This window comes from Delftia sp. WSY_16 (genome assembly GCF_043104415.1).
GTDB classification, from domain to species: domain Bacteria; phylum Pseudomonadota; class Gammaproteobacteria; order Burkholderiales; family Burkholderiaceae_C; genus Comamonas; species Comamonas tsuruhatensis.
Genome location: NZ_JBICKS010000032.1, coordinates 1 through 43,455, shown reverse-complemented (window position 1 = coordinate 43,455; position 43,455 = coordinate 1). Strand labels below are relative to the sequence as shown.

Annotated in this window: 27 protein-coding genes, 2 tRNA genes and 1 riboswitch; of the genes, 3 read left to right on the top strand and 26 right to left on the bottom strand. The window is 66.8% G+C overall.

The genetic code is table 11. From position 1 onward, the window contains the following. Positions 1–6,770 (bottom strand): invasin domain 3-containing protein (locus ACF8O7_RS17405; protein ID WP_392443898.1); only part of this gene is annotated, 6,770 nt, incomplete at its 3' end. Positions 6,771–7,158: 388 nt separating this feature from the next. After that, positions 7,159–7,269, top strand: a riboswitch (glycine riboswitch). Between the two features lie 93 nt (positions 7,270–7,362). On the opposite strand from ACF8O7_RS17405, the gene ACF8O7_RS17400 reads away from it, so the two are divergent. After that, positions 7,363–8,694, top strand: coding sequence for a D-amino acid dehydrogenase (locus ACF8O7_RS17400; protein WP_126313034.1), 1,332 nt, complete (start codon positions 7,363–7,365; stop codon positions 8,692–8,694). A 41-nt stretch (positions 8,695–8,735) separates the two neighbouring features. On the opposite strand, the gene ACF8O7_RS17395 is transcribed toward ACF8O7_RS17400, so the two are convergent. From ACF8O7_RS17395 to ACF8O7_RS17380, 4 genes are all read right to left on the bottom strand, one after another. Next, positions 8,736–9,971: an FIST N-terminal domain-containing protein gene (locus ACF8O7_RS17395; protein WP_016450408.1), complete on the bottom strand. Its 1,236-nt coding sequence runs from the start codon at positions 9,969–9,971 to the stop codon at positions 8,736–8,738. Positions 9,972–10,052: 81 nt separating this feature from the next. After that, positions 10,053–10,985 carry a PhaM family polyhydroxyalkanoate granule multifunctional regulatory protein gene (locus tag ACF8O7_RS17390; RefSeq protein ID WP_126313035.1) on the bottom strand — a complete coding sequence of 311 codons (933 nt, stop codon included), beginning with the start codon at positions 10,983–10,985 and terminating at the stop codon, positions 10,053–10,055. A 142-nt stretch (positions 10,986–11,127) separates the two neighbouring features. Then, positions 11,128–11,655 carry a copper chaperone PCu(A)C gene (locus ACF8O7_RS17385; RefSeq protein WP_016450406.1) on the bottom strand — a complete coding sequence of 176 codons (528 nt, stop codon included), beginning with the start codon at positions 11,653–11,655 and terminating at the stop codon, positions 11,128–11,130. Between the two features lie 96 nt (positions 11,656–11,751). Continuing rightward, positions 11,752–12,111 (bottom strand): hypothetical protein, encoded by a 360-nt coding sequence (locus ACF8O7_RS17380; protein ID WP_016450405.1) that lies wholly within the window; start codon positions 12,109–12,111, stop codon positions 11,752–11,754. A gap of 116 nt (positions 12,112–12,227) precedes the next feature. On the opposite strand from ACF8O7_RS17380, the gene ACF8O7_RS17375 reads away from it, so the two are divergent. Continuing rightward, positions 12,228–12,890: a glutathione S-transferase family protein gene (locus ACF8O7_RS17375; protein ID WP_016450404.1), complete on the top strand. Its 663-nt coding sequence runs from the start codon at positions 12,228–12,230 to the stop codon at positions 12,888–12,890. A gap of 16 nt (positions 12,891–12,906) precedes the next feature. Here ACF8O7_RS17375 and recD read toward each other — a convergent pair whose 3' ends face one another. From recD to ACF8O7_RS17345, 6 genes are all read right to left on the bottom strand, one after another. Further along, on the bottom strand, positions 12,907–15,057 hold the full coding sequence (recD, locus tag ACF8O7_RS17370; protein WP_126313037.1) for an exodeoxyribonuclease V subunit alpha: 2,151 nt from the start codon (positions 15,055–15,057) through the stop codon (positions 12,907–12,909). Further along, entirely contained in the window at positions 15,054–18,878 is a 3,825-nt protein-coding gene (gene recB, locus ACF8O7_RS17365) for an exodeoxyribonuclease V subunit beta (RefSeq protein WP_392443896.1), read from the bottom strand. The genes recD and recB overlap by 4 nt, the downstream gene beginning before the upstream one ends. Then, positions 18,875–22,399, bottom strand: coding sequence for an exodeoxyribonuclease V subunit gamma (gene recC, locus ACF8O7_RS17360; protein WP_126313039.1), 3,525 nt, complete (start codon positions 22,397–22,399; stop codon positions 18,875–18,877). Before recC ends, recB begins: the two co-directional genes overlap by 4 nt. A 77-nt stretch (positions 22,400–22,476) precedes the next feature. Further along, entirely contained in the window at positions 22,477–22,929 is a 453-nt protein-coding gene (locus tag ACF8O7_RS17355) for a CopD family copper resistance protein (RefSeq protein ID WP_016450400.1), read from the bottom strand. Next, positions 22,926–23,372, bottom strand: coding sequence for an Rrf2 family transcriptional regulator (locus tag ACF8O7_RS17350; RefSeq protein ID WP_016450399.1), 447 nt, complete (start codon positions 23,370–23,372; stop codon positions 22,926–22,928). The genes ACF8O7_RS17355 and ACF8O7_RS17350 overlap by 4 nt, the downstream gene beginning before the upstream one ends. Before the next feature lie 13 nt (positions 23,373–23,385). Then, the gene (locus ACF8O7_RS17345) at positions 23,386–24,582 is read right to left on the bottom strand and encodes an NnrS family protein (protein WP_126313040.1); all 1,197 of its coding nucleotides are present in this window, start codon (positions 24,580–24,582) and stop codon (positions 23,386–23,388) included. Positions 24,583–24,701: 119 nt separating this feature from the next. Between ACF8O7_RS17345 and ACF8O7_RS17340 the strand changes: the two genes are divergently transcribed. Further along, a complete protein-coding gene (locus tag ACF8O7_RS17340) occupies positions 24,702–25,031 on the top strand; it encodes a cupin domain-containing protein (RefSeq protein WP_012202449.1) in 330 nt (109 codons plus the stop codon). Between the two features lie 97 nt (positions 25,032–25,128). On the opposite strand, the gene ACF8O7_RS17335 is transcribed toward ACF8O7_RS17340, so the two are convergent. From ACF8O7_RS17335 to ACF8O7_RS17265, 15 genes are all read right to left on the bottom strand, one after another. Next, positions 25,129–25,204: transfer RNA gene (locus ACF8O7_RS17335), tRNA-Phe, on the bottom strand. Positions 25,205–25,270: 66 nt separating this feature from the next. Beyond that, the gene (locus ACF8O7_RS17330) at positions 25,271–25,945 is read right to left on the bottom strand and encodes a response regulator (protein WP_016450397.1); all 675 of its coding nucleotides are present in this window, start codon (positions 25,943–25,945) and stop codon (positions 25,271–25,273) included. Positions 25,946–25,987: 42 nt separating this feature from the next. Continuing rightward, positions 25,988–28,330 carry an ATP-binding protein gene (locus ACF8O7_RS17325; RefSeq protein WP_126313041.1) on the bottom strand — a complete coding sequence of 781 codons (2,343 nt, stop codon included), beginning with the start codon at positions 28,328–28,330 and terminating at the stop codon, positions 25,988–25,990. Beyond that, a complete protein-coding gene (locus tag ACF8O7_RS17320; protein ID WP_016450395.1) occupies positions 28,327–29,010 on the bottom strand; it encodes a DUF4390 domain-containing protein in 684 nt (227 codons plus the stop codon). Before ACF8O7_RS17320 ends, ACF8O7_RS17325 begins: the two co-directional genes overlap by 4 nt. Continuing rightward, positions 28,955–30,352: a 16S rRNA (cytosine(967)-C(5))-methyltransferase RsmB gene (gene rsmB, locus ACF8O7_RS17315; protein WP_017406280.1), complete on the bottom strand. Its 1,398-nt coding sequence runs from the start codon at positions 30,350–30,352 to the stop codon at positions 28,955–28,957. The genes ACF8O7_RS17320 and rsmB overlap by 56 nt, the downstream gene beginning before the upstream one ends. Then, positions 30,349–30,978, bottom strand: coding sequence for a LemA protein (locus tag ACF8O7_RS17310; RefSeq protein ID WP_126313042.1), 630 nt, complete (start codon positions 30,976–30,978; stop codon positions 30,349–30,351). Before ACF8O7_RS17310 ends, rsmB begins: the two co-directional genes overlap by 4 nt. 255 nt (positions 30,979–31,233) lie before the next feature. Next, positions 31,234–35,463: a DNA-directed RNA polymerase subunit beta' gene (rpoC, locus tag ACF8O7_RS17305; protein WP_016450392.1), complete on the bottom strand. Its 4,230-nt coding sequence runs from the start codon at positions 35,461–35,463 to the stop codon at positions 31,234–31,236. 23 nt (positions 35,464–35,486) lie between these two features. Beyond that, positions 35,487–39,599 (bottom strand): DNA-directed RNA polymerase subunit beta, encoded by a 4,113-nt coding sequence (gene rpoB / locus ACF8O7_RS17300; protein ID WP_016450391.1) that lies wholly within the window; start codon positions 39,597–39,599, stop codon positions 35,487–35,489. Between the two features lie 277 nt (positions 39,600–39,876). Then, positions 39,877–40,254 (bottom strand): 50S ribosomal protein L7/L12, encoded by a 378-nt coding sequence (gene rplL / locus ACF8O7_RS17295; RefSeq protein ID WP_012202441.1) that lies wholly within the window; start codon positions 40,252–40,254, stop codon positions 39,877–39,879. 37 nt (positions 40,255–40,291) lie between these two features. Then, on the bottom strand, positions 40,292–40,819 hold the full coding sequence (rplJ, locus tag ACF8O7_RS17290; RefSeq protein ID WP_016450390.1) for a 50S ribosomal protein L10: 528 nt from the start codon (positions 40,817–40,819) through the stop codon (positions 40,292–40,294). A 226-nt stretch (positions 40,820–41,045) separates the two neighbouring features. Then, positions 41,046–41,741, bottom strand: a complete 696-nt coding sequence (gene rplA, locus ACF8O7_RS17285) for a 50S ribosomal protein L1 (RefSeq protein WP_016450389.1) — start codon at positions 41,739–41,741, stop codon at positions 41,046–41,048. Then, on the bottom strand, positions 41,742–42,173 hold the full coding sequence (gene rplK / locus ACF8O7_RS17280) for a 50S ribosomal protein L11 (RefSeq protein ID WP_012202438.1): 432 nt from the start codon (positions 42,171–42,173) through the stop codon (positions 41,742–41,744). It lies immediately after the preceding gene. Positions 42,174–42,313: 140 nt separating this feature from the next. Then, positions 42,314–42,898 carry a transcription termination/antitermination protein NusG gene (gene nusG, locus ACF8O7_RS17275; RefSeq protein WP_016450388.1) on the bottom strand — a complete coding sequence of 195 codons (585 nt, stop codon included), beginning with the start codon at positions 42,896–42,898 and terminating at the stop codon, positions 42,314–42,316. After that, the gene (gene secE, locus ACF8O7_RS17270; protein WP_012202436.1) at positions 42,898–43,281 is read right to left on the bottom strand and encodes a preprotein translocase subunit SecE; all 384 of its coding nucleotides are present in this window, start codon (positions 43,279–43,281) and stop codon (positions 42,898–42,900) included. Before secE ends, nusG begins: the two co-directional genes overlap by 1 nt. Positions 43,282–43,367: 86 nt before the next feature. Then, a tRNA-Trp gene (locus tag ACF8O7_RS17265) sits at positions 43,368–43,443 on the bottom strand. Between the last annotated feature and the right edge of the window lie 12 nt (positions 43,444–43,455).

Here is a 43,455-nt window from a genome sequence, read left to right as displayed (position 1 = left end):
ACAGCTGGCAGGTTGAAGCTGGTGCTGCTGCCAGCCGCCACCGGTGTGGTGAAGCTCACCGTACACGTCAGCACGGAACTGCCGTTACCCGCAAACGGGAAGGTATTGGGCGTGCAGGTCGCACTGGCCACGTTTGCACCAGTCGGCACGCCCGTGATGCTGATGCCTGCCGGCACCAGGTCCTTGATGGTCACGCTGGTGGCGGGACCGAAGGCACTGGCGGCATTCGCTACCGTGAAGGCGTAGTTGAACGCCGTGCCCACGGCCAGGCTGCCGGGATTGGCCTTGGTGACCGTCAACGCTGGCGTGCCTGGCGTCACCGGAGTCACCGGTGTGGAAGCGCAGTCTGTCGTACACCCTGCCGTCGGATTGACGGGGCTGATGCCGCCCGACGGATCGTAGGAGGCCGTGTTGGTGCTCGAACCCACAGCCGTCGGCACAGCCGGCAGGTTGAAGCTGGTGCTGGCACCGGCTGCGACCGAGGTCGTGAAGTTCACCGTACACGTCAGGACGGCGCTGCCATTGCCCGCAAACGGGAAGGTGTTGGGCGCGCAGGTCGCACTGGCCACGTTCGCACCGGTCGGCACACCCGTGATGCTGATCCCCGCAGGCACCAAGTCCTTGATAGTCACGCTGGTTGCGGGGCCGAAGGCACCGGCGGCGTTATTCACCGTGAAGGCGTAGTTGAAGGGCGTACCCAGGGCCAGGCTGCCCGGGTTGGCCTTGCTGACCGTCAGTGCAGGCGAACCAGGCGTGACAGGAGTGGTGGGTGTCGACGCGCAGTCTGTTGTGCACCCTGCCGTCGGATTGACCGGGCTGATGCCGCCCGACGGATCGTAGGAGGCCGTGTTGGTGCTCGAACCCACAGCCGTCGGAACAGCCGGCAGGTTGAAGCTGGTGCTGCCACCGGCTGCGACCGAGGTCGTGAAGTTCACCGTACACGTCAGGACGGCGCTGCCATTGCCCGCAAACGGGAAGGCGTTGGGTGTGCAGGTTGCACTGGCCACGTTTGCGCCGGTCGGCACGCCCGTGATGCTGATACCCGCAGGCACCAGGTCCTTGATGGTCACGCTGGTGGCGGGACCGAACGCTCCAGCCGCATTCGCTACCGTGAAGGCGTAGTTGAACGCAGTCCCCACAGCCAGGCTGCCGGGGTTGGCCTTGCTGACCGTCAGCGTGGGCGAACCAGGGTTGACTGGGGTGGCGGGCGTCGACGAGCAGTCCGTCGTGCAACCTGCCGTCGGATTGACCGGGCTGGTACCACCGGACGGATCATAGGAAGCCGTGTTCGTGCTCGAACCCACCGCCGTCGGCACAGCTGGCAGGTTGAAGCTGGTGCTGCTGCCAGCCGCCACCGGTGTGGTGAAGCTCACCGTACACGTCAGCACGGAACTGCCGTTACCCGCAAACGGGAAGGTATTGGGCGTGCAGGTCGCACTGGCCACGTTTGCACCAGTCGGCACGCCCGTGATGCTGATGCCTGCCGGCACCAGGTCCTTGATGGTCACGCTGTTGGCAGGACCGAAGGCACTGGCGGCATTGGACACGGAGAACGCATAGTTGAAGGGCGTACCCACAGCCAAGCTGCCCGGGTTGGCCTTGGTGACACTGAGGTTCACCACGCTCACAAAATGAATTTGTGCGGCGCTTGGCGAATACGCGTTTGCTCCCACGGTGAACGTGCCACCCAGGGTTCCTGCAGGAATGCTGGTGGCGATGCTGTAGGTCCCACTTGCTGTGCTGGTGGCAGTGATCGAGCAGATGCCCAGAGTTGCGCCACTTGTTCCAGTGGTGCAAGTGGCTGACGCACCTGCCGCACCACCGTTCAGCTTCACGCCGGCAGTACCGGCAAAGGTGACGACCTCGCCACCCTTGGGATTGCCACCGGCATCGCGCACATACGCTTCCACCACATCGGTTGCCGTGCCATTTGCCGCCGCGTTGTCGCTCACGACACGCAGGCCCGAGTTGCTTGCCGAGGCATTGCCGGCGACAAAGGCCATCGATTGCGGGCTGTTGCCGATGGCAGTTGCACCCACCGTGGTGGCGGCCGAGTAAGTCGATGCGGTCACGCTGGTGAACGACACCGAGCAGGTCGCCGCCGCACCAGCGGTCGTGCAACTGGCGGTGGCAGGTGCCGCTCCGGCAGGCGTCACGCTGAAGTTCACGGCAACGCCGGTGACCGGATTGCCGAACGCATCCTTGGTGACCACGGAAACGACGTCCTGGCCGCCGCCGGCTGCCTGGTTGTTCACATCGACCGACATGGTCGAATTGGCGGGATCGACGGCACCTGCCGTAAAGACATAGGCAGCCGTCGCACCGTACGTATTGCCGCCGGCGCTGATGCCGCTGCCGCTCAATGCGCCGCTCGCGATGCTTGCGCCGGAAGCGTAGGAGCCCGCGACGGTTGTCCTGGCGGTGACCTGGCAGGTACCGGCCGCATTGGTGGTGCAGGTACCGCTGAAGGTGATGTTTGCGGTGGGAGAGAACGTGACAACGCTTCCGGCCACCGGATTGCCGTTGACATCTCCCACAAACGCTTCAAGCACATCTGTCGCCGAGCCATTGGCCGTGGCCGGACTGCTGACGGTACGCACCCCCGACCTGGCGGGGTCGGCGGCATTGGCCGTGAAGTTGATCACGGCCGGACTGCCATTGGCCACGCTCTGGGTGGTGGTGCCGTTGTTGTCCGTGGCTGTGAAGCTCGCCGCACCCGCGACGGTGGATGTCACCGTGATGGAGCAGCGCGCTGGATTCGCATTGGCCGCAATCGTGCAGGAAGTTGCCGAAGGCGTGCCGGCGCCGGTATGGACAAAGCCGATGGTGTGGGCAACCGTATCGACGGTTGCATTGCCATTGGCGTCCTGCAGTGCGACGGTCACCGTGCCGGTGCTCGTACCGTCGGCCATCACCGAGAGCGGTGTGGCACTGAGCAGATTGCCACTGGCTGTATTGCTGGGCGGCCCGGCAATGAAGTTGACCGATACCGGACTGCCATTGCTCACGGCCTCTCCGTTGTCCGTTGCCGTGAAGCTTGCGGTGCCGACCGTGGCCGATTTCACCGTCACGGAGCAGGTGGCCGGATTGGCGTTGGCCGCGATCGTGCACGTGGGTGCGGCCGGCGTGGTCGTGCCCACGCCCGTTTTGGTGAAGACAATCGTGTGCGCAGCCGTATCCGTGGCGGGATTGCCATTGGCATCGCGCAGGGTCACGCTGATCGAACTCGTGGCCGTGTTGTCTGCGACAACGCTGAGCGGACTGGCACTGATCAGGTTTCCATTCGCGCCATTGCTGGGCGGGCCGGCCGTGTAGTTCACCACAGCCGTAGCCGTGGCGGCCGAGCCATTGATGGTGAAGCCAAAGGTGCCGCTGCCGACTGCGGTAGGTGCCGTGACGGTGGCCGTGTACACCCCTGCGCTGCACGACCCCGCGCCGACCGCAGGCGAGCCCTGTGTTCCGCCGTTCAGCGTGAAGGCCACCGTGTTGGCACAGGTCGAAATCGAATTGCCTGACGCATCCTTGAGCTGCGCCGTCAATGTGCTGGTTGCAGTGCCATTGGCAATGATCGAGGTCGGACTCGCAACGATGGTCGAGGCGCTGGTACTTGGCGGACCCGCCGTGTAGCTCACTGAAGCCGTAGCAACTGCGGCAGAGCCGTTGATGGTGAATCCGAAGATCCCGCTGCCGACCGCCGTGGGCGATGTGACGGTGCCCGTATAGATGCCGGCAGTACACGAGGCCGCGCCCACACTCGGCGTTCCCTGCGTTCCGCCGTTCAGGGTGAACGCCACCGTGTTCGTGCACGTGTTGATCGGATTGCTGCTGGCATCGACCAGTTGCACGCGCAGCACGCTGGTGGAGCTGCCGTTGGCCACGATCGATGCCGGAGTGGCGACTATCGTCGATGCACTCGTGCTCGGCGTTGCGGCCGCATAGGAGATCGTTGCGGTGGCAACAGCCGCAGACCCGTTGATGGTGAACCCGAAGGTTCCGCTGCCGACCAGCACCGGCGATGTCACCGTCCCCGTGTACATGCCGGCACTGCAGCCCGTGACGCTGACGGCAGGAACGCCTTGCGTCCCCGCATTGAGGGTGAAGGCCACCGTATCGGTACAGGTGGTGACAAGGTTGCCTAAAGCATCCTTCAACTGCACGGCCAAGGTGCTGGTGGAGACGCCGTTGGCCGCAATCGATGGCGGACTCGCGGCGATTTCAGAACCGGTCGTGCTGGCCGGCAGCCCGGTGAAGCTGTAAGCAACCGGCGAAGGCTGATAGGTCACTGCGCCAGATACCGGGCTTCCACCCAATGGAAGATTGGAGAACGTGGCACCAGCGACTGACGACGACAAGGTCACGGGTGTCGTGAATGTTCCGGCGACACTGCTGCTGGCATTGATGGGAGACGCGCACTTTCCGCTGGAGTTGGTCGTGCAGCTGACTGCGGCGGAGCCGCCATTGAACGTGACACCTGCAGGCGGCGCTGCGAAGGTGACGGTGTCACTGCCCCCCGTCCAGGCATTGCCTTGGCCATCAACAATGTAGACCTCCAGCAAGTCGCTGCTGCCGACAGGTTGATTGTTGGTCGTCGCCAGAACGCCGGATTTCAGGGCACAGGGAAAACCGGTGACGCTTGCCGCCGTTGAAAGCTGCGAGGTTTGTGCTCCACCGGAATTGCTGTCCGTCACTGTGACTCGCACCTGGCCGCTGAGATACGAAGGAACGGTCAGCGTTCCCGAGGCTCCGGCCATGGTCCCTGAGCCCAGATAGACCTGCGCATCGTTGACGCCCGCGCCGGTCGGCGACCAAAAGGCTTCCACCGTATACGGTGCCGGCTCGCTCGCATTGGCATTTGCCGTGATATTGAATGTCCAGGTGCAGGCGGCGGTGTCACTGGCGCCAACGCCAAGGGTCGGGGTCCATCCGGTTTGTCCATTGGCCGTCGTCTGCAAGCTGATACCTGAGTTTGCAGCCACAGGCACGGAAAACAGCGTGTTCTGAGAAATCTTGAAGAAATCACGCGCAGTGACACGAATGGCACTTCTCGACTGGCTTGTCATCTTGTTGTTGCCAATCAATCCTGGTGCCGTACCCGTACCACCGATATTCACCCCGTCCCCGCCGCCAGTGAAGTTGTTATCGGTCACCGTCACTACCTGCGTCGTGCCTGAGGCTGCCGTATTCAACGTTGGTGCCGACACATGCATTGGCGATGAAGTGGTATAGGCGGCAATAGGCAGCGAGAAGGTATTACCCGTCACGGCAAGACCAGTTCCATTGTCCAGGTTGATCGTTCCATCAACCGACACCACGGCCCTGGGCGCATTTCCACCAGTCGGGCTCAGTGCGATATTCGAATCTTTGATCGTCAATCCGTTGACGGTCATGTTCGACATGACCTGGAAGAACTGCTCGAGCTGCATTCCCCCGATAGGGTTGGGCAGATTCGTTACCGTGAAATTATCGACAACAATGTTGGAAACCGTGCCTCCTGTACCGTTGCTTGCGGCAACGGAAATGGCCGAGCCCTTGTTATTGCCGTAATTTCCATTCCATATCGCGGAATTGATCGTGCTATTGGTAAAGAATACGTTTTGTGCGCCTTGATGAATCTCCGCGTACAGCTCGCAGTTGAACGGCGTCCCCTCTCCAGCAGGGGTTGGAGCCACATTCACCAGGCCGACGCGATCAATGGTGATATTGTTCGCCGGGGAGCCAACGACGAATACCGCTTCGCCACAGGTCATATTGGGCGAATTGGTGAGCGTGATGTTCTTCCCACCAAGATAAAAAGTTTCCCAGGGGGAGTCCGCCCAGTTCTGGACTTGTATGACTCCCCCGAAATCGATGGTCAACGAGCCCGTGCCGGCTGGCACGGTGCCTTTGAGCCAGTACCAGGCACCACCGGCACCAGTGGTGGTGCCCGTATCGCCGCCGCTGATCATCTGGCTTTGACCACAGGCATTGGTGGCCCCCGTCACGGCGCCGGACTGGGCTCCGCTGATGAATGTATTGGCACAGCGCACGTAAACCGTCTGATTGTCGACATACGGATGGAGGTTTCCCGCCGCATCCTTGGATGTCCCGCTCTGTATGGTTCGTACCGACGTGGTCAGTGTCGGCGCAAAGACGATGGAAACATCGGCACTCGGATCCAGCGTTTGCAGCGTGTAGTTGGCTGCCTGAATGGCCGCTCGCAGCGTACATGCGCCAGCAAAGGTGCCCCCCAGCGTGCTGACACAGGTGGTTGGTGTCGTTGCATTGGCATTGGGAGCGTCGCTGTTGTCGGTGACCGTGAAGACGATGGTCGCCGCCAGTGCCGTGGATGAGATACCCGCGCATGAAAGCAGCAGCAAAGAGAAAAGGCACTTCGCTGCACGCCACTTGCGAAAAAATGCCGAACCAGGCAGGCGATTGAGAGCATGCATGATATTCCCCGTTCTCTCAAGGAGATATGACAGGAAAATGATTTTCCCAATGGCAATGGCCATCAGTTGTACCCAGCGCATTTGCATCGCCGTACCTCGGATAGTTCTATTTGAATCACGAGCCCACAACTCACCTTGCAGCCGGTGAGTTTGGAAGCAAAATTTTTCGCGCAGATCCTGCGCGTCAATCAAAAAAAGGCGGATTTCCATCAACGCTTGCGCGCTGCTCCACTGCCCATTGAGCGGGCACACCTTCAGTCGGGTTTGCGACGCAAAACATTCCTCCCTCGACAAACCATATTCACCGTGCTTGTATTTTTTCAGTGACGGACCAGTTTCCATGGACCCGCACCTGTGCAACGGTAAGTCGCCTATCAGACATATAGACAACCCATGGTTAACCCATGCAGGTCCAATCGACCAGAACATGCACTGACAAACCACTGCACATATCGATAGGCTAAATCATGTTTTTTTCTATTTCAATAGTTTTTTTACATGAAACCAGAGACTCGTACCAGCGCTACGAGGGAGGCGCTTGAACGATCTAGGGAATACCCTGAATCAGCCACACCACATACAGGTAACTGGTGGTATCCCCAATACGACTGGAGCTGGCTGCGCAAGCCCCATAGAATCGCCCCTGCAGGAGAGCAGGCGGGCGCCACGGTGCCGAGCCTCACCGAAGGCGCAAACTCCCATACACGCTCAGGTTCCGTACTGCAAACACAACATGCCGTCTGGAGAGCCGCCGCACGCAATGTGCGGCGCACCGAAGGAGCAAGCCCCGTTCCCATGGACGGCGGTGAATCTCTCAGGTACCAAGGACAGGGGGAGCGGCAGCTGCGTCACGACGGACGCCGGCTGCCTGCTATCCAGACCATAGCGGCCAGCTTTCGCGTGACCCGGCACATGCCTTTGAAAGGGCATCGTCATGCGCGTCATCGTTCTCGGAGCCGGTCTGATCGGCACCACGTCGGCCTACTATCTGCAATCCCTCGGTCATGAAGTGACCGTCATCGACCGCCAGGCCGCGCCCGGCGCCGAAACCAGCTTCGCCAACGGCGGGCAGATCTCGGTCAGCCACGCGGAGCCCTGGGCCAACCCCGGCGCACCGCTGAAGCTGCTGGGCTGGCTGGGCCGGCAGGACGCCCCCCTGCTCTTCCGCCTGCGCGCCGACATGCGCCAGTGGCTCTGGGGCCTGTCCTTCCTGCGCAACTGCACGCCCGCGCGCACGCGCCACAACATCCAGCAGATCGTTCGCCTGGGCACCTACAGCCGCGAGGCCCTGCAGCAGCTGCGTGCCGACACCGGCATCCAGTACGAGCAGCGCACGCAGGGCATCCTGCACTTCTATACGAACGCCCGCGAGTTCGAGGGCGCGCTCAAGCCCACCGAGCAGATGCAGACCCTGGGCTGCGACCGCCGCCTGATCGATGCCGACGAAGCCGTGCGCCTGGAGCCGGCTCTGGCCCATGTGCGCGGGCAGATAGCGGGCGCCACCTATACGGCCGAGGATGAATCAGGCGACGCCAACCTCTTCACACGCGAGCTGGCGCGCATCGCCGCCGCCACGGGCGTGCAGTTCCGCCACGGCCACCACGTCATGGCGCTGCGCACCACGGGTGCGGGCGCCAGCCGCCATATCGACCATGTGGAGGTGACCAATGCCGATGGCCGCTACGAACGCATCCAGGGCGACGCCTATGTGCTGGCCATGGGCTCGTTCAGCCCGCTGCTGGCCCAGCCGCTGGGACTGCACCTGCCCATCTACCCGGCCAAGGGCTACTCCGTGACCCTGCCGGTGCTGGACCCCGCCAAGGCCTACCAGGTCAGCCTCACGGACGACGAGTTCAAGCTGGTGTTCTCGCGCTACACGGGCGCGCAAGGCGACCGCCTGCGCATTGCGGGCACGGCCGAGTTCAACGGCTACGACCGCAACCTGGACCCCGTGCGTTGCGAGGCCATCGTGCGGCGCGTGCAGCAGCTGTTCCCCGGCGCCGGCGATACCGGCCGCGCCCAGTTCTGGAGCGGCCTGCGCCCCGCCACGCCCAGCAATGTGCCGCTGATCGGACGCTCGCCCATCGCCAACCTGTTCCTGAACACCGGCCACGGCACGCTGGGCTGGACCCATGCCTGCGGCTCCGGCATGGCGCTGGCCGACCTGGTCAGCGGCAGGCAGCCGGCCGTGGATTTCGATTTTCTGGGAGCCGCAGCCATGGACCCGGATCGCAGCGCAGGCACGGTTCGCCCGCGCGCGGTCTGAGGTGCAGACGGTGTGTACCGTGTGTACGGCGTGTACGACGCCTAGGCAGTGAACACCGTCAACACCCCGGCGAAGCGGTGCAGGCGGGCGTCCATGATCTCGGCTTCGGCAACGAAGCCGATCAATGGCACATCGCCCAGTGCGTGGCGCAGGGTGCGCAGTTCGGCATCGGGGCCGCCGAACAGGCCGCCGCCGCGGCCCCGGCAACTGATGTAGATGGCGCCACGGATGCGGGGCTGTGCCTCGCCTTCGGGCGCCGCCTCCTCGGGCTCCGCCGCATCGCGCAGCGCAGCGCCCAGTTGCAGCAGTTCCTGGCGCGCCACCTGGGCCTGGCGGCGGCAGAAGATCACCGAATGCCCGGCCTCCACGGCCGAGGACAGGGCCACGCCCTGGCGCAGCGGGTCCAGGCCAACCAGGGTCAGCACCTGGGCCTCTTCGGTCAGCACGCCGTGGGCCAGGCCCCGGCCCGGCGGCGCAATGGCCGCCAGCGTGGTGCGGACCGTGGTCAGCGCGGGCTGCCAGTCGCTGCCTTCCAGCTCCACGCCCAGCAGCTGCAGCAGGCGCTGCAGGGCCGGATCGCCATCGAGCCCGGTGACCAGGGCGCCGCGCGCCTCGGTGATCTCCAGCCCCTCGCCCAGCGGCACGCAGCCCTGGGCCATGCCCGTGATGCAGGGCACGCCGGCACCGAAGGCCACGCCTGAAAAGCCGCCACGAAAAATGCCGCGCGCGTCCGCATGCTGCGCATGCAGATCCTCGGTACGGCAGGCGATCTGCACGCCCTCCACGCCATCTTCCCCGTCATCGCCCACGCCGCCGAACAGCAGGCCGGACTCGGTGCGCTCGGACAGCTCGTACAGCAGCTCGGCCAGCTCGGGCTGGCCGCCTGCGGCATGGACCAGGGCCGAATGGGCGGTGAAGCCGGCCTCGCCGCCAGGCGCATGCAGGGGCGCCAGGCCCGAATACAGGCGGTAGTGGGCGGCCGGTACATCCAGCAGCATCACCGCGAGCGCGGTTCCTGACAGGTACTCATGCGACATGGCCAGAACGCCGCCGGCCGAGCAGCCGGCCCAGTCCGCCACATGGGGCAGGGCCCTGGCCAGATGCTGCAGCAGCGGCCGTGCGTGGGCGGCATGCGCATGGGACAGGTACACCAGTCCCAGACGGGGCCGCTGCGCGTGGCCGGGCCCGGCCATCTGCAAGCGCAGCTGCTGCAGCACCGCGTCGGCCGCGGCGCGCCAGTCGGAATGGCTGGCATGGCCTACAGGAAACAACGACATACCAACCTTCTTTCTAGCCCCGCCAGCACCCGGCTTGCGGGTGGCTGGGGCCTTGCGCATCCATGGGTCCGGCCCGATCGGTCAACGCGCCGGCCGGCTCTTGGCTGCCGGCTTGCTGGCGGCCGGCGCCTTGGCTCCAGCCTTTGCAGCGGTTTTCCTGGCAGCCGCTTTGGCGGGAGCCTTGGCAGCGGTCCTGGGGGCTTCGGCCTGCACCGCAGCCTTGGCCGCCGGCTTTGCGGACGGCGCCTTGGCAGGGGAGACCGCCGCCGCCTTGCCCGCCTGCGCAGCAAAGGCGCTGGCCTGTGCCGCCATGCGGTCCATGGTGGCCTTGGCCAGGTCACCGGCCATGCCGGTGGCGCGCTGGGCGGCCGCCACGGCCTCCGGGGCCATGGGCTCGGCCATGGCCTTGGCGGCGATCTGCTGGAACTGCTGGGTCAACGCGCCCCACCACTGCATGGCCTGGCCCATGGCGGCGGCCTGGGCGGACTCGTCCTTGGGCGCCGCAGTCTCCGCGGCTGCGGGTCTGTCGGCGGCCTTGGCCGCCTCGGGGGCTGCAGGCGGCGCGGCAGCGGCCTGTGCGGGCTCGGGCTGCGGCTTTTCCTTCTTGCTCGCCCGGCTGGCGGCCGAGGACATGGGCCAGTCCGAAAGGTCGCCCTGCCCCGCGCTGGCGGCGCCCTTGGCCGCGGCGGTTGCGGCTGCAGGGAACTGGAAGGCCTGCGCCAGCTCGCCCATGCTGACGTTCATGCCCTGCAAGGTGGACAGCGTCATGCGCTGCACTTCCAGGGCCTGGATGGTGGCGGCCAGCGCCTTGCCGTTCTGGTCGAGCCAGAACTGCACGGCCTTGAGTTCGGTGATGCGCTTGTCCACCTCTTCGATGCTCACCGTGGGCGCCACCCATTCGGGCAGGCGCCCCAGGGGCCGGGCGGTGGCCGATCCTGCACTCTGGGCCAGGCCCTGCAGGAAGTCGAAACCGGGGATGAACTTGCCGAAACCGAAGGAGGACGCATCACTCATGGCAGCACTCGCTAGGACTGGGTTGGAAGAACATGCCGGTGAAGCACACCGGCCATGCGCTCAGCTTAACCCAGGCACACGCCAAGTCCATCGCAAGTCATGCACGGCCCGCTGCGCACAAACCCGGTGGATGACAAAAAGCTCAGTGGGAGTGGCCGGCATGTCCGCCGTGTCCGCCATGCGCGCCGCCCTGCGCAGCCGATGCCGCACCTGCGCCGGGCGCCATGGCGCGCACGGGGACCTGCAGGCTCAGGCGCGAGGTCTCGCCCTTGGCGTCCTTGAACACCAGGGTGATGGGTACCTGACTGTCCTTGAGCAGCGGGCTCTTGAGCTGCTGCAGCATGACGTGGTAGCCGCCGGGCTTCAGGTCCACGGCCACGCCCTTGGGCAGGTCCAGGCCGTCGATGGCGCGCATGCGCATCACATCGCCTTCCATCTTCATTTCATGCACCTCGGCCACGCCGGCGGCGGGCGACTCCACGCCCACCAGGCGCAGCGGCTCCTCGGCCGTCAGGCGCATGAAGGCGCCCGTGGCCTGCTGGCCCGGCACGCTGGCACGCGCCCAGGCGGCGTCGGCCTTGACATGGGCCGCATCGGCATGGGCATGGGCCAGGCCCATGGACAGGGAGGCGGCGATCAGGAAAGGGGTGGTCCATTGACGCAGTGTCATCACGGTTTCTCCAGAAATTTCAATGCATTGCGGCACGGTCTTCGTGCCTTGCAAAAAGGGTTGGCCAAGCGAAGGAAGCGGGAGTGAATCCGGGAGTCACCGGGGCGGGGCGCGGGCCTGGGGCAGGGCCGGCATGGCCACGCTGTGGACGGAGGCCGGGTGCGCCCGTGGCTGCGCATCTGCCACCAGCGGTGCCGGGGCCGCACTGCACCGGGCGGGCGGCGGCGCCAGCGGGGGCAGGCACAGCGGGCAGTCGATGCCGTGGCTGCCGGCAAGGGCATCGTCCTGACCGGCCGGCGAGGGCACCCAGACCGATTCGCCAGCGGCCGAGCACAGGCGCTCCCAGCCCGAGGCGCGCGCCAGCGGCGCAAACGCCGATGCCAGCGCCACGCACAGCCACAGGCCCAGCGCCCAGCGGGCGCAGGCAGCCAAGGTGGAGGGCAGGCGAAGCGGCATGGCGTCATTCTAGGGGTCTGCCCCAGGACGTCATGTCCGTGACCCCGCCAGGCCCTGCCCGCCCCTACCATCGCAGGCGCATCCCCCAGCCCTCACCAACACCCTAGGAGACACCCATGCTCACCCTGTGCGGATTCGCGGCCAGCAACTACTACAACAAGGTCAAGCTGGCCCTGCTGGAAAAGCAGCTGCCCTTCAACGAGGAACTGGCCTGGCTGGGAGAGACCGACATGGCGCTTTCTCCGCTGGGCAAGGTGCCCTACCTGCGCATCGACGACGGCCGGGGTCTGTGCGAGTCGGCCGCCATGGTCGAGTACGTGGAGACGCTGTCGCCCTCGCCGGCCCTGCTGCCGGCCGACGCCTTCGAGGCCGCCAAGGTGCGCGAGCTGTGCGTGTACCTGGACCTGCACCTGGAGCTGGTGGCGCGCATCCTCTACCCGCAGGCCTTCTTCGGCGGCCAGGTCAGCGACTCCACCCGGGAGCGCACGCTGGCCCAGCTCGACAAGAACGTGGCGGCCTTCGCCAAACTTGCGCGTTTCTCACCCTTTGTGGCGGGCGACAGCTTCACGCTGGCCGACTGCTGCGCCATCGTCCACCTGCCCCTGGTCAGCGCGGCCAGCAAGATCGTTGGCGGCCGCGACGTTCTGGCCGACCTGCCCGTGCGCGAGTACCTGGCACGCATGGCCGAGCGGCCCACGGTGCAGCAGGTCAATGCCGACCGCAAGACCAATACGGCGCTGATGATGGCCCGCTACGCCAGCGACAAGACCCCGGCCTGAGGCGCGGGGCCTTCACTCACTCCTGCAGCCAGCGCAGCAGCCCGCTGGCGCGCTGCGTGGGGCTGCCAACGGCCGAGGCCACCAGGCCCGGCACCTCGGAGAACAGCGAGAAGGCCTGGCGGGCGCGCGTGATGCCGGTGTAGACCAGCTCGCGCCCCAGCACGCTGCCGCCGCGCGAGGGCAGCACCAGGGCGGTGTGCTCGAACTCCGAGCCCTGGCTTTTGTGCACCGTCATGGCGAAGGCGGTCTCCACATGGGCCATGCGGCTGACGCCGACCGAGCGCAATTCGTCGCCCTGCAGGAAGTAGACGCGCAGCAGCTGCCCTGGCTGCCCCTGGTGCGCTCCCGGCAGCGCAATGCCGATGTCGCCGTTGAACACGCCCAGCTGCGCGTCGTTGCGCGTGACCATGACGGGACGGCCCGCATACCATTCGCCGCCTCGGCGGATCACGCCCTGCGCATCCAGGGCCTGCTCCACCGCGCGGTTGAGGCCGGACACGCCCCAATCGCCCTCGCGCACGGCGCACAGCAGCCGGAAGCGCTCGAAGGCCTGCAGCACAGCGACCACCCAGGCGCGGTGCGCTGCCTCGTCGGCGCCGGCCGCATCCGGCCGGCCCTGCAGCGCCTGGGCATAGAGGGCATAGCTGGCAAGACCGCCGCGCCCGTGCACGGCCAGTTCGGTCACGGCGTGCACGCCGCCGCCATGGCGTTCCCACAGCTCGGAACCTGCGCCGGCTTGCGTGCCGGCATCGAGCAGGGCCTGGGCCTTCACCGCCTCACCGGCATTCACGGCGTGTGCCAGCTGGCCGATGGGGCCGCCGAAGCGCCGGCTCTCGCGCAGCATGACGGTGTGCTGCGCCAGCGCTGGCGCACGATCGCCGTCGGGCGCCGCGAACTGCGGCGGCAGCCGCTGGCCCGCCACGCGCAGTGCGTAGTCCAGCGTGTCGGGCAGGTAGCGCCCGGCCTGGGCATCGCGGCACAGGTCGCCCAGCACGGCGCCCGCCTCCACCGAAGCCAGTTGGTCCTTGTCGCCCAGCAGCACCAGGCGGGCGCCGGCCGGCAGTGCCTCCAGCAGCGCCGCCATCATCTCCAGGTGGACCATGGAGGCCTCATCGACGATGAGCACGTCCACGTCCAGCTGCCGCCCTGCATGGAATCCCCAGTGCCGCGTATCGGGCCGCGCGCCCAGCATGGAGTGCAGGGTGCGCGCCGCACCCATGCGCTGCACCAGGCCCGCCAGGTCGATCTCGCCGCCCATGCTGCCCTGCAATTGCAGCAAGGCCCCGTCGATCGATTGCTTCAGCCGCGCAGCCGCCTTGCCCGTGGGGGCGGCCAGGGCCACGCGCAACTGGCCGGCATCGGGCGCCGTGGCAAACAGCAGGGCCAGCAGCCGTGCGGCGGTATAGGTCTTGCCGGTGCCGGGGCCGCCCGTGATCACCGACAGCCGGCCGCGCAGCGCCAGCGCGCAGGCCAGCTTCTGCCAGTCCACGGCGCCACCGTCCGCCGCAGGCGGGAACAGGCGGTCCAGCCAGTGGCGGGCCAGGGCTTCGTCCAGCGGCTGGCCGGCCACGGCCTGCGCCGCCGTGCGCTGGATGACGTGGGCGGCCACGGCGCGTTCGTAGTCCCAGTAGCGGCGCAGGTACAGCAGCGGCGCGGGGCCGTCTGCGCCGGCCAGCACCAGGGGCTGGCCGAGGTCCTCGCTGCCATCCTGTCCATCTACCTGCTCCCCGTGCACCACGCGCACCACGGGGCTGGCGCTCAGCGCCGCAACCCAGCCGGACAGGCGCGCAGGCAGCATCTGCCACAGGGCCTGCTGCGCGGGCAGCGCATCGGCCGGCCAGGCCAGCACGTCGTTGGGGTGGCCGGCCAGCGGCGCCAGGGGCAGGCAGCTGTGGCCGCGCCCCTCCATCTGCGCCAGCAGCGCGGCGGCCACCAGCAAGGCGGGCCCGGCCTGTGCATCCTGCCCGGCGACGAAGGAAGCCAGCGCCGCATCCAGCCGGCGCAGCAGGCCCGCGTCGGCCCAGCGGCGCAGCAGGGCCAGCACTTCATTGGTGTCTGGCGGCACGGCGCCCGGCGAGTCGTCGCCCGGCGGTTCGCCGCCCGGCCGTTCATCGAACAGGTCCAGCGTGGCCGTATCGATGGTGCGCGAACGGGGGCGCGGGCTCATGGCAGTTCCTCCGCGTTGGCGCGGCCGGGACCGAGCAGTTCATCGAGCGCATCAAGCAAGGGCAGCTCGGGCGCCATGGCATGCATGCCACCGGCCGGGCCATCGATGCCGCGCAGAAAGTAGTACAGCGCACCGCCCAGTTGGCGCTGCGGCTCGTAGGCCGTGCCCAGCCGGCTGCGCAGCAGCCGGTGCAGGGCCAGCAGGTAGAGGGCGGCCTGCACGTCGTAGCGGTGGTGGAGCATGGCGCGGGCCAAGGCCTCCTGGCCGTAGGCGGCGCCGTCCGGGCCCAGGTGGTTGCTCTTGTAGTCAAGCACCCAGTAGCGGCCCTCGTGGCAGAACACCAGGTCGGCAAAGCCCATGAGCATGCCGTGCAGCGAGCGCTGGGGCAGCGCGGGCCGCTCCTGCCCCGGCAAGATGAAGCGCCGGCACAGCTGGTCGATGCGCTCGGCCGGCAGCTGGCGCGCGGGCAGCCAGAACTCCATCTCGGACAGTTGCGGGCCCAGCGTGGCCAGCGTGACATCGAGCGGCGCCAGCGGCTGGTGGACCACGGCCGTGAGCCAGGCCAGCAGGTCGCGCGCCTGCTCGCCCCGGCCCGCGCGCTCGCAGCGGCGCACCAGGCGATCAGCGAGCGCACCCTGGCCGTCCACGGGCAGGGCAAAGTCTTCGCCGCCCAGCCATTCCAGCTGGTCGTGCACGAAGTTGCCGACCACGGGGCCGCGCAGAAAGCGGTGCCAGACCGCAGGCCCGCCGGCCGGTCCATCCTGCAGGGGCTGCAGGCCCGCCAGGCCGGCGATGTCCGCCAGTTCCGGCGATGGCGGAGGCTCCAGCGCCTGCTCATCCTCGGCCGGGCGCTGCACGGCCACGGGCAGCACGGGCAGGCTGGGCGCGGCCATGGCACGCACCAGGGCAGAGAAGCTGCCGATGCCCCAGCGGGTGTCGAAGCGCGCGTCGTAGGCAGGGGCATCGTGCAGCGGGGTGGCGCCAGCCGGTGGCTGCCAGCGCGTGCGCTGCAGTGGCCCGGCATCCAGGTCGCGCCAGGCCATGTGCGGGTCTTCTCCGCACAGCTGCTGCAGGCCGTCAAGCCAGCCCTGGGCCGAGCGCGGCTCGGTGCCGCCCAGCAGGTAGCCGGCGGCGCCCTGCTCGTTCACGCAGGCCTTGCCGTTGCCGCGCCTGAGCGGGGCCAGGCCCAGCCACAGCGCATGGCGCGGGCGGGTGAGCGCCACGTAGAACAGGCGCAGGTCCTCGCGCAGCCGCTCGCGGTCGGCCTGGGCCAGGTCTTCGTCGCTGAAGTCCAGCAGCAGCCTGCGGGCCGGGGCGGCATCGTCTTCCCCCCCCTCCTGCGCGGACAGGGTCAGGAACGGCGTCCTGGCCCGCTCCATGGGGCGGAAGCTGCCTGCGAACGGCAGGCAGACCAGCGGGTACTCCAGGCCCTTGCTCTTGTGCACAGTGACGATCTTGACCAGGTCGGCATCGCTTTCCAGGCGCACCACCTGCTCTTCGCTGCCGCTGCCCGGCGCCTCGATCTGGGTGGCCAGCCAGCGGATCAGGGCCTGCTCGCCCTCCAGCTGGGCGCTGGCGGTCTGCAGCAGCTCGGCCAGGTGCAGGTAGTTGGTCAGGCGCCGCTCGCCACCCAGGGCCGGGTCCTGCAGCCAGCGCGCGGGCAGGTCCAGGCGGTACAGGGTCTGGCGGAGCATGGCCAGCACGCCCAGGCGCAGCCAGATGCTGTGCAGTTCGCGCAGCTGCTCGCTGCGCGCGTCAAAGGCTTCCTCGTCGGCGGCCAGCCAGGCCAGCTCGTCCAGCGACAGGCCGATGAGCCGCGTGGCCAGGCCCGCGCGCACGGCCTGGGCGTCCAGCGGCGCGGCAACGGCGCGCAGCCAGTACAGCAGGTCATGGGCCTCGTCGCTGGCGAACACCGAATCCTGGTCCGACAGGTAGACCGAGGCCACGGCGCGCGCCTGCAGTTCGCGGCGCACGGCGGCCGCCTCTCGGCCCGTGCGCACCAGCACGGCGATGTCGGCAGGCCGCAGGCGCACAAGGCGGCCATCGGGCTGCACAAAGCCGGCCTGCGGGTCGGCCAGCCACTGCACGATCTGCTCGGCGCAATGGGCCGCAAAGCGCCGCCGTACCTCGTCGGCCGACAAAGGCAGGGGGATGCCGGTGTCCTCGTCACGGCCCGCGCTCCAGGCCACGGTGAGGGCGGGCATGGCGCCGTCGCGCGTGTGCAGTTGCTCGCTGCGCCCCTGGGCGGCCACGGGCTCGAACGGCAGCGGGTTGTGGCTGCCGCGCCGGAACATGAAGGCGCCCTCGCCCGGCCGCTGCTCGGCCTGCGCGAACCAATGGTTGCCGGCACCCACCAGCGCCTGGGTGGAGCGGTAGTTGGTGCCCAGCACGTAGTGGCGCCCCTCGGTGGCGCGGCGCGCCTGCAGGTAGCTGTGGATGTCGGCGCCGCGAAAGCCGTAGATGGACTGCTTGGGGTCGCCGATCAGCAGCAGGGCGCTGTGCGGGTCGTTGGCCGCCGTGCGGTAGATCTGGTCGAACAGGCGGTACTGCAGCGGCGAGGTGTCCTGGAATTCATCGATCAGCGCCACCGGGTACTGGGCCAGGATGCGCTCGCGCAGCACGGTGCCGTTGTCGCCGGCCAGGGCCGTGTCCAGGCGCTGCAGCATGTCGGCAAAGCCGAAGCTGCCGGCCTGGCGCTTGAGGTGGGCCAGCCGCTGCGCCACGCGCGCGGCCGCATGCAGGCGCACGGCCACGCTGACGGGCGGCAATTGCTCCAGCTGCACCAGCAGCGCCTGCAGCTCGGCCAGCTCCAGCGGCATGAGCACATCGCCGGCCGATCCCTTGAAGGCCTCGGCCAGGCCCTCGGGGCTGAGGCGGTGGCGCGCGGCCTCGGTCAGCGCCAGCGGACCGTCCAGCGGGGCGCGCGACCAGTCGGCCAGCGCGGCCAGCCAGCCGGTGTAGCGCGCGGGCTGCAGCTTGCGCTTGTCCCACAACGCGCCCTGCCCGTCGAGCTGTCCATCCAACCACCGCTGCAGGCGCTGGGCCTTGTCGTCCCAGCCGGCCGCCAGGGCCAGCAGGCGGCTGCGGCGCTGTTCCATGGCGCGCTGCAGGCAGTCGGCCAGGCTGCCCTCGCCCGCACCGGGCACGGGGGGCTCGCGCAGCAGGGCACGCATGTCTTCGACCAGGGCATCGACGTGGGGCCAGATCTTCAGGGCCTCGTCCAGCAGTTCGTCGGACAGCGGGTAGCACTGCTGGCGCCAGTAGTCCTGCGCGGCCTCGGTCTGTCGCTGGCTTTCGTCAGGCTCCAGCGTTTCGTCGAAGAGGTTGCCGCTGTCGAAGGCATGCTCGCGCAGCATGCGCTGGCACCAGGCGTCGATGGTGTGGATGGCCGCGTCGTCCATGCATTCAGCCGCCATGGCTAGGCGCCAGGCCGCTCGTTCACGGGCCGCGCCTTCAGGGTAGGCCTCGCGCAGCGCGTGCAGGAAGCCGTCGTGGGGCGCAGGTTCGGCCTCGCCACGAAAGCACTGCACGGCCTCGATCAGGCGCTTGCGTATGCGGTCGGACAGCTCGCGCGTGGCCGCGCGCGTGAAGGTCATGACGAGGATGTCGGGCGGCATCAGCGGGCGCTCGAAGGCCGTGCTGCTGATGCCGTCCAAGCTGCCCTCGCCATGCCCCAGCACCAGGCGCAGGTAGAGCGCAGCGATGGTCCAGGTCTTGCCGGTGCCGGCGCTGGCCTCGATCAGGCGGCTGCCCCACAGCGGAAAACGCTGTGCGTCGAGCACATGGCTGGTCACGCCGCCGGTCACTTCGCTGGTGCTCATGGTGCATCCGCCTGGTAGGGCTGGACCTGCACCTGCGCGGCCACCCAGTCGAGCAGCGGCGCGTGGACGGCATGGGCCAGTGCCTCGAAGCGCCCATCGGCGACCAAGGCCTCGAAATCGGGATAGCAGCGGGCCCAGGACGGGTCCTCGCCTTCGCCGCCGACCAGATGGCCGCCCTCATAGGCCTGCTGTGCCGCAGCGGGAAGGCCTTCGGCCATGGCCAGGCCGCTGCGCAGCGGCAGGGGCAGCGGACCGTTCTGGCCTTCGCGCCACAGGGCCATCAATGCACGCAGCCGTGCCAGCGCTTCGGAAGGGTCCATGGGCAGGACCTGCACCAGGCCGTCGCGCGCCACCACGCGCAACTCGGCCTGCGAGCCGCTGGCGGCCAGCGCCAGGCTGCGCAGGTAGACCGGCATGAGCTTGTCGGCATGGGGCCGGCCCTTGGCATTGAGCAGGTTGCGCGGGTCCAGCAGCAGCCAGCACTGTGCGTCGTCCGCCTCGGGGGGCTCTTCGGTTTCGCAGGACTGGCGCAGCCCGTCGATCCAGTCGTCGAACACCAGGCCATCGTCCTCGATCAGCAGCCGCCTGCGCGGCGCGGGATGGGCATACCGATCCAGTTGCTGGCGCCAGGCCCGCAGCGAAGGCGTGACCGAGGACTGCAGCGCCCGCGCGCCGCGCTCGCCCAGCCCCGCCAGCGGCAGCCGCCCCGAGCGCGTGAGGCGCGCCACGGCCGCTCGCACACTGTCTTCCATGGCCTGGGGCGCCTGCCCGGGCTCGGACAGGCCGGCCGCCACCTGCTGCTGCAACTGCTGCACCAGCAGGTATTCGGTCAGGCCGTCGAGCTGGAACAACTCCTCGTCCACGACCGGGTTGTCCTCCTGCTCGAAGCGCACCTGCAGGCGCTGGCGCAGGTAGGCGCGCGCCGGGTGGCGCAGGAAATCGGTGAGCCGGGCCAGCGTCAGCGGCGCCGAGGCGTCCGGGACAAAGGGCGGGCGCGGCTGCGCGGGCAGCGGAGGCAACGCGTCCGTGCCGTCAGACTGCGCATGCGCGGCCCGCCATTCGCGCGCATACGTGGTCCAGGGCGAACCTTCTTCGAAATAGCGGCGGCTGAAGGGCTGCAGCGGGTGCTGCTGCGTGCGCTGCGCCAGCAGCGGCTGGCCGCCTTCGCCGCGCCAGCCGGCCTCCAGGTAGTCGCGCAGCTGGGAGACCAGGACCGAGGGCGGCTGCTCGCTGTTGTCGCGCACATGGTGGCCGGTCCAGCTGATGTAGAGCGCGCGGCGCGCGGACAGCAGGGCTTCGAGCATGAGCTGGCGGTCATCGTCGCGGCGCGCGCGGTCGCCGGGGCGCTGCTGGCCGGGCAGCGCCATCAGGTCGAAGTCGCTGCGCGTGGCGCGGCGCGGATAGTCGCCATCGTTCATGCCCAGCAGGCAGACCACCTCGAAGGGAATGGCCCGCATGGGCATCAGCGTGCAAAAGGTCACGCCACCGGCCCGAAAGCGCTGCGACAGCGAGGGCTGCTCCAGCGCCTGCATCCAGGCCTCCTGGGCCACGCCCAGTTCCACGGCCTGCGCATAGCCGGCCTGCTCGCAGGCGCGCTGCCAGTCCGTGAGGGCGGCGTCCAGTGCGGCCAGCATGGCCTCGTCCTCATCGTCCTGCGCCTTGAAGAAGTCCTGCAGCAGCGCGCGAAAGCGCTGCGCCCAGGCCTCAGGCATGGCGGGCTGCTCGGCCTCGCGCCACCACGCCAGCATGCGCTCCAGCAGCGCGGCCAGCACGCCGGCCAGCTCGGCCGACAGGCCGCCCACTTCGTCATAGGGCTCGATGCCGCCGAAGGCCTGGCCGTCCTGCGCCACGCCGCTGGCATAGCCCAGCAGCATGCGCTGCAGGCCGAACCAGGCGCTGTTGTGCTCGCCGCAGGCCTGCAGGCCCAGGGCGCCGCGCTGCGGCGCATTGAGTCCCCAGCGGATGCCGGCCCCGGCCATCCAGCGCGTGAGCTGGGGCAGGTCGTCGGCCGCCAGACCCATGCGCGCGGCAATCGCTGGGACGTCCAGCAGGTCGCACAGCTCGCTGAGCCGGCAGCGCTGCTGCGGCAGGCGCAGCAGCCATTGCAGGGCCACGGCCAGCGGGCTGCTGGCGCGTGCGCCCAGGTCGGCAATGTCAAAGGGAATGTGGCGCGGATCATGCCTGCCGTACTGGCCGAACACCGCGCGTATCGAGGGCGCGGCGGTCTCTATGGACGGCAGCATGACTACGACGTCACGCGGTGCCAGCGGTGCCTGCCCCGGCTGCCCGGGATCCGGTGGCCGGGCCAGCATCTGCAGCAGCTGATCGTGCAGAACCTCCAGCTCGCGCACCACGCTGTGCGCGCTGTGGAACACGATGGAGCGGTCGGCCCGCGCCACCTCCAGCGGCGGGTGCTCGGCCAGCGGCACCAGGTCGCGGATGCGCTGCTGCACCTGGGCCAGCAGCGGCGCGGTGCGCAGGTCCTCGGCATCGGTTTCGTCGAACAGGTCCACGCGCGGCATCTGCAGCTGCGCGGCGGCACCCGTGGTGTCGAAGGCGTCGAGCTGGCGCACATAGTCGCGGCTTTGCCGGCCCCAGGCGGCCAGCAGCGGATGGGCGTGGGCATGCATGGCCTCCAGCGGCAGCTGCGCCAAGTCGCGGCCGCCGCGCAGCGGCTGGCGGCGCCGCGCCATGCGCAGCAGCTCGCGCCCGTCGATGGCGTCGGCCCAATGGAAGCGGCAGGGATTGGGCACGGCCAGCAGCACCTGGCTGTGGCGGGCAATGGCGGCCAGGAACTCCAGCAGGCTCAGCGGTAGCTGGCTGATGCCGAACACCACCACACGGCGCGCCAGCGGCGCGGCCGGCGGCTCGCCGGACTGCAGCGCGGCCAGCACCCTGCCCTGCAGGCGCGCGCGCGTGGCGCCGCGCTGGTCCTCGTCCAGCTCGGCCAGCACGGCGCGCCACAGGCGCGGCTGCCACAGCTGGCCTTCGGGCACCGGGGCGTCCGCCACACCAGGGCGCAAGGGCATGGGCAGCACGTCATGCCCGGCCTCCCAGGCGTCCAGCCAGTCGGCGCGGTAGATCTGGTATTGGTCGAAAAGGTCGGCCAGGCGCTGGGCCAGCTGCAGCAGCCGCTCGGGCTCGCCGGGGCGCAGAAAGCCTGCAATGGGGGCGAAGGCCGGGTCATGCAGGCACTGCGGCAGCAGGCGCATGAGCCGCCAGGTCATGGGTGTCTTGTCCAGCGGCGATTCGCGCGGCACGGCCTGGCGGCCCAGCACCTGGCGGTAGCTGCGCCACACAAAGCGCGCGGGCAGTTCCACGCGCGCGGCGGCGCACACGCCCAGCTGCTCGGCCATGCGCATCTTGAACCACTCGGCCATGCCGTTGCTCTGCACCAGCACCACCTCCGGCTCCAGCACGTCCAGCGGGTGCGCAGCCAGCCATGCCAGCACCGTATCGGCCAGCACCTCCGTCTGATTACCGTGCAGGGCGATCAAGCCCGGCTGCCAATGCGATGCCACCTCTGCGCTCCCGTGCTCCAAGCCATGCGAGCAGCGAGCTTAACGCGGTTGACACGGGCCGGGACCGCGCGGGTCCATTACCAATGCAGGTAGAACATGGCCTTGGCCAGCAGCACGATGGCCAGCACGTGGCAGAACACGCTCAGGTGCAGGCGGTGCGAGCGGCGCCCGCCCAGCACACCGCGCCGGCGCCACCACATGGCTGCCAGGAAATGTCCGAACACGCTGAGCGCCAGCCCGATCTTGAGCGCCAGCAGCAGGCCGAAGCTGCTGGCCAGCGGAGCGGCAAAGGCTGCAGCCAGTGCCGCGCGATGCTGCCAGGCCAGACCCAGCCCCGCGCCGTACAGCACCAGCAGCACCCAGGGCATGACGGCCACCGCTCGGTCGCCCAGCGCCTGCTCGGTGGCGCGCGCCACGATGGCGGGCAGGTGGCGGCGCGCCCCGGCCAACAGCACCACTTCAAAGAACACCGTACCCGCGAAGGCGATGGCAGCCAGCAGGTGCAGGGTCAGCAGCAGGCCGTAGCTCATGCGCGCCTCCTGTGCGGCAGGGGCAGCGGCAGGGATGCGGGAGCCGGCAGCAGATCGGCCAGCGTGAAGCCGTCCAGATGGGCCAGGAAGCTGTCCAGCGCCCCGCCCAGCACGCCGGCCAGCCGGCAGTCCTGCGCAAGCGTGCAGGCAGGTGGGCTGGTGCCCGTGAAGCATTCGACGATGGCAAGGTCCGGCTCCATGCCGCGCACCACGTCGCCCAGGCCGATGTCGGCCGGCGCATGGGCCAGGCGCATGCCGCCGCCCTTGCCGCGCACGGTCACGATCCAGCCGCGCAGCGCCAGCTGGTGCGTGACCTTCATGAGATGGGCTTCGGAGATGGCATGGGCCTGGGCGATATCTGCAATCGTGCACAGCCGCCCGGGGTGGCGCGCCACATGCATGAGCAGGCGCAGCGCGTAGTCGGTCATCAGGGTCAGGCGCATGGCAGGCCTGCGATCATGCCTGCCGGTCGGCACGCGGGCGCACCAGCAGCGGGGCGAAACGCCACAGGTACAGCGCAAAGGCCCATACCCAGGCAGCGGCCGAGACATGCAGCGCCGCCAGCGACAGCGCCGTGGGCAGCAGGGCCGCCAGGCGCAGCACGGCAGCGGCAATGACCAGGGCATAGGCGGCGACCATGCTGCGGTCGGTGCGCAGCGGCAGGCCCAAGTGGCCCATCGACGTCCGTGTGCACATGCCGATGATGAGCAGGGCAAAGCCGCCCGCACCGATCACATGCACGGGCCAGGCGGGGCGCAGCACCCATCCGGCCGCATGCGCGCCGGCCACCAGCAGGCCCGCACCCAGCGCCGCGTGGCCCAGGTAGAGAATCCACAGCAGCGGCACGCGGCGCACGGCCTGGGGCTTCCAGGCCAGCACCTGCCACAGGGCGATCAGGCCCGCCACGGCCAGGCCGGCGGCCAGGCCCGGCCACCAGCCCGCCAGCAGGCAGGCGATGGCCACCACGCCCGCACCCAGTTGCCACTGGCCGCTGGCCGTGTGCATGGGGATCTGCAGGCCGGACACGGCGCGCATGGCGAAGAAGGGGATCACGCGCCGCGCGATCAGCAGCGCAATCACGGCCATGCACAGCAGGCCTGCGTTGAAGCGCTGCATCAGCGCGCCGTAGTCGCCTTGCCAGATGGACCACAGGTACAGCGCATCGGCCGCGCCCAGGCCGGCCAGCAGCAGGGGCAGCCCGTAGTTGCGCCGGCTGCGCGCCACCTGAATGGCACGGCCCAGCGCCAGCGCGGCCCAGCAGAAGAAGGCCGTCTCGCACAGCGCGGCGACCGCAAAGGCCTGCGGCCCCGGCAGCAAGAAGCCTGCGCGGGCCACCAGCCACAGCAGGCACAGCGCGCCCAATGCCCGGCCCTGCAGGGGATTGCGCCCTGTCCAGTTGCTGCCTGCCGTGAACAGAAAGCCCACGGCGATGGTGGCCACGAAGGCCCACAGCATCTCGTGCGCGTGCCAGAACACGCCGGGCATGCGCCCCGCGATCCACTGCGGAGCATGGACCCACAGCGCCACCGACAGCGCGGCCCAGAGGCAGCCAAGCAGGTACAGCGGCCGAAATCCCAATTCGAGGAATGCCGTCCATTGCGGCGCCGGCTCCCGGGTTCTCAGGGGTTCCTCCAGCTCCATCCATTGCGCCATGATGTGCACTCCTTCCGGCCCGCTGCGCCTGCATAAGATGCATCCAGCGTACATCTTCAAGTGCACCGGCGAGGCGGCGGCGCAACCACCTTCTGACCCATATCAAGCAGGAGCCAAGCATGGCACTCGAACACGCAAAGCCACTGGAGGTCATCGCCCTGCACGCCCGCGACGGCATGCCCATCAGCACCAGCCTGATCCGAACGCCGAAGCTGCAGCTGCTGCGCCTGGTGCTGCCGCCCGGCCATGCCCTGCCCAGCCATCAGGTCCCCGGCGAGGCCACCATCCACTGCCTGGCGGGCGAGGCCGGCATTGCCACGCGCCTGGCCAGCCTGCGGCTGGTGGCCGGCTCGGTGGTGCTGGTGCCTGCCGGCGAGCTGCACGATGTGCACGCGCGCGGCGACCAGGGCTGCGTGCTGCTGGTGACGATTGCGGGCGCGAACGACTGAACGCGGCCGCAGCACAGGCAGGATCACGCATTGCCTGAGGCACAAAGAAAAACGGACTGCTTCTTGCGAAGCAGTCCGTAATCTTTTTCACTGTATCTGGTGGCCTGGGACGGAATCGAACCGCCGACACAAGGATTTTCAATCCTCTGCTCTACCGACTGAGCTACCGGGCCGAGAACTAGATTATATGCAGGATTTTTTGACCCAAAAACGAAAAAGCCAAAATTCCTTCAAAAAGTCTATCCGCGCTTGTTGCGGCCCAGGTCCACGCCCAGCTGGCGCAGCTTGCGGTACAGGTGGGTGCGCTCCAGGCCGGTCTTCTCGGCCACGCGGGTCATGGAGCCGCCTTCGCGCGCCAGGTGGAACTCGAAGTAGGCCTTCTCGAAACCGTCGCGCGCCTCGCGCAGGGGGCGGTCCAGATCGAAACCCTGGTGTGCATGCGGCACGTTGTTGTCCACCGGCACACGGCTGGCCGCAGGCGTGACGACGGCTGCGATGTCGGCGGGCTCGGCCACTGCGGCAGGCGCTGCAGCCGGCGCCTGGCTGGCGGCATTGCGCGCCAGGCCCTGCTCCACCGCCTTGAGCAGCTTCTGCATGGTGATGGGCTTTTCCAGGAAGGACAGCGCACCGATGCGCGTGGCCTCCACCGCCGTCTCGATGGTGGCGTGGCCGCTCATCATGATGACCGGCATGGTCAGCTGGCCCGCCGAGGCCCATTCCTTGAGCAGCGATACGCCATCGGTGTCGGGCATCCAGATGTCGAGCAGCACGAGGTCGTAGGTGTTGGAGGCGCGCGCCGTGCGCGCCTGGCCGGCGTTCTCGGCCACGTCCACACTATGACCTTCGTCGTTGAGGATTTCCGACAACAAATCCCGGATCCCCAGTTCGTCGTCGACCACCAGTATGTTTGCCATGTGTCTTAAGCCTATGTGCTGAGGCGCGGGGGGGCGTCAGGCCTATCCTGTACGCTCAGGCGCAAATGATAGCGACACTTGCGCACCTTGAATCACCCCGCCGTCGTCCCTGTTGCCCAGGTCGATGCGGGCGCCATGCTCGTCTGCGATTTTCTTGACCACGGCCAGGCCCAGTCCGGTGCCCCGCGCCTTGGTCGTGACATAGGGCTCGAAGGCCCGTTGAAGGATGTTGGCCGCGAAGCCCGTGCCGCTGTCGCTGATGCTCAGGCGCACGCGGCGCGTGGACTCATTCCAGCGCGTCTCTATGGTCACGGGGCCGGGGGGCTGGCCGCTTTCCTGCGCACGCTGGGCCGTGGCGTCCTGGGCATTCTGCAAAAGATTGTGAATGACCTGGCGCAGCTGCTGGCCATCGCCGGAAATCGGCGGGCATTGCGGGTCCAGCACACACTCCACGCGCACTTCGGCGTTCTCTTCACCGTACAGCTGCAGCACGTCGGTCACCAGCGCGTTGAGGTCCAGCGACTGCAGATTGGCGGCAGGCAGGCGCGCGTAGTCGCGGAATTCATCGACCAGGCGCTTCATGGCGCCGACCTGATCGACGATGGTCTTGACGGACTTGGCCAGCAGCGCCTGGTCAGCCGGCTGCAGCTTGTCGGTCAGCCGCATGGCCATGCGCTCGGCCGACAGCTGGATGGGCGTGAGCGGGTTCTTGATCTCATGGGCCACACGGCGCGCGACCTCGCCCCAGGCCTGGGCGCGCTGGGCCGAGACGATCTCTGAGATGTCGTCGAAGACCAGCAGCCGCTGCGCATCGGGCAGTTCCGCACCGCGCATGACCAGGGTGGTGGTGTGCTGGATGACGCCGCCATCGGTGGAGGCATGCAGCTCATGCACCAGTTGCCAGCGATCGCGCCCCTGCTCGCCCAGGAAGAGCGCGAACTGCTCCTGCACGACTTCGCCGAACTGCTCCAGCCCCGGCACCTGGGACAGCGCCCGTCCTTCATGGACGGCCATGGGCGCGCGCAGTATGCGCGTGGCCCCGGGATTGCTCAGGACGATGGCGCCCCGCGCGTCCAGCACGATGACGCCCGATGTGAGGTTGTCGAGGATGGTCTGCAGGTTGCCGCGTGCGGCATCGAGCTGGCCCATGCTGCGGTTGGCCTCGGCGCGCGCATCGGCCAGTTGCTGGGTCATGAGCGCGAAGGAGCGCGTGAGCCCGCCGATCTCGTCGCGCGTCTGCAGCGCCGGCTTGGGCCGCAGGTCGCCGCGCGCCACGTCGCGCATGCCCTGGGCCAGCAGCAGCAGCGGCCTGGCCAGCTGGTTGCCCAGCACGATGGCCAGAACCACGGCGCCGAAGACCGCCAGGAACAGGCTGAGCGTGAGCGTGCCTATGTACATGCGCTGCAGGCCGCCGCGTGCCAGCGCGCGTTCCTGGTATTCGCGGTTGGCGGCCTGCACGGCAAGGGCGTTGGTCACCAGCGCCTGCGGCAGTGCAATGGTGGCCTGCAAATAACGCGGCTCGGTCAGCAGTCCCACGCTGGGGTTGGGAACCACGGCCAGCGTGCGGACCTGGGCATTCGGCGCTGTGGCACCCGGCTGGGCCGTGCCGTCGTCGTCCAGTCCTTCGATGCTGGCCACGGCGCGCTGCTCGCGCAGCGAGCGCAGCATTTGCGCGCTGGGGCGTTCGGGCTGCAGGTTGAAGCGCGACTGGCCTGCGCTGGCGATGGCGCGCAGGCCCGGGAAGTCGCCGCTGCGCGTGGTCTGCGAGGGCCCCATGACGGCAAGCTCCGACGCACTCCAGAGCACGACATCGGTGGCACCCAGCTGGTCGCGCACGCGCTCCAGGATCAGCGCGGCGCCCGCATCGGAGACCTGGGACAGCTGGGCGCCTGCGGTGCGCGTGTTGTTGGCCATGTCGTTGGCCACGGTCTCCAGCGTGGAGCTGGCCAGGCTCACGCCTGCCGACAGCGCACCCTCGACCTGCACGTCGAACCAGCTCTCGATGGAGCGCGAGACGAACTGGTAGGAAACGATGTAGATCAGCAGGCCCGGCACCAGTCCCACCAGCGTGAAGATGCCGGCCAGCTTGAGCAGCAGGCGGCTGCCGAAGCGCCCCCGCTGCAGGCGTATGGCCAGGCGGATGCCGCCCCAGACCAGGATGGCCAGCAGCAGACCGGCCACGACCACGTTGGCGGCGAACAGCCAGTTGTAGTTGCGCTCGTAGTCCAGCCGGTTGTTGGTGGCCAGGGTCAGCAGGAACAGCAGCAGCACGCCGACCAGCCCCATGAGACCGGCGCCCACGCCCACGGCCCAGCGCGTGCCGCGCGACAGGCCGGCCGAGGCCGGCAGGGCCATGCGTTCGTCGGCGTCGGTGTCCCGGTTCATGGCGCGTCTTCCAGCATCTGGGCGCGCGACAGCTGCAGGTTCCAGCCCGAGCGGCCCAGCGCACCGATCTGCAGCGGCCTTGGCAGCTGGGACAGGTCGATGCGAAAGCGCAGCTGCACCGAGACACCCGACTGCGTGGGTGCCGTGTCCATGATTTTCCAGCGCGAGATGCGCCGCATGGAGGACAGCGCATCTTCCAGGGTCTCGAAGGTCTGGCCCAGGGCCAGCCCCAGCCCGGCGCTGGAGAAGGGGGTATTGGAGATGTGCAGGCGCCAGCGGCGTGTCAGCGGCTGGTGGCTGAGGCGGTAGTGGCGGCTGGCGGTGGCCAGTTGCTGATCGGACCAGTACCAGCGCTCACGCTGGACCTGGGCCTCGGCCACGAAGTACATGGGAATGCCCTGGCGCAGCGCGTCGTCGATCTGGTAGGGCAACTCGAACTGGAGATTGGCGGACAGCAGCAGACCATCGTCGGAGCGCTCGAGCTGCATGGATCCGATCTCGGCGGTCAGCGCATCGGCCCTGGCCTGCAGGCCCAGGCCGGCCAGCACGGCGGCCAGCACAAGTGCCCCGGCCAGCCGCGCCAGCAGGCGCAGCCAGGCTGGCGACCTGGTCCGGGGACGGGGGTCAGCGCGTCTTTTGCAGCAAGGCGTAGAAGAAGCCGTCGTGGTCACCCAAAGCATTGTCAGCCAGCATGCCGGCTTTGTAGTCCTTGCCCGGGATTAAATGCCCTGGCGCCGGCAGTGTTCGCGCCTCACTGTTGCGTGCAACAAACGCTTGAACCTGTGCCTCGCCCTCTTGCCTGAAGACCGAGCAGGTGCAGTACAGCAGGCGCCCGCCAGGCTGCAGCAGGGGCCACAGGGTGTCGAGCAGCCGGGACTGGATCTGGGCCAGCTGGTGCACATCGCTTTCGCGGCGCAGCCAGCGCACGTCGGGCTGGCGCCGCACGATGCCCGAGGCCGTGCAGGGCGCGTCCAGCAAGATGGCGTCGAACAGCTGGCCGCCGCATTGCGCCTCGAACCACTGCGCAGGCTGGGACGCATCGGCCACGACCACTTGCGCCTGCAACTGCAGCCTTCCCAGCGTGTCCTCGATGCGCGCGGCGCGCTCGGCGTCTATCTCCAGCGCCGTGACCTGCAGGGTCTGCGGCGCTGCGTATTCCAGCAGGTGGGCCGTCTTGCCACCGGGGGCGGCGCAGGCATCAAGTATCCGCAACGCTCGGCCGGCGGGCTGCTCCAGCCCTTGCAGCAGCAGCGGTGCGGCCAGTTGCGCCGCCGCATCCTGCACGGAGGCCAGGCCCTGGTCGAAGCCCGGCAGGGATTGCACGGGCAAGGCCTGCTGCAGTTGCAGGCCGCTGTCGGCCACGGCAAGCGATGGCACGTCCATGGCCTGCAGCGCCGCCTGGTACTGCGCGCGGTCTGCCCTTTGGCGATTGACGCGCAGCGTCATCGGCGGCTGCTCGTTGTTGGCCTGCAGGATGGCCTGCCAGTGATCGGGATGGTCCTTGCGCAGGCGGGCAATCCACCAGGCGGGATGGTTCCAGACCGCCTGCGGCTGGGCTTCGGTGGCGGCGACCAGGGCATCGCGCTCGCGCAGAAAGCGGCGCAGGCAGGCGTTGACAAAGCCGGACTGCGCGCGGGTCGGCCCCTGCTTGGCCGCTTCCACGGCCTGGTTGACCAGGGTGAACGGCGGGTATGGCGCGCGAGATTCATCCCAGGCCAAGGCCAGGGCGGTGTTCAGCAACGCGCTGACGCGCGGCGGCGGGTTGCGCGAGGCCAGCTGCTTTTGCAGCGCCTGGGCACGGCCCAGCTGGCGCAGCACCTGGAACAGCAGGGCCTGCACACCGGGACGCAGCGGCTGCGGCACACGCGCCAGCACGCTGCGGCTGGACTGGCCTTCGAGCACGGCCTGCAGGCATTGGGCGACGGCGTCGAGCTGCTGCCAAAGAGGAGGTGCGGCCGGTGCGGCATGCGCCTGCGAGGGCGCCGCAGCGCGGCGCGGGGAAGAATGCGTGCGTTGGTTCATGTTCCACTTTCCTGCACCTTGCTGGGCGCAGGTTCGACCAGCAGGCTGCGCACCGGGCGAAAGCCCAGCAGCCAGGCCAGCAGCCTGGCCGGATATTGCGCGATGGCGGCGTTGTAGCGCTCGGCCGCGGCGTTGAATTGCTGCAGTCCCAGGCGGTTGCGCACCTGGTGCTCGGTCCAGCGCTGCTGCCAGGGCTGCAGCGGATCGGGGTCCGGCGACGGGGTATCTGATGGCGCAGCGCCAGTGCCAGCGGCGCCGGCGCCGGTGTCAACGGCGACCTTGGTCATGGCCTGCCAGGCCACCTCCAGCGCCGAGCAGGCATGCTCCAGCGAGGCCAGCGCGCTCTCGCGCAGCGGCCGGCCACGGGCATCGACCAGCGCCGCCTGCAACTGCGCGGCGGTCTGGTGCAGCGCGGCCTGGGCATGCACAAGGGCGGGGCTTTGGCCTTCGCCCTTGGGCTGTGCCTCGAAGGCCTGCAGCATGGCATGCCACTGGCCCAGGTATGCATCGAGCGTACCGAACTGCTGCACGCAGCCGCTGCGCAGCCGGGCCAGCCGGTTGTATGCGCCGACGGCCCAGAACACCAGCAGTGCCAGCAGCATCCATTCAAGAGACAAGGACCACATCGTCTGCAATGGCCCGGCCGGAAGCTGGTCCGGCCGAACTCTGGTTATTCCCAAAGAAAAACGCTCCCGCCTGCGCAGGGCAGGCCGGGAGCGTCACATCATCAAGCACTTGCGCCATGCACTGCTCTAGGAGACAGCATGTCCCAACAAGAGGGACGCCGAGCAAGGGCCGCCCCCGCAGCGAGGGCGTCGTCCCCCTCCCGCGTAGCGAGAGAGGGGGAAGCGGCACAGCCGCTCAGGGGGTGACACCGCCTATCAGTCAGCGGAAGCGTCACCGGCGACGGCAGCCACGCCAGCGTCGTCGTCAGCCATCACACCGGCCAGTTCGGCCGCTTCGGCGTCGGCGATGGCGCGGCGCTCTGCGTCGTCCATGGCGTCCTTGGCCTTGCGCGCCTGGTGGTATGCCAGACCCGTGCCAGCGGGGATCAGGCGACCCACGATGACGTTTTCCTTCAGGCCACGCAGCTCGTCGCGCTTGCCCATGATGGCAGCCTCGGTGAGCACGCGGGTCGTTTCCTGGAACGACGCGGCAGAGATGAAGGAGTCGGTCGACAGCGATGCCTTGGTAATACCCAGCAGCACGTTGGAGTACGTGGCAGGGATCTTGCCTTCGCGCTGCAGCGCCTCGTTGGTATTGAGGATCTCCGAACGCTCGACCTGCTCGCCAGCGATGTAGGTCGAGTCGCCGGTGTTCTCGACCACGACGCGGCGCAGCATCTGGCGAACGATCACCTCGATGTGCTTGTCGTTGATCTTCACACCCTGCAGGCGGTAGACGTCCTGCACTTCATCGACGATGTAGCGCGACAGCTCCTCGATGCCCAGCAGGCGCAGGATGTCCTGCGGATCGGCCGGGCCGTCGACGATGGACTCACCCTTGTTGACCACCTGGCCTTCGTGCACCAGGATGTTCTTTTCCTTGGGCACGAGTTCTTCCCAGACCTTGCCATCCAGATCGGTGATCTGCATGCGCACCTTGCCCTTGGTTTCCTTGCCGAAGGAAATGGTGCCGGTCATCTCGGCCAGCGTGCCCTTGTCCTTGGGCGTACGGGCTTCGAACAGCTCGGCCACGCGGGGCAGACCGCCGGTAATGTCTCGGGTCTTCTGGCCTTCGACAGGGATACGGGCCAGCACTTCGCCGGGGCCCACGTCCTGGCCGTCACGCACCTGGATCAGCGCGCCAACCTGGAAGCCGATCGTCACCGAGTGGTCGGTGCCGGGGATCTTGACTTCCTGGTTGTTGGCATCGATCAGCTTGACCTGGGGACGCACGACCTTGGCAGAGCCACGGCGCTTGGGATCGATCACCACCAGCGTGGACAGGCCGGTCACTTCATCGACCTGCTTGGCCACGGTCAGGCCCTCTTCCACATTCTCGAAGCGCACCTGGCCGGCGTACTCGGTAATGATGGGTCGGGTCAGCGGATCCCAGTTGGCCAGGATCAGACCGGCCTTGACCTGCTGGTCGGGCCTGACGGTCAGCACGGCACCGTAGGGCACCTTGTGGCGCTCACGCTCGCGGCCGTTGTCGCTGATGACGATTTCGCCCGAACGCGAAATCACGACCAGCTCACCCTTGGTGTTGCTGACGTAGCGCATCGTGCTGTTGAAGCTGATGGAGCCGTTGGACTTGGCTTCCACGCTCGAGGCGATGGCAGCGCGCGAAGCGGCACCACCGATGTGGAAGGTACGCATGGTCAGCTGCGTGCCGGGCTCGCCGATGGACTGGGCGGCGATCACACCCACGGCTTCGCCGAGGTTGATCAGGCCGCCGCGGCCCAGGTCGCGGCCGTAGCACTTGGCGCACAGGCCGTAGCGGGTTTCGCAGGTCAGCGCGGTGCGGACCTTGATCTCGTCCACGCCTTGCGACTCCAGCTCGTCGATCACGTCTTCGTTGAGCAGCGTGCCTGCGGGCAGCAGCACGGCCAGCGTCTCGGGATGCACGACGTCCTCGGCCGTGGTACGGCCCAGCACGCGGTCGCGCAGCGATTCGATGACTTCACCGCCTTCGACGATGGCGCGCATCAGTGCGCCATTGCTCGTGCCGCAATCGTCCTCGTTGACCACCAGATCCTGCGTCACGTCCACCAGACGACGCGTCAGGTAGCCGGAGTTGGCCGTCTTCAACGCCGTGTCGGCCAGACCCTTTCGGGCGCCGTGGGTGGAGATGAAGTACTGCAGAACGTTCAGGCCTTCACGGAAGTTCGCCGTAATGGGCGTCTCGATGATGGAGCCGTCAGGCTTGGCCATCAGGCCACGCATGCCGGCCAGCTGGCGGATCTGCGCGGCCGAGCCGCGGGCGCCGGAGTCGGCCATCATGTAGATGGCGTTGAACGATTCCTGCTCGACTTCGTTGCCGTGGCGGTCGATGACCTTTTCCTTGGCCAGCTGGGCCATCATGACCTTGGAGACTTCGTCGCCGGCCTTGCCCCAGATGTCCACCACCTTGTTGTAGCGCTCGCCAGCGGTCACGAGACCGGAGACGTACTGCTGTTCGATCTCCTTCACCTCGGCTTCGGCACGGCCGATGATCTCGGCCTTTTGCGGCGGCACCAGCATGTCGCCGATGGCGATCGAGATGCCGGCGTGCGTGGACAGGCGGAAGCCGTTTTGCAGCAGCTTGTCGGCAAACACCACCGTGGCCTTCAGACCGCACTTGCGGAACGAGGCATTGATGAGCTTGGAGATCTCCTTCTTCTTGAGCGCCTTGTTCATGTGGCTGAACGGCAGGCCCTTGGGAAGGATCTCGGACATCAGGGCGCGGCCCACGGTGGTTTCCACCAGGCTGGTCGAAGGCTCGAACTCGCCGGAGTCCTTGTTCTTCGTCCACTCGGTCAGGCGAACGCTGATCTTGGCGGCCAGCTCGACCTGCTCGGCGTCCAGCGCGCGCTGCACTTCGCCGATGTCGGCGAAGACCATGCCCTCGCCCTTGCCGTTGATGCGCTCGCGCGTCGCGTGGTACAGACCCAGCACCACGTCCTGCGAAGGAACGATGGAGGGCTCGCCCGATGCGGGGAACAGCACGTTGTTGGAGGCCAGCATCAGCGTGCGGGCTTCCATCTGTGCTTCCACCGACAGCGGAACGTGGACGGCCATCTGGTCACCGTCGAAGTCGGCGTTGAAGGCCGCGCAGACGAGCGGGTGCAGCTGGATGGCCTTGCCTTCGATCAGGATGGGCTCGAAGGCCTGGATGCCCAGGCGGTGCAGCGTGGGAGCACGGTTCAGCATGACCGGGTGCTCCTTGATGACCTCTTCGAGGATGTCCCACACCACGGGCGTGCCGGATTCCACTTCCTTCTTCGCCGCCTTGATGGTGGTGGCGATGCCGCGCTGCTCGAGCTGCGCGAAGATGAAGGGCTTGAACAGTTCCAGCGCCATCAGCTTGGGCAGACCGCACTGGTGCAGCTTGAGGTACGGACCCACCGTGATCACGGAACGGCCCGAGTAGTCCACGCGCTTGCCCAGCAAGTTCTGGCGGAAACGGCCGCTCTTGCCCTTGATCATGTCGGCCAGCGACTTCAGGGCACGCTTGTTGGCGCCCGTCATGGCCTTGCCACGGCGGCCGTTGTCCAGCAGCGAGTCCACTGCTTCCTGCAGCATGCGCTTTTCGTTGCGCGCGATGATTTCCGGAGCCTTCAGCTCCAGCAGGCGGCGCAGACGCGAGTTGCGGTTGATGACGCGGCGATACAGGTCGTTCAGGTCGGACGTTGCGAAGCGGCCGCCGTCCAGCGGCACCAGCGGACGCAGGTCCGGGGGCAGCACGGGCAGCACTTCCATGACCATCCAGCCCGGCTTGATGCCGGACTTCTTGAACGCTTCCAGCAGCTTCAGGCGCTTGGCGTTCTTCTTGACCTTGACTTCGGAGCCGGTCAGGTCGCCGCGCAGGCGCTCGGTCTCGACGTCGATGTCGATGCCTTCGAGCAGGTCCTTGATGCCTTCGGCGCCCATCTTGGCTTCGAACTCGTCACCGTACTCGGTGCGCTTGGCCTCGTAGTCGTCCTCGGTCATGATGCTGAACTTCTTCAGCGGGGTCATGCCGGGGTCGGTCACCACGTAGGCTTCGAAGTACAGCACGCGCTCGATGTCGCGCAGCGTCATGTCGAGCACCAGGCCCAGACGCGACGGCAGCGACTTCAGGAACCAGATGTGGGCGCAGGGCGCAGCCAGGTCGATGTGGCCCATGCGCTCGCGGCGCACCTTGGTCTGGGTCACTTCGACGCCGCACTTCTCGCAGATCACGCCGCGGTGCTTGAGGCGCTTGTACTTGCCGCACAGGCACTCGTAGTCCTTGATGGGGCCAAAGATCTTGGCGCAGAACAGACCATCGCGCTCGGGCTTGAACGTGCGGTAGTTGATGGTCTCGGGCTTCTTCACCTCGCCGAAGGACCAGGAACGGATCTTCTCGGGAGAAGCCAGACCGATCTTGATGGCATCGAAATGCTCATCGGGCGTGAATTGCTTGAACAGGTCGAGTAGAGATTTCATAAGACTCTTTCCCTTTTCAATATTTAAGAACGCTCAAGCTCGATGTCGAGGCCCAGGGAGCGGATTTCCTTGACCAGCACGTTGAACGACTCGGGCATGCCTGCCTCGATGGCGTGCTCGCCCTTGACGATGGATTCGTACACCTTGGTACGGCCCACCACGTCGTCGGACTTCACGGTCAGCATTTCCTGCAGCACATAGGCGGCGCCGTAGGCTTCCAGCGCCCACACTTCCATTTCCCCGAAACGCTGGCCGCCGAACTGGGCCTTGCCGCCCAGGGGCTGCTGCGTCACCAGAGAGTACGGACCCGTGGAGCGGGCGTGCATCTTGTCGTCGACCAAGTGGTGCAGCTTCAGGTAGTGCATGTAGCCGATGGTGGTCGGACGCTCGAAGCGGTCACCGGTGCGGCCGTCATACAGGTAGGCCTGCGTGCGGCTTTCGGTCAGGCCCTTGCGCTCCTTCAGCTCTTCCGGATATGCCAGATGCAGCATGTCCTGGATTTCCTGCTCGGAAGCGCCGTCGAACACCGGCGTGGCAAACGGCACGCCCGTGGTCAGCGCCTGCGCCATGGACACGATCTCGTTGTCATCGAGCTGGGCCAGGTCTTCCTTGCGGCCGCGCGAGTTGTAGATCTCTTCCATGAAGGCACGGATTTCGGCGGCACGGGCTTCCTGCTGCAGCATGTCGCCGATGCGCTGGCCCAGGCCCTTGCCGGCCCAGCCCAGATGCACTTCCAGCACCTGGCCGATGTTCATGCGCGAAGGCACGCCCAGCGGGTTCAGCACGATGTCGGCAGTGGAGCCGTCGGCCATGTAGGGCATGTCCTCGACCGGAACGATCTTGGAGACCACGCCCTTGTTGCCGTGGCGGCCGGCCATCTTGTCGCCGGGCTGCAGGCGGCGCTTGACGGCCAGGTAGACCTTGACCATCTTGAGCACGCCAGCGGGCAGCTCGTCGCCCTGGGTGAGCTTCTTGCGCTTTTCTTCGAAAGCCAGGTCGAAGCTGTGGCGCGTCTGCTCCAGCGAGTTCTTGATGGACTCAAGCTGGGTGGCGACCTCGTCCTCTGCAGGACGGATGTCGAACCAGTGGAACTTCTCCACGCCGTCCAGGTAGGCCTTGTCGATCTTGGCGCCCTTGGCCAGCTTTTGCGGGCCGCCGTTGGCCACGCGGCCATTGAGCAGCTTCTCGATACGGTCGAAGGCGTCGGCCTCGACGATGCGCAGCTGGTCGTTCAGGTCCAGGCGGTAGCGCTTGAGTTCATCGTCGATGATCTGCTGGGCACGCTTGTCGCGCTGGATGCCTTCACGGGTGAAGACCTGCACGTCGATCACGGTGCCTTGCGAGCCCTGGTCCACGCGCAGCGAGGTGTCCTTCACGTCGGAAGCCTTCTCGCCGAAGATGGCGCGCAGCAGCTTCTCTTCAGGCGTCAGCGTGGTCTCGCCCTTGGGCGTGACCTTGCCGACCAGCACATCGCCGGGCTGCACTTCCGCACCCACGTAGATGATGCCGGACTCGTCCAGGCGGTTGAGCTGCTGCTCGGACAGGTTCGGGATGTCGCGCGTGATTTCCTCGGCACCGAGCTTGGTGTCGCGGGCCATCACCACGAGTTCTTCGATATGGATCGAGGTGTAGCGGTCTTCGGCCACCACGCGCTCGTTGATCAGGATCGAATCCTCGAAGTTGTAGCCGTTCCAGGGCATGAAGGCGATCAGCATGTTCTGACCGATGGCGATTTCGCCCAGGTCGGTCGATGCGCCGTCGGCCACCACGTCACCCTTGGCCAGCTTGTCGCCACGCTTGACGATGGGACGCTGGTGGATGTTGGTGTTCTGGTTGGAACGCTGGTACTTGATGAGGTTGTAGATGTCCACGCCGACTTCGCCGGCCACGGCTTCCGCATCGTTCACGCGGACCACGATGCGCGTTGCATCGACATAGTCCACGATACCGCCGCGGGTTGCCGTCACCACGGTGCCGGAGTCCACTGCCGCCACGCGCTCGATGCCCGTGCCCACCATGGGCTTTTCGGGACGCAGCACAGGCACGGCCTGACGCGACATGTTGGCGCCCATCAATGCGCGGTTCGCGTCATCGTGCTCCAGGAACGGAATCAGCGAGGCAGCCACCGACACGATCTGTGCGGGCGACACGTCCATGTACTGAACGCGCTCGGCCGACACCAGGGTCGAATCACCCTTTTCGCGCGCCGACACCAGGTCGCCGATCAGGCGGCCTTCGGCATCCAGCTCGGCATTGGCCTGGGCGATGATGTACTTGCCTTCCTCGATGGCCGACAGGTAGTCGATCTCCATCGTGACCTTGCCGTCGGCCACGCGACGGTAAGGCGTCTCGATGAAGCCGTACTCGTTCAGGCGGGCGTACAGGGCCAGCGAATTGATCAGGCCGATGTTCGGGCCTTCAGGCGTTTCGATAGGGCAGACGCGGCCGTAGTGGGTCACGTGCACGTCGCGCACTTCGAAGCCTGCGCGCTCGCGCGTCAGACCGCCCGGGCCCAGGGCCGAGACGCGACGCTTGTGCGTGATTTCGGCCAGAGGATTGGTCTGGTCCATGAACTGCGACAGCTGCGACGCACCGAAGAATTCCTTCAGGGCGGCCGAAATCGGCTTGCTGTTGATCAGGTCATGGGGCATCAGCGGCTCTTGCTCGGCCTGACCCAGACGCTCCTTCACGGCCTTCTCGATACGTGCCAGGCCCGTGCGGTACTGGTTCTCGGCCAGTTCGCCCACGCAACGCACGCGGCGGTTGCCCAGGTGGTCGATGTCATCGACCTCGCCCTTGCCGTTGCGCAGATCCACCAGGATCTTGACCACGGCCAGGATGTCCTCGTTGGACAGCACCATGGGGCCGGTGGCGCCATCGCGGCCGACCTTGGCGTTGAACTTCATCCGGCCCACGCGCGAAAGGTCGTAGGTGTCGGGGTTGTAGAACAGGCGCTGGAACAGGGCCTGCACGGCGTCCTCGGTCGGCGGCTCGCCGGGGCGCATCATGCGGTAGATGGCCACGCGCGCAGCGAACTCATCGACGGTTTCGTCGGTGCGCAGGGTCTGCGAAATGTAGGCGCCCTGGTCCAGCTCGTTCGTGTAGATGCACTGCAGATCCTGGATGCCGGCGCTGCGCAGCTTCTTGAGCAGGGACTCGGTCAGCTCTTCGTTGGCCTTGGCGATGATCTCGCCAGTGTCCGGATCGACGATGTTCTTGGCGACCACGCGGCCGATCAGGAAATCTTCGGGGACGCTGATGAACTTGGTGCCCGACTGCTCCAGCTCACGCGTGTGGCGAGCAGTGACGCGCTTGTCCTTGGCGACCACGACCTTGCCCGACTTGTCGGTGATGTCGAAGCGCGCGACCTCGCCGCGCAGGCGCTCGGGGACGAACTCCATCTGCGCGCCCGAATCCATGAGGCGGAAGTTGTCGTTGACGAAGAAATTGGCCAGGATCGATTCCGGCGTCAGGCCGATGGCCTTCAGCAGAATGGACACGGGCATCTTGCGACGACGGTCGACGCGGAAGAACAGCAGGTCCTTGGGGTCGAACTCGAAGTCCAGCCACGAGCCGCGGTAAGGAATGATGCGTGCCGAGAACAGCAGCTTGCCCGAGCTGTGGGTCTTGCCCTTGTCGTGTTCGAAGAACACGCCAGGCGAGCGGTGCAGCTGCGAGACGATGACGCGCTCGGTGCCGTTGATGATGAACGAGCCCTTGTCGGTCATCAGGGGCACTTCGCCCATGTAGACCTCTTGCTCCTTGACTTCCTTGACCACCTTGGACTGCGAGGTCGAAGACTCACGGTCATAGATGATCAGCTGAACCTTGGCGCGCACGGCAGAGGCGAAGGTCAGACCACGGGTCTGGCACTCGCGCACATCGAAAGCAGGCTTGGCGAGGTTGTACTCGACGAACTTCATCTCCACAAAACCGTTGTGGGAGACGATGGGGAAGGCAGAGTTGAAGGCCGCTTGCAGGCCTTCGATGGTGCGTTTTTTGGGGGCTACATCTGCCTGCAAGAATGCGGTATATGCATCTTTTTGCATCTGCAGCAGGTAAGGCACTTCGAGCACGCTGTCGCGGCTCCCGAAGCTTTTGCGGATTCGCTTGCGTTCGGTGTAAGAATAGGCCATGAGATCTCCGGGCAAAGACATGAGTCCTGGGTCTGCGACGACTGCCCCACATGGAAAGCTCCCTGCGGGCTTGGCGGTTGGCCACTACCAACCATGGCTGACGGCGATGCGTTGCACATCGCCCGAACCAAGGCATCTTCTGCTGTCGGGTTGTCAGAAGACACTAGAAAACAGGCTGCTCCAGACCGCTTTCTAGTGTGCTCTATGGATACGCTCTCCACAAGCGCCAAAGGCTGGAGGCCCTTTTTCGGAGCCTCCAGCCCTTGAGGGGACTGAATTACTTCAGTTCAGCCTTGGCACCGGCTTCCACCAGCTTCTTCACAGCGGCTTCAGCGTCAGCCTTGGCAACGCCTTCCTTGACGTTCTTGGGAGCGCCGTCGACCAGGTCCTTGGCTTCCTTCAGACCCAGGCCGGTGATTTCACGCACGGCCTTGATGACGGAAACCTTGTTCGCGCCGGCTTCGGTCAGCACAACGTTGAACTCGGTCTTTTCTTCTGCAGCAGCAGCGCCGCCAGCAGCGCCACCAGCAGCGGGAGCGGCCATGGCGGCAGCGCTCACGCCGAACTTCTCTTCAATGGCCTTCACCAGGTCATTGAGTTCCAGGACCGTCATGCCGTCGAGCGCGGTCAGAAATGCGTCTTTATCGAATGCCATTTTGATTTCCTAACAATATTGGTTAACTGCCGCGCGCTCAGGCTGCGACTGCTTCGGCTGCCGGTTCTTCGGCAGAGCCTTCGCTCTTCTTTGCCGCCAGGGCGCCCAGCACAACGGCCGTACGCGAGATAGGCGACATCAGCAAGCCACACAGTTGTGCCAGCAGAACTTCCTTCGAGGGGATGTTCGCCAGTTGCTTCACACCGTTCACGTCCAGGGCCTTGCCTGCAAACGCACCACCGCGGATCACCAGCTTGTCGTTGGTTTTCGCGAAGTCGGCCACCACCTTGGCGGCAGCCACTGCGTCTTCAGAGAAGCCATAGATCAGAGGGCCGGTCATCTGGTCGGCGACAACGTCGAACTGGCTGCCAGCCACAGCACGGCGGGCCAGCGTGTTCTTCAACACGCTCAGGCTCACACCCTTGCTGCGGGCGTCAACGCGCAGTTTGGTCATGTCGGCGACCGTGATGCCGCGGTATTCCGCGATCACAAGCGTTTGAGCTTTTGCGGCGAGGCTGGTCACTTCATTGATGACCGCTTCTTTCTCACTGCGATTAAGACTCAAGGTCTACTCCTTCAAATGCACACTCGGGGCAGGCCCCTCATGCGCGCTCTTGTTGCAGCGACCAACTGTTTTGGAAATGCATCCATCTGCAGCGGGATCGCCATCTGCGTTGGCCCCTGAGGTTTAAGTGCCGCAAGGCACACCAACGGTCTTGGATGACCCGGCGCATCGCTGCGCCGGCCCACCACTGAGGCAGCCCGCAAGCCGCCTCAAGATTTCTTGGCTATCAGGCCGAGATGGTTTGCGTGTCGACGCGAACGCCCACACCCATGGTCGACGAAACAGCCACCTTGCGCAGGTACAGGCCCTTGCTCGAGGCGGGCTTGGACTTGTTCAGGGCGTCGATCAGCGCAGCCAGGTTGCCTTGCAGCTTCTCGTTGTCGAACGAGCGGCGGCCGATGGTGGCGTGGATGATGCCGGCCTTGTCGACGCGGTATTGCACCTGACCAGCCTTGGCGTTCTTCACGGCCGTGGCCACATCGGGAGTCACCGTACCCACCTTGGGGTTGGGCATCAGGCCGCGCGGGCCCAGGATCTGACCCAGCGTACCGACGACGCGCATGGCGTCGGGGGCAGCGATGACCACGTCGAAGGGCATGTCGCCAGCCTTCACGCGGGCAGCCAGGTCGTCCATGCCGACCACGTCGGCGCCAGCAGCCTTGGCTTCTTCAGCCTTGGCGCCTTGGGCGAATACGGCCACGCGGGCGGTCTTGCCAGTGCCGTGGGGCAGCACGACGGCGCCACGAACCACTTGGTCAGACTTCTTGGCGTCCACGCCCAATTGCACGGCCACGTCGATGGATTCATCGAACTTGGCGGTGGCGGCTTCCTTCACCAGCGCCACGGCGTCGGCGAAAGCGTACAGCTTGGTGGACTCCACCTTGCCCTGGAGAGCCTTTTGCTTCTTGGTCAACTTGGCCATTTACACACCCTCCACAATCACGCCCATCGAACGGGCCGAACCAGCCAGCGTACGCACGGCGGCGTCGACGTCAGCAGCGTTCATGTCCTTCAGCTTGGTGTTGGCGATCTCTTCCAGCTGAGCGCGGGTGATCTTGCCGACCTTGTTCTTCAGGGGGTTGGAGGAGCCCTTGTCCAGCTTGATGGCCTTCTTGATCAGCACAGTCGCCGGAGGCGTCTTGATGATGAAGGTGAAGCTCTTGTCGGCAAAGGCCGTGATGACCACGGGCAGGGGCAGGCCGGGCTCGACACCTTGGGTCTGGGCGTTGAACGCCTTGCAGAATTCCATGATGTTGAGGCCGCGCTGACCCAGCGCAGGACCGATCGGAGGAGAGGGATTGGCCTTACCAGCTGGCACTTGCAGCTTGATGAAGCCGACGATTTTCTTCGCCATTGAATGCTCCTTGCGGGTATAGCGCCGCCGGCCCAACCAAGAATAGTTGCAGCCGGCAGCTCCCCGGGGGTTAAAAGACTCTTGCTGACACGCCCTGCACCGAGCCTAAAAATGCAGAGCCAGAGATTGTAAGCGGTAACTCAGGTTTTTTCAACCTGGGCAAATTCAAGCTCGACCGGCGTAGAGCGACCGAAGATCATCACCGAGACGCGCAGGCGGCTCTTTTCGTAGTTGACCTCTTCGACCGAGCCATTGAAGTCCGTGAAGGGGCCTTCCTTGACACGCACCAGTTCGCCGGGCATGAATTCGATCTTGTGGCGCGGCTTGTCCGTGCCTTCCTGCATCTGGCTGACGATCTTGCGCACTTCCTCTTCGGAGATCGGTGCGGGGCGGTTCTTGGCACCACCCACGAAACCCGTCACCTTGCTGGTGTGCTTGACCAGGTGCCAGGTGTCGTCGTCCATGACCATCTCGACGAACACGTAGCCAGGGAACAAGCGGCGTTCGGTGGTACGGCGCTGGCCGTTCTTCATCTCCACCACTTCCTCGGTGGGAACCAGGATGCGGCCGAACTTGGACTGCATGTCCGAACGCGCGATGCGCTCGATGATGTTGCGCTCCACGGCCTTTTCCATGCCGGAGTAGGCATGGACGATGTACCAGCGCAGATCCGGATTGGCAGGCGTTGCCCCTCCGTCGTTCACACCTGTTTCGACAGCATCCATTACTTCCTCCAGCCCAAAATCAGGTCATACAGGACCCACTCCAGCGTCTTGTCCGTGAACCACAGGAACAAGGCCATGATGACCACAAAGCCGAAGACGTACAAGGTCATCTGCATGGTCTCCTTGCGCGTCGGCCAGACGACCTTCTTGACTTCGCGCCAGGCATCCTGCGCAAAGCTGACGAAACGCTTTCCGGGCTCGGAAACAAGGAACGTGCCAGCAGCCGCAGCCAGACCGACCAGCAGCACCAGCCACTGAACGATGGGACCTTGCTTGCTCAGCAGATAGAAACCTGCGATCGCAGCAACGACTAAAGCCGCGACTGCGGCAAGCTTGGCTTTGTCAGCTCCGGAGCTGACCGTTTCAACCTGAGTAGTGGCCATAATCCATTTCTAATGCGCATTTTTTGCGCAACGCCAAGACACCGAAGCCCGCTTTGGGGCGGGCTCGTTGCGATTCCACCATCAGGTGGCAGGGGCAGTAGGAATCGAACCTACAACCTTCGGTTTTGGAGACCGACGCTCTGCCAATTGAGCTATACCCCTACGAATCAATTA

Bases quoted from the DNA above. Each gene is read 5' to 3' on its own strand.
- ACF8O7_RS17330 (WP_016450397.1), bottom strand. From the start codon at position 25,945: ATGGCAAACATACTGGTGGTCGACGACGAACTGGGGATCCGGGATTTG.
- ACF8O7_RS17385 (WP_016450406.1), bottom strand. From the start codon at position 11,655: ATGACACTGCGTCAATGGACCACCCCTTTCCTGATCGCCGCCTCCCTG.
- ACF8O7_RS17380 (WP_016450405.1), bottom strand. From the start codon at position 12,111: ATGCCGCTTCGCCTGCCCTCCACCTTGGCTGCCTGCGCCCGCTGGGCG.
- rpoC (WP_016450392.1), bottom strand. From the start codon at position 35,463: ATGAAATCTCTACTCGACCTGTTCAAGCAATTCACGCCCGATGAGCAT.
- secE (WP_012202436.1), bottom strand. From the start codon at position 43,281: ATGGCCACTACTCAGGTTGAAACGGTCAGCTCCGGAGCTGACAAAGCC.
- ACF8O7_RS17325 (WP_126313041.1), bottom strand. From the start codon at position 28,330: ATGAACCGGGACACCGACGCCGACGAACGCATGGCCCTGCCGGCCTCG.
- rplK (WP_012202438.1), bottom strand. From the start codon at position 42,173: ATGGCGAAGAAAATCGTCGGCTTCATCAAGCTGCAAGTGCCAGCTGGT.
- ACF8O7_RS17400 (WP_126313034.1), top strand. From the start codon at position 7,363: ATGCGCGTCATCGTTCTCGGAGCCGGTCTGATCGGCACCACGTCGGCC.
- recD (WP_126313037.1), bottom strand. From the start codon at position 15,057: ATGAGCCCGCGCCCCCGTTCGCGCACCATCGATACGGCCACGCTGGAC.
- rsmB (WP_017406280.1), bottom strand. From the start codon at position 30,352: ATGAACCAACGCACGCATTCTTCCCCGCGCCGCGCTGCGGCGCCCTCG.
- rpoB (WP_016450391.1), bottom strand. From the start codon at position 39,599: ATGGCCTATTCTTACACCGAACGCAAGCGAATCCGCAAAAGCTTCGGG.
- ACF8O7_RS17340 (WP_012202449.1), top strand. From the start codon at position 24,702: ATGGCACTCGAACACGCAAAGCCACTGGAGGTCATCGCCCTGCACGCC.
- rplL (WP_012202441.1), bottom strand. From the start codon at position 40,254: ATGGCATTCGATAAAGACGCATTTCTGACCGCGCTCGACGGCATGACG.
- ACF8O7_RS17310 (WP_126313042.1), bottom strand. From the start codon at position 30,978: ATGTGGTCCTTGTCTCTTGAATGGATGCTGCTGGCACTGCTGGTGTTC.
- recB (WP_392443896.1), bottom strand. From the start codon at position 18,878: ATGAGCACCAGCGAAGTGACCGGCGGCGTGACCAGCCATGTGCTCGAC.
- ACF8O7_RS17355 (WP_016450400.1), bottom strand. From the start codon at position 22,929: ATGAGCTACGGCCTGCTGCTGACCCTGCACCTGCTGGCTGCCATCGCC.
- rplA (WP_016450389.1), bottom strand. From the start codon at position 41,741: ATGGCCAAGTTGACCAAGAAGCAAAAGGCTCTCCAGGGCAAGGTGGAG.
- ACF8O7_RS17375 (WP_016450404.1), top strand. From the start codon at position 12,228: ATGCTCACCCTGTGCGGATTCGCGGCCAGCAACTACTACAACAAGGTC.
- ACF8O7_RS17390 (WP_126313035.1), bottom strand. From the start codon at position 10,985: ATGAGTGATGCGTCCTCCTTCGGTTTCGGCAAGTTCATCCCCGGTTTC.
- ACF8O7_RS17395 (WP_016450408.1), bottom strand. From the start codon at position 9,971: ATGTCGTTGTTTCCTGTAGGCCATGCCAGCCATTCCGACTGGCGCGCC.
- ACF8O7_RS17345 (WP_126313040.1), bottom strand. From the start codon at position 24,582: ATGGCGCAATGGATGGAGCTGGAGGAACCCCTGAGAACCCGGGAGCCG.
- ACF8O7_RS17350 (WP_016450399.1), bottom strand. From the start codon at position 23,372: ATGCGCCTGACCCTGATGACCGACTACGCGCTGCGCCTGCTCATGCAT.
- ACF8O7_RS17320 (WP_016450395.1), bottom strand. From the start codon at position 29,010: ATGCTTTGGGTGACCACGACGGCTTCTTCTACGCCTTGCTGCAAAAGA.
- nusG (WP_016450388.1), bottom strand. From the start codon at position 42,898: ATGGATGCTGTCGAAACAGGTGTGAACGACGGAGGGGCAACGCCTGCC.